At 70.5% G+C, this 57,671-nt stretch carries 51 protein-coding genes and 1 pseudogene (2 of these 52 only partly in view); 29 read left to right on the top strand and 23 right to left on the bottom strand.

Annotation, left to right across the window (positions count from 1 at the left end):
• Nucleotides 1–146 carry the 3' end of an MFS transporter gene (locus tag LBW94_RS29235; protein WP_225058242.1) on the top strand. Its footprint begins 1,117 nt before the window's first position, so only the last 146 of its 1,263 coding nucleotides appear in the window; its start codon lies off the left edge, out of view; the stop codon is at nucleotides 144–146.
• A gap of 99 nt (nucleotides 147–245) precedes the next feature.
• Here the strand turns inward: LBW94_RS29235 and LBW94_RS29230 are convergent, their stop codons facing one another.
• Complete coding sequence (locus tag LBW94_RS29230; protein WP_225058243.1) at nucleotides 246–1,085, bottom strand: NAD(P)H-binding protein; 840 nt, start codon at nucleotides 1,083–1,085, stop codon at nucleotides 246–248.
• Nucleotides 1,086–1,233: 148 nt separating this feature from the next.
• On the opposite strand from LBW94_RS29230, the gene LBW94_RS29225 reads away from it, so the two are divergent.
• From LBW94_RS29225 to LBW94_RS29215, 3 genes are all read left to right on the top strand, one after another.
• Nucleotides 1,234–2,295, top strand: coding sequence for an Lrp/AsnC family transcriptional regulator (locus tag LBW94_RS29225; RefSeq protein WP_225058244.1), 1,062 nt, complete (start codon nucleotides 1,234–1,236; stop codon nucleotides 2,293–2,295).
• A 49-nt stretch (nucleotides 2,296–2,344) separates the two neighbouring features.
• Nucleotides 2,345–2,917, top strand: a complete 573-nt coding sequence (locus LBW94_RS29220; RefSeq protein WP_225058245.1) for a TetR/AcrR family transcriptional regulator — start codon at nucleotides 2,345–2,347, stop codon at nucleotides 2,915–2,917.
• A gap of 85 nt (nucleotides 2,918–3,002) precedes the next feature.
• Nucleotides 3,003–4,214: a Cmx/CmrA family chloramphenicol efflux MFS transporter gene (locus LBW94_RS29215; protein ID WP_225058246.1), complete on the top strand. Its 1,212-nt coding sequence runs from the start codon at nucleotides 3,003–3,005 to the stop codon at nucleotides 4,212–4,214.
• A gap of 133 nt (nucleotides 4,215–4,347) precedes the next feature.
• On the opposite strand, the gene LBW94_RS29210 is transcribed toward LBW94_RS29215, so the two are convergent.
• A complete protein-coding gene (locus LBW94_RS29210; RefSeq protein ID WP_225058247.1) occupies nucleotides 4,348–6,228 on the bottom strand; it encodes an ABC transporter ATP-binding protein in 1,881 nt (626 codons plus the stop codon).
• Between the two features lie 511 nt (nucleotides 6,229–6,739).
• Here LBW94_RS29210 and LBW94_RS29205 point away from each other — a divergent pair.
• Entirely contained in the window at nucleotides 6,740–7,675 is a 936-nt protein-coding gene (locus LBW94_RS29205; protein WP_225058248.1) for a DNA-3-methyladenine glycosylase family protein, read from the top strand.
• Nucleotides 7,676–7,681: 6 nt separating this feature from the next.
• On the opposite strand, the gene LBW94_RS29200 is transcribed toward LBW94_RS29205, so the two are convergent.
• The 5 genes from LBW94_RS29200 to LBW94_RS29180 form a co-directional block, all read right to left on the bottom strand.
• Entirely contained in the window at nucleotides 7,682–8,947 is a 1,266-nt protein-coding gene (locus LBW94_RS29200) for an ABC transporter substrate-binding protein (RefSeq protein ID WP_225058320.1), read from the bottom strand.
• Nucleotides 8,944–9,870, bottom strand: coding sequence for a carbohydrate ABC transporter permease (locus tag LBW94_RS29195; RefSeq protein WP_225058249.1), 927 nt, complete (start codon nucleotides 9,868–9,870; stop codon nucleotides 8,944–8,946). The genes LBW94_RS29200 and LBW94_RS29195 overlap by 4 nt, the downstream gene beginning before the upstream one ends.
• On the bottom strand, nucleotides 9,860–10,726 hold the full coding sequence (locus LBW94_RS29190) for a carbohydrate ABC transporter permease (RefSeq protein WP_225058250.1): 867 nt from the start codon (nucleotides 10,724–10,726) through the stop codon (nucleotides 9,860–9,862). The genes LBW94_RS29195 and LBW94_RS29190 overlap by 11 nt, the downstream gene beginning before the upstream one ends.
• A 26-nt stretch (nucleotides 10,727–10,752) precedes the next feature.
• Nucleotides 10,753–12,681, bottom strand: coding sequence for an acyl-CoA dehydrogenase family protein (locus tag LBW94_RS29185; RefSeq protein ID WP_225058251.1), 1,929 nt, complete (start codon nucleotides 12,679–12,681; stop codon nucleotides 10,753–10,755).
• Nucleotides 12,682–12,826: 145 nt separating this feature from the next.
• On the bottom strand, nucleotides 12,827–14,011 hold the full coding sequence (locus LBW94_RS29180; protein ID WP_225058252.1) for an AAA family ATPase: 1,185 nt from the start codon (nucleotides 14,009–14,011) through the stop codon (nucleotides 12,827–12,829).
• A 100-nt stretch (nucleotides 14,012–14,111) separates the two neighbouring features.
• On the opposite strand from LBW94_RS29180, the gene LBW94_RS29175 reads away from it, so the two are divergent.
• From LBW94_RS29175 to LBW94_RS29165, 3 genes are all read left to right on the top strand, one after another.
• Complete coding sequence (locus LBW94_RS29175; RefSeq protein WP_225058253.1) at nucleotides 14,112–14,384, top strand: hypothetical protein; 273 nt, start codon at nucleotides 14,112–14,114, stop codon at nucleotides 14,382–14,384.
• Nucleotides 14,385–14,750: 366 nt separating this feature from the next.
• Complete coding sequence (locus LBW94_RS29170) at nucleotides 14,751–15,365, top strand: C40 family peptidase (RefSeq protein ID WP_225058254.1); 615 nt, start codon at nucleotides 14,751–14,753, stop codon at nucleotides 15,363–15,365.
• Nucleotides 15,366–15,428: 63 nt separating this feature from the next.
• The gene (locus LBW94_RS29165; protein ID WP_225058321.1) at nucleotides 15,429–15,812 is read left to right on the top strand and encodes an RNA-binding S4 domain-containing protein; all 384 of its coding nucleotides are present in this window, start codon (nucleotides 15,429–15,431) and stop codon (nucleotides 15,810–15,812) included.
• Between the two features lie 100 nt (nucleotides 15,813–15,912).
• Here the strand turns inward: LBW94_RS29165 and LBW94_RS29160 are convergent, their stop codons facing one another.
• Nucleotides 15,913–16,122: a DUF397 domain-containing protein gene (locus tag LBW94_RS29160; protein WP_225058255.1), complete on the bottom strand. Its 210-nt coding sequence runs from the start codon at nucleotides 16,120–16,122 to the stop codon at nucleotides 15,913–15,915.
• A gap of 80 nt (nucleotides 16,123–16,202) precedes the next feature.
• A complete protein-coding gene (locus LBW94_RS29155) occupies nucleotides 16,203–17,096 on the bottom strand; it encodes a helix-turn-helix domain-containing protein (RefSeq protein WP_225058256.1) in 894 nt (297 codons plus the stop codon).
• A gap of 360 nt (nucleotides 17,097–17,456) precedes the next feature.
• On the opposite strand from LBW94_RS29155, the gene LBW94_RS29150 reads away from it, so the two are divergent.
• The 8 genes from LBW94_RS29150 (at nucleotide 17,457) to LBW94_RS29115 (ending at nucleotide 24,742) form a co-directional block, all read left to right on the top strand.
• On the top strand, nucleotides 17,457–17,654 hold the full coding sequence (locus tag LBW94_RS29150; protein ID WP_225058257.1) for a hypothetical protein: 198 nt from the start codon (nucleotides 17,457–17,459) through the stop codon (nucleotides 17,652–17,654).
• A complete protein-coding gene (locus LBW94_RS29145; RefSeq protein ID WP_225058258.1) occupies nucleotides 17,651–17,962 on the top strand; it encodes a hypothetical protein in 312 nt (103 codons plus the stop codon). Before LBW94_RS29150 ends, LBW94_RS29145 begins: the two co-directional genes overlap by 4 nt.
• Before the next feature lie 167 nt (nucleotides 17,963–18,129).
• Nucleotides 18,130–18,993, top strand: a complete 864-nt coding sequence (locus LBW94_RS29140; protein ID WP_225058259.1) for a hypothetical protein — start codon at nucleotides 18,130–18,132, stop codon at nucleotides 18,991–18,993.
• A gap of 398 nt (nucleotides 18,994–19,391) precedes the next feature.
• Nucleotides 19,392–20,309, top strand: a complete 918-nt coding sequence (locus LBW94_RS29135; RefSeq protein ID WP_225058322.1) for an alpha/beta fold hydrolase — start codon at nucleotides 19,392–19,394, stop codon at nucleotides 20,307–20,309.
• A gap of 144 nt (nucleotides 20,310–20,453) precedes the next feature.
• Complete coding sequence (locus tag LBW94_RS29130) at nucleotides 20,454–20,744, top strand: hypothetical protein (protein ID WP_225058260.1); 291 nt, start codon at nucleotides 20,454–20,456, stop codon at nucleotides 20,742–20,744.
• Nucleotides 20,745–21,176: 432 nt separating this feature from the next.
• Complete coding sequence (locus tag LBW94_RS29125) at nucleotides 21,177–22,001, top strand: hypothetical protein (protein ID WP_416276983.1); 825 nt, start codon at nucleotides 21,177–21,179, stop codon at nucleotides 21,999–22,001.
• 51 nt (nucleotides 22,002–22,052) lie between these two features.
• Nucleotides 22,053–23,993 (top strand): fumarate reductase/succinate dehydrogenase flavoprotein subunit, encoded by a 1,941-nt coding sequence (locus LBW94_RS29120; protein WP_225058262.1) that lies wholly within the window; start codon nucleotides 22,053–22,055, stop codon nucleotides 23,991–23,993.
• Between the two features lie 2 nt (nucleotides 23,994–23,995).
• Nucleotides 23,996–24,742 (top strand): succinate dehydrogenase/fumarate reductase iron-sulfur subunit, encoded by a 747-nt coding sequence (locus LBW94_RS29115; protein ID WP_225058263.1) that lies wholly within the window; start codon nucleotides 23,996–23,998, stop codon nucleotides 24,740–24,742.
• 59 nt (nucleotides 24,743–24,801) lie between these two features.
• On the opposite strand, the gene LBW94_RS29110 is transcribed toward LBW94_RS29115, so the two are convergent.
• From LBW94_RS29110 to LBW94_RS29085, 6 genes and pseudogenes are all read right to left on the bottom strand, one after another.
• A complete protein-coding gene (locus LBW94_RS29110; RefSeq protein ID WP_225058264.1) occupies nucleotides 24,802–24,981 on the bottom strand; it encodes a hypothetical protein in 180 nt (59 codons plus the stop codon).
• A gap of 93 nt (nucleotides 24,982–25,074) precedes the next feature.
• Nucleotides 25,075–26,214 (bottom strand): cation:proton antiporter, encoded by a 1,140-nt coding sequence (locus LBW94_RS29105; RefSeq protein WP_225058265.1) that lies wholly within the window; start codon nucleotides 26,212–26,214, stop codon nucleotides 25,075–25,077.
• Nucleotides 26,215–26,316: 102 nt separating this feature from the next.
• Nucleotides 26,317–26,685 (bottom strand): annotated as a pseudogene (locus tag LBW94_RS29100) (hypothetical protein); the annotation flags it as partial.
• A 67-nt stretch (nucleotides 26,686–26,752) separates the two neighbouring features.
• Entirely contained in the window at nucleotides 26,753–28,462 is a 1,710-nt protein-coding gene (locus LBW94_RS29095; protein WP_225058266.1) for a fatty acyl-AMP ligase, read from the bottom strand.
• Entirely contained in the window at nucleotides 28,459–35,394 is a 6,936-nt protein-coding gene (locus LBW94_RS29090; protein ID WP_266272372.1) for a type I polyketide synthase, read from the bottom strand. The genes LBW94_RS29095 and LBW94_RS29090 overlap by 4 nt, the downstream gene beginning before the upstream one ends.
• The gene (locus tag LBW94_RS29085; protein ID WP_225058267.1) at nucleotides 35,391–35,738 is read right to left on the bottom strand and encodes an acyl carrier protein; all 348 of its coding nucleotides are present in this window, start codon (nucleotides 35,736–35,738) and stop codon (nucleotides 35,391–35,393) included. The genes LBW94_RS29090 and LBW94_RS29085 overlap by 4 nt, the downstream gene beginning before the upstream one ends.
• Before the next feature lie 174 nt (nucleotides 35,739–35,912).
• Between LBW94_RS29085 and LBW94_RS29080 the strand changes: the two genes are divergently transcribed.
• A complete protein-coding gene (locus LBW94_RS29080; RefSeq protein ID WP_225058268.1) occupies nucleotides 35,913–36,893 on the top strand; it encodes an MBL fold metallo-hydrolase in 981 nt (326 codons plus the stop codon).
• On the opposite strand, the gene LBW94_RS29075 is transcribed toward LBW94_RS29080, so the two are convergent.
• On the bottom strand, nucleotides 36,894–37,865 hold the full coding sequence (locus LBW94_RS29075; protein ID WP_225058269.1) for an NAD(P)H-dependent flavin oxidoreductase: 972 nt from the start codon (nucleotides 37,863–37,865) through the stop codon (nucleotides 36,894–36,896).
• 337 nt (nucleotides 37,866–38,202) lie between these two features.
• Between LBW94_RS29075 and fadD5 the strand changes: the two genes are divergently transcribed.
• Nucleotides 38,203–39,774 (top strand): fatty-acid--CoA ligase FadD5, encoded by a 1,572-nt coding sequence (gene fadD5, locus LBW94_RS29070; RefSeq protein ID WP_225058270.1) that lies wholly within the window; start codon nucleotides 38,203–38,205, stop codon nucleotides 39,772–39,774.
• Nucleotides 39,775–39,858: 84 nt separating this feature from the next.
• Nucleotides 39,859–40,467: a cysteine hydrolase gene (locus LBW94_RS29065; RefSeq protein WP_225058271.1), complete on the top strand. Its 609-nt coding sequence runs from the start codon at nucleotides 39,859–39,861 to the stop codon at nucleotides 40,465–40,467.
• A 5-nt stretch (nucleotides 40,468–40,472) separates the two neighbouring features.
• On the opposite strand, the gene LBW94_RS29060 is transcribed toward LBW94_RS29065, so the two are convergent.
• Complete coding sequence (locus LBW94_RS29060) at nucleotides 40,473–42,872, bottom strand: lysylphosphatidylglycerol synthase transmembrane domain-containing protein (RefSeq protein ID WP_225058272.1); 2,400 nt, start codon at nucleotides 42,870–42,872, stop codon at nucleotides 40,473–40,475.
• A 392-nt stretch (nucleotides 42,873–43,264) separates the two neighbouring features.
• Here LBW94_RS29060 and LBW94_RS29055 point away from each other — a divergent pair, with 392 nt between their 5' ends.
• The 5 genes from LBW94_RS29055 (at nucleotide 43,265) to LBW94_RS29035 (ending at nucleotide 46,884) form a co-directional block, all read left to right on the top strand.
• Nucleotides 43,265–43,888: a GDSL-type esterase/lipase family protein gene (locus LBW94_RS29055; RefSeq protein ID WP_225058273.1), complete on the top strand. Its 624-nt coding sequence runs from the start codon at nucleotides 43,265–43,267 to the stop codon at nucleotides 43,886–43,888.
• 66 nt (nucleotides 43,889–43,954) lie between these two features.
• Nucleotides 43,955–44,485: a hypothetical protein gene (locus LBW94_RS29050; RefSeq protein ID WP_225058274.1), complete on the top strand. Its 531-nt coding sequence runs from the start codon at nucleotides 43,955–43,957 to the stop codon at nucleotides 44,483–44,485.
• Nucleotides 44,486–44,524: 39 nt separating this feature from the next.
• The gene (locus LBW94_RS29045) at nucleotides 44,525–45,316 is read left to right on the top strand and encodes a class I SAM-dependent methyltransferase (RefSeq protein ID WP_225058275.1); all 792 of its coding nucleotides are present in this window, start codon (nucleotides 44,525–44,527) and stop codon (nucleotides 45,314–45,316) included.
• A 60-nt stretch (nucleotides 45,317–45,376) separates the two neighbouring features.
• A complete protein-coding gene (locus LBW94_RS29040) occupies nucleotides 45,377–46,381 on the top strand; it encodes an NADP-dependent oxidoreductase (RefSeq protein ID WP_225058276.1) in 1,005 nt (334 codons plus the stop codon).
• A gap of 26 nt (nucleotides 46,382–46,407) precedes the next feature.
• Nucleotides 46,408–46,884: a MerR family transcriptional regulator gene (locus tag LBW94_RS29035; protein WP_225058277.1), complete on the top strand. Its 477-nt coding sequence runs from the start codon at nucleotides 46,408–46,410 to the stop codon at nucleotides 46,882–46,884.
• Here the strand turns inward: LBW94_RS29035 and LBW94_RS29030 are convergent.
• A complete protein-coding gene (locus tag LBW94_RS29030) occupies nucleotides 46,832–48,367 on the bottom strand; it encodes a phytoene desaturase family protein (RefSeq protein ID WP_225058278.1) in 1,536 nt (511 codons plus the stop codon). The genes LBW94_RS29035 and LBW94_RS29030 overlap by 53 nt on opposite strands.
• Nucleotides 48,368–48,577: 210 nt before the next feature.
• On the opposite strand from LBW94_RS29030, the gene LBW94_RS29025 reads away from it, so the two are divergent.
• Entirely contained in the window at nucleotides 48,578–48,991 is a 414-nt protein-coding gene (locus LBW94_RS29025) for a hypothetical protein (RefSeq protein WP_225058279.1), read from the top strand.
• Nucleotides 48,992–49,087: 96 nt separating this feature from the next.
• Here LBW94_RS29025 and LBW94_RS29020 read toward each other — a convergent pair whose 3' ends face one another.
• Nucleotides 49,088–49,720: a class I SAM-dependent methyltransferase gene (locus LBW94_RS29020; protein WP_225058280.1), complete on the bottom strand. Its 633-nt coding sequence runs from the start codon at nucleotides 49,718–49,720 to the stop codon at nucleotides 49,088–49,090.
• A gap of 141 nt (nucleotides 49,721–49,861) precedes the next feature.
• Between LBW94_RS29020 and LBW94_RS29015 the strand changes: the two genes are divergently transcribed.
• Nucleotides 49,862–50,350: an NUDIX domain-containing protein gene (locus LBW94_RS29015; protein ID WP_225058324.1), complete on the top strand. Its 489-nt coding sequence runs from the start codon at nucleotides 49,862–49,864 to the stop codon at nucleotides 50,348–50,350.
• A 163-nt stretch (nucleotides 50,351–50,513) separates the two neighbouring features.
• Here the strand turns inward: LBW94_RS29015 and LBW94_RS29010 are convergent, their stop codons facing one another.
• Nucleotides 50,514–51,602: a DUF2332 domain-containing protein gene (locus LBW94_RS29010; protein WP_225058281.1), complete on the bottom strand. Its 1,089-nt coding sequence runs from the start codon at nucleotides 51,600–51,602 to the stop codon at nucleotides 50,514–50,516.
• Between the two features lie 55 nt (nucleotides 51,603–51,657).
• Between LBW94_RS29010 and LBW94_RS29005 the strand changes: the two genes are divergently transcribed.
• A complete protein-coding gene (locus tag LBW94_RS29005) occupies nucleotides 51,658–52,860 on the top strand; it encodes a citrate/2-methylcitrate synthase (RefSeq protein ID WP_225058282.1) in 1,203 nt (400 codons plus the stop codon).
• On the opposite strand, the gene LBW94_RS29000 is transcribed toward LBW94_RS29005, so the two are convergent.
• The 3 genes from LBW94_RS29000 to LBW94_RS28990 form a co-directional block, all read right to left on the bottom strand.
• A complete protein-coding gene (locus LBW94_RS29000; protein ID WP_225058325.1) occupies nucleotides 52,861–53,505 on the bottom strand; it encodes a dihydrofolate reductase family protein in 645 nt (214 codons plus the stop codon). It lies immediately after the preceding gene.
• Nucleotides 53,506–53,738: 233 nt separating this feature from the next.
• Nucleotides 53,739–55,991, bottom strand: a complete 2,253-nt coding sequence (helR, locus tag LBW94_RS28995; RefSeq protein ID WP_225058326.1) for an RNA polymerase recycling motor ATPase HelR — start codon at nucleotides 55,989–55,991, stop codon at nucleotides 53,739–53,741.
• Nucleotides 55,992–56,174: 183 nt separating this feature from the next.
• Nucleotides 56,175–56,399 carry a hypothetical protein gene (locus LBW94_RS28990; RefSeq protein WP_225058283.1) on the bottom strand — a complete coding sequence of 75 codons (225 nt, stop codon included), beginning with the start codon at nucleotides 56,397–56,399 and terminating at the stop codon, nucleotides 56,175–56,177.
• 177 nt (nucleotides 56,400–56,576) lie between these two features.
• Between LBW94_RS28990 and LBW94_RS28985 the strand changes: the two genes are divergently transcribed.
• Together LBW94_RS28985 and LBW94_RS28980 are read left to right on the top strand one after the other, a co-directional pair.
• Nucleotides 56,577–57,182 carry a TetR/AcrR family transcriptional regulator gene (locus tag LBW94_RS28985; protein ID WP_225058284.1) on the top strand — a complete coding sequence of 202 codons (606 nt, stop codon included), beginning with the start codon at nucleotides 56,577–56,579 and terminating at the stop codon, nucleotides 57,180–57,182.
• Nucleotides 57,183–57,306: 124 nt separating this feature from the next.
• On the top strand, nucleotides 57,307–57,671 hold the 5' portion of the coding sequence (locus tag LBW94_RS28980) for a class I SAM-dependent methyltransferase (RefSeq protein ID WP_225058285.1). 289 nt of this gene lie beyond the right edge of the window; only the first 365 of its 654 coding nucleotides appear in the window; it begins with the start codon at nucleotides 57,307–57,309; its stop codon lies beyond the right edge, outside the window.

The following is a 57,671-nucleotide window of genomic DNA, read 5'->3' as shown; positions in this document are numbered from 1 at the left end:
CGGCCCTGACGATGGTGTTCGGCGGGCTCGCCTCGGCGACCGGCGTGCGCACGGCGCTCGCGGTCGCCGGGGTCGCCATGCTGGCCACGCCCCTGCTGCTGCGCAGCGTGCCTGCGACCCCGACGCCGCAGCCGGTGAGCGCGTGAGGTGAGCGATATCGACGCACTCGGGATCGATGTGGACGATTCGCCGCCCCGGGTCGTGGCGGCCCTCAGCGCGGTCGCATGATCGGTTTCCTCGGGGGCTCAGGCGAATTCGGGCCGATGTGCCTGCGCCCACCGGGCGAAGCCGCGCGCGGGCCGCCCGGTCACCTGTTCCACCGTCGGATGCACGATCGAGGTGAACGACTCCAGTGCGGTGGCCCGCAGCGCCATGATGGCGTCGGCCATCTCCGCGTCGACCCCGAAGTGCACCAGGGCCGTGCGGGCCTGTTCCGGCGAGGTCTCCACATAGTGCAGCGGCCGGCCGAGCACCTCGGCGAGGATCTCGGTCTGCTCCCCCGGTGACAGCGGTTGCGGACCGCTGAGCGTGTAGGTGCGGCCCAGATGGCCCGGCTCGGTCAGCGCGCGCACCGCGACCGCCGCGATGTCCTCGGGTGCGATGACGGCGATGCGACCCTGGCCGTACGGTGCGTACACGGTGTCCCGGTCCCGGATCGTCGGCGCCCAGTGCAGCGCGTTGGCCATGAAACCCAAGGGCCGCACGATCGTCCACGGCACGCCGCTGTCGCGCACCGCCTGTTCCCCGGCCCGGTGCCAGTTCGGGATCGGATCGGTGGCGGCCGGATCGCCGGACCGCCCCGACGACAGCTTGACGATCCGGCCCGCCCCGGCCGCCGCCGCTGCCTTCGCGACGTGGGCATCGTGGCGGGCCAGATCCGGTCCGGTGGACAGCAGGAAGACGGCGTCGGCCCCGGCCAGTGCGGGGGTGAGGCTGTCCGGTTCGTCGAGATCGGCCCGGACCACCTCCACTCCGGCCGGTAATCCGGCCTGCTCCGGGCGGCGGGTCACCGCGCGCACGGGCAGGTCCGCCGCGCGCAACTGCTCGACCAGCGCGCGTCCGACGGTTCCGGTCGCACCCGTCACGAGAATCCTGGGAATTCCTCTCCGTACCGGCCGCGGGATGTTCCGCAGCCCACGACCAGGGTGCGAGCGGTCGCGGCCGGTGATCCATCGAGCACGGTGATCCCGCCGATATTTTCCGTACCACCGTCGATATCGCATGATTGATTCCATGCTGGACGAGACGGACCGCGGCCTGATCCATGCCCTGCACCTCGACGGCCGGGCCCCCTTCAACCGGATCGGCGAGGTGCTCGGGGTGTCGACGCAGACGGTCGCGCGCCGCTACCGGCGGCTGCGGGCCGGGGCCGGGCTGCGCGTCGTCGGCCTGCCCGATCCGGGCCGGACCGGCGGCGCCCAATGGCTGCTGCGCCTCACCTGCACCCCCGCCGCGGGACAGCGGCTGGCGCAGGCGCTGTCGCGCCGGCCGGAGACCTCGTGGGTGATGCTCACCTCCGGCGGCACCGAAGTGTTCCTCATCGTGGACGCGCCCGGACCGGACACCCCCGCCCTGCTGCTGCACGACCTGCCGCGCACCTCGGCGATCACCGGCATCTCCGCCCACTACGTCCTGCACACCTACCTCGGTGGCGCCACCGCCTGGCCCGGCCGGTTACGTCAGCTCGGCCCCGAGCAACAACGAGAACTGCTGGCGCCCGACGACTCCGGAGCGGAAACCGGTGGAGCGACCGGACGCACCGCGCCGGGCACCCGTTCCGGCGGTACGGCCGGGCCGGTGTCCTCCGCCGATCCCACACCGGCGGCAGCGGGTCGGGTGGCAGGGCCCGCGGATGCTGCCTTGTTTGCGGCACTGCGGGCCGACGGCCGGACGACACTCGCGGATCTGGCGGCCGCCACCGGGTGGTCGGCCACGACGGTGGCTCGGCGGATGGGGGAGTTGCGGGCCGGTGGCGCACTGTATTTCGATGTCGAGCTGGACGACCGGTCACTGGGCATCACCACTCGGGCCCTGCTGTGGGCGGCCGTGGTGCCGGGGCGGCTGGACGAGGTCGGGCACACCTTGTCCCAGCATCCGGAGCTGGCCTTCGTCGCCGCCACCACCGGACGCACCAATCTGGTGGCCGAAGCGCTGTGCCCGGATCCGGCGGCGCTGCACACCTATCTGACCCAGCGCCTCGGCGCCCTGGACGCCGTGCACACCCTGGAGACCACGCCGGTGCTGGCGACGGTGAAGGCGACCTCGCAACCGGACGTCACCTCGCCCCGGCGCTGAATCCTCTTGTTTTGGACTGTTCTATCCAAAACTTGGTAGGGTAGGCGGCATGGCGCGACCCCGGCAGTTCGACGAGGAGGGCGCCGTCGCGGCGGCGATGCGGGCGTTCTGGATCGCCGGATACGACGGGGTGTCGACGCAGCAGCTCTGTACGGCAACGAGTCTGGGGCGCAGCAGCATCTACAACACATTCCGGAGCAAGCGGGATCTGTTCGAGCGGGCGCTGCGGCGGTACATGGCGGATCGGAACGCCGAGACCTTCGCGCTGCTGGACGGGCCCGGGTCCGCGCGGGAGAAGATCCGGGCGTTGCTGTACCGGGTGGTCGACGCCGCGGCCGGCGACCCGCTCGGCTGCCTGGTCGTGAACGCCACTGTCGAACTGGGGCAACGGGATCCGGAGGTGGCGCGGTTGTTGCAGGCGGATCTGCACCGGCGGCTGGCGGCGCTGACCACCGCTCTGGTCGCCGGGCAACAGGCGGGGGAGATTGCGGCCGAACGTGATCCGGCCGATCTGGCGCAGTTCGTGGTCGCGACCATCGGCGGGATGCAGGTGGCCGCACGGGGTGGAGCGGATCGGGCCACCCTGGCCGCGATCGCCGAGGTCGCGCTGGCCGCCCTCTGAGCGGTTCGGCCCGGAATTCGTTGTCGGCCGGTGCGTTTCGTGCGCACCTATTTTGAACTGATTGATCCAAAACAGGAGGAATCCGATGCCGCTGGTCGTCTACGCACTCGGCCTGGCGATCTTCGCGCAGGGCACCTCGGAACTCATGCTCGCCGGGCTGCTCACCGCAATCGCGGGCGACCTCGGGGTCACCGTGCCCCGGGCGGGCCTGCTGATCTCCGCCTTCGCGATCGGAATGCTGTTCGGGGCACCGATTCTCGCGATTCTCACGGCCCGCTGGTCCCGGCGGGCCGCGCTGCTCACCTTCATGGCGATCTTCGTCGCCGCGCATATCGTTGCGGCCCTGACGGATTCGTATGCGGTGCTGTTCGGGACCCGGGTGGTGGCCGCCTTCGTCTACGCCGGGTTCTGGTCGGTGGCCGCCGCCGGTGCGGTCGCCGCGGTGCCCGCGACGGCGCGCGCCCGGGCGATGAGTGTCGTGGCCGGTGGGCTCACCCTGGCCAGCGTCGTCGGCCTGCCGCTGGGGACCTGGGCCGGTCAGCTGTGGGGGTGGCGGTCGGCGTTCTGGGGCGTCGCGGTGGCGTCGGGGCTGGTGGCGTTCGGGGTGCTGATCGTCGTACCGCACGGACGGCCCGCCGCGCCGCCCCGGGTGCGGACCGAATTACGGGCGCTGGCAACGGGTCCGGTGGTACGGCTGTACGGGACGACGATGCTCGCCACCGGCGCCGGGCTGGCGGTCTTCGGCTATCTCGGCGCGCTGCTGACCACGACCACGCGGTTGCCGGCGGGCTGGGTGCCCGTGGTGCTGGGCGGATACGGCGTCGGAATGTTGCTGGGCGTGCTGCTCGGCGGCCGGGTCGCCGATGCTCATCCCACTCGTACCCTCGCCGTGGGCGTCACGGGGCTGGTACTGACCGCCGCTGCGCTGGCCGGGACCGCACATCACGCGATCGTGGTGATTCCGCTGGTATTCCTGTTGGGCGTCTTCGGTTTCGTCACCAATCCGGTGCTGAACAGCCGGGTCTTCCTGCTCGCCCCGGCGGCGCCGACGCTGGCCGCCGCCGGGAACGTGGTGTCGTTCAACGTCGGTATCACCGTGGGACCGTGGCTGGGCGGGCTCGCGCTCGGCGCCGGATTCGACTATCCGGTGGTCGCCTGGATCTGCGTCGCGCTCGCGACGGCCGCCCTCGGCGTGGTCGGCTGGTCGGCGGTGGCCGAGCGGCACGGGCCACCCGGTTCCGCCGCGGACATCCCGGCGTCCGTGCACGATCCGTGTGCTGCGACAGCAGGTCGATGATCTCGGTACGGTCGGACAGGCTTCGCCCGGTGGTGCTCATCGGAATTCTCCTCCGGTCGATGGGCACCACCAACGCTGGAGTCTGACGTTACGTCGGGTTCGAGAGCCGAATATGCCTGAATCCCAGGGGAATTCAGGCCACTGCCGGTTCCGGGTCGTCGGCGAACTGGGTGGTGTAGAGCTCGGCGTAGCGGCCGCCGGCGGCCAGCAGTTGGGTGTGTGAGCCGTGCTCGACGATGCGGCCCGCTTCCACCACCAGGATCTCGTCGGCGTTGCGGATGGTGGCCAGGCGGTGCGCGATGACCAGGGCGGTGCGCCCGGTCAGGGCCTCGGTCAGTGCTTCCTGGACGGCTGCCTCGGAGGTGGCGTCCAGGGCTGCGGTGGCCTCGTCCAGGACGACCACGCGTGGTTGTTTCAGCAGTAGGCGGGCGATGGTGAGACGCTGGCGTTCGCCGCCGGAGAGGCGGTAGCCGCGTTCGCCGACCACGGTGTCCAGGCCGTCGGGCAGGCTTTCGATCAGATCGGACAGGCGGGCTCGGCGCAGGGCGTCCCAGAGGTCGGGCTCGGTGGCTTCCGGTCGCGCGAGTTGCAGGTTGGCGCGGATCGTCTCGTGGAACAGGTGGCCGTCCTGGGTGACCAGGCCGACGGTGTCCTGGAGTGAGCGGGTGGTCAGTCGGCGGACGTCCACGCCGTTCAGCCGCACCGCGCCGGAGTCCACGTCGTACAGGCGTGAAACCAGTTGGGCGATGGTCGATTTGCCTGCGCCGGAGGAGCCGACCAGGGCGATCATCCGGCCGGGGGCCGCGCGCAGCGAGATGCCGTGCAGTACCTCGTCACCGCCGCGGGTGTCCAGGGTGGCGACATCTTCGAGGGACGCCAGCGACACCTTGTCGGCCGCCGGGTAGCCGAAGCGCACGTCGTCGAGTTCCACGGTCACCGGGCCGGGCGGAACCTCCACCGCGTCCGGGGCCTGCGCGATCAGAGGTTTCAGGTCGAGGATCTCGAAGACTCGCTCGAAGCTCACCAGCGCCGACATGATGTCGACCCGGGCCCCGGCCAGTGCGGTCAGCGGGGCATACAAACGGGTCAGCAGCAGGGACAGCGATACCACCGCGCCGGCGTCCAGTTGGCCGCGTAGGGCGTACCAGCCGCCGAGGCCGTAGACCAAGGCCACTGCCAGTGCCGAGACCAGCGTCAGTGCGGTCATGAAGGTGGTTTGCAGCATCGTGGTACGCACCCCGATGTCGCGGACTCGGGCAGCTCGCAGGGCGAACGCGTCGGATTCCAGGTTCGGGCGTCCGAACAGTTTCACCAGGGTGGCGCCGGGTGCGGAGAAGCGTTCCGTCATCTGAGTGCTCATATCGGCGTTCAGTTGGTTGGCTTCACGGGACATGACGGCCGCGCGAACGCCGGTTCGGCGGGCCGGGAGCATGAACAGGGGGAGCAGGATCAGCGCCACGACCGTGACCTGCCAGGACAGGCGGACCATGACGGCCAGGGTGAGTAGGAGGGTCACCAGGTTGGTGACCACGCCGGACAAGGTGGTGGCGAAGGCTCGCTGGGCGCCGATCACGTCGCTGTTGAGACGGCTCACCAGGGCGCCGGTGCGGGTGCGGGTGAAGAAGGCCACGGGCATCTGCTGGACGTGGTCGAAGACGGCCGTGCGCAGGTCGAAGATGAGTCCCTCGCCGATGCGCGCGGACAGCCAGCGGATGATGATCCCCAGGCCGGCGTCGGCTATGGCCACCAGTCCGATCACCGCTGCCAGCGACACGACCGTGGCGGGGGCTGTACGACCCACGATGTCGTTGACCACCCTTCCCGCGAGCACGGGATTGGCGACTGCCAGCAGAGCCGAGGCGACACTGGTGACCAGGAATCCCAGCAATGAGAAGCGATGAGGTCGGGCGAACTCGAGCATTCGGTGGGCGGTGATTCGGGTGAGTGCCGGAGATCTGGAGGGTGCGTAGGTTCCCCGGTACAGCTGGTTGCGGGCGACCGCCTCGATGTCCATCCGCCTTCTCCCTCTCGTCAGGGTTGTTCAACCCGTGGACACCGACATTAAGACCTCAACGATGGTTCAGGGCAAGGGGTTCTGGTGTTTTGGCCTCCGCTTCGCCGCGGCGGGTTCTGGTTCGGCCATTTCCGCAACCGCCCTGGGTGCGGGACAGGGTTCGGCAGCCGCGCTGGGGTCGGGGTGGCCTCGGTCGGATCGGGGGTCTTTCGAACTTTCACCGGGCGGCCAGGGGACCAGGCGGCCGGATGGGGGCTGCCGCGGCGGCCGGTGGTGGGGGTCAGCTGCCGAAGGGCAGGGTGCCGGGGGGGATCTGGTAGCCGGAGCTGCCGGCGGCGACGCTGCCCCAGGCGTTCAGCAGGGCGTTGAGGATGGTGGTGATCATGGGCGTTCCTTCGTGGTTGCTTGCCACCCGGGGGTGGGTGGGACATCAGGTTCATCGGAGGTCGTGATCTTTCTGTTATCCGTGGGTGGGGGTGGTGCGGCCCACAGCGGGGGGTGGTCGCAGAATGTGGCGGTGGGATCGAGGAGCGGCGACGGTGCGGTGCGGACGGTGACGGCCGATCGGGCCGTCGACCTGGCGCACACGCTGGCGCCGCTGCGGCGGGGGGCCGGAGATCCCTGTCATCGGACCACCGCGGACGGGGGGCACTGGCGGGCGGCACGGATGGCCAGCGGGGTGGTCACCTATCGGCTGGAGCAGAGTGGGCCGTGCGCGGTGGCGGCGCGGGCCTGGGGGACGGGGGCCTCGGAGTTTCTGGACGGGTTGCCCGGGTTGCTGTGTCTGGACGAGGACGTGTCGGGGTTCGAGCCCGTGCATCCGAAGATCGTGGAGGCGCATCGGCGGTTTCCGGGGTTGCGGATGCTGCGTACGGGGCTGGTTTTCGAGGCACTGGTGCCCGCGGTGCTGGAACAGCGGGTGCACACCATATCGGCGCGGGCGTCGTGGCGGCAGCTGGTGTGGAAGTTCGGGGAGCCGGCGCCGGGGCCCACGCCGGCGCCGATGCGGGTGCCGCCGGATGCGGACACCTGGCGGCACATTCCGTCCTGGGTCTACCACCGTGCCAATGTCGATCCGCAGCGGTCCCGCACGATCGTGCTGGCCGCGCGGATGGCGGACAAGCTCGAGCAGGCCGCGACCATGACGCATGCGGAGGCGGCGCGGCGGTTGTGTGTGGTGCCGGGGATCGGGGTGTGGACGGCGGCGGAGATCGCGCAGCGTGCGCTGGGGGATCCGGACGCGTTGTCGGTGGGGGATTTTCATCTCGCGTCGATCGTGGGGTGGACGTTGCTCGGGCGGGCGGTCGACGACGACGAGATGGTCGGCTGTCTGGAACCGTTGCGGCCGCATCGGTATCGGGCGGTGCGGTTGCTGGAGGTCGCGGGTTTCGCGCGCAAGCCGAAGTTCGGGCCGCGCACGCCGCTGGTGGATCACAGCCGGATCTGACCTCGGTCAGGACCCGGCGGCCGCCGCTCGTCCGGCGGCCTGAGCGCGGGACAGGGCTTCCGGCACCGGGATCCGGCCCTGGAACATCTCGGCGAGCACGGCGGTGACGGCCTCGAGTGCGGCCGGGAAGCCCGGTCCGCCACCGGGTTCCGTGCGTCTGCCGGCCAGGACCTCGAGGAAGGGCGACACGTCGACTCCCGCCCGGGTCCAGAAGTCGCGGTACAGGTGCTGGTCGGCGACGACGGCGGGGATGGTGGCGCCGTCCGCCGCGAGGTAGGCGTTGCCCTCGGCGCTGCCGAGCCAGGCCAGCACCCGGCGGGTCGCCTCGGGGTGCCGGGAGGCGGCGTTGCCGGCCACACCGATCGAGTTGTTCGTGGACACCCGGCCTGCCGGTCCCGCGGGCATCGGCGCGACGCCCCACGGGAAGTGGGCGCCCTTCGCGATCTGTGCCAGGTTGAAGGTCCCAGACTGGAACAGTGCCAATTTTCCGTGCAGGAACGCGTTCTTCGCGAAGTCGGAGGTGGTGGCGGTGTCGGCGGCCGAGGGGGCCAGCCGGTCGGCGATCAGGCCCACCAGATAGCCGAAGGCCGTGACGCCCGCCGGGCTGTCGAAGGCGAAGGCGCCGGAGGCGTCCTGGAACCGGCCGCCGGCGGAACCCAGATACGGCAGCTCCAGCGACTGGAAGTCGTTGCCCGCGTTGTATGCCCACGGCGCGGCGGCCGCGAGCCGGCGCAGCACCGGGCGGAAGGTGTCGTCCGGGCCCCAGCGCAGGCCGGACAGCTCGGCCGGCGCCACTCCGGCCGCGGCCAGCAGGTCCCGGTTGTAGTAGATCGCCGTGCCGCCGTCGACGAATTGCGGTACGGCCCAGAGGGTTCCGTCGCGGGTGTACTGAGCGACCGCCGCGGGGTCCCAGGTGCGGACCGCCTCGGGGCCCAGGGCCCGGCCGATGTCCATCAGGCGGCCGGCATCGGCGTAGTCCTCGTAGAGGTTGGTCCAGAACAGGTCGTCGGCGGTGCCGCCGGCCACGTCCAGGCGTAGTTTCTGCTGGTAGTTCGCCCAGGGGACGACCGTGATCCGTACCCGCACATCGGGGTCGGCGCGTTCGAAGGCGTCCAGTGACGCGCGGTACGCGGGGACGAAACTCTCGTCCCAGATGCGCAGGCGCACCACCGTGCCGCCGCCGTCGGTGGTGCGGCCCAGCCAGAGTGCGGCGGCCACCAGGAGGACGGCGGCGAGTGCGATGCCCAGCACCGCTCGGGTCGAGGCCTTCATTTCAGTCCCGTCCACGCGATCGAGCGCAGCACCTGGCGCTGGAACACCAGGAACAGCAGGATCAGCGGCACGACCGCCAGGGTGGTCGCGGCCGTCACCAGGGTCCACTGGGTGTTGTACTGCGTCTGGAGGTTCGCGGTCGCCACCGTGAGAACCTGCCAGCGGTCGCCGCTGCTCGCCACCAGCGGCCAGAGGAAGTTGTTCCACTGCGACACCACGGTGATCAGGGTCAGCGTGGCCAGGATGGGGCGGCTGACCGGGACGATCACGTGCACGAGAGTGTCGAGGGTGTGGGCCCCGTCCAGGCGCGCGGCGTCGAGCAGTTCCTCGGGTATCGATCGGAAGTACTGCCGCAGCAAGAAGATCGCGTACGGGGAGCCGAACACGAACGGAATCACCAACGCCCAGAAGGTGTTCAGCCAGCCGAGATGCGCGAACATCAGATACAGCGGGATCAGGGTGACGATCGGGGGCACCATCATGGTGCCGAGATATCCCCAGAACAACGCGTCGCGGCCCGGGAAATCCAGGCGAGCGAAGGCGTAGGCCGCCAGGACGGCGGTGATCAGCTGGCCACCGGTGACGAACACCGTCATCAGCGCTGTCACCAGGACCGCGCGGCCCACCCCGTGATTCAGCACGGTGTGGAAGTTGCTCCAGGTCACCGGGTTCGGCGGTGCGAGCGGCGACCCGGCGGCGAACTGAGCGGGGGTCTTCAGCGCGGTCGCCGCGCTGAGCAGGAGCGGGGCCACGGCCAGCAGCGCACCGGCGCACAGCACGAGATATGCGGCGGCGGAACGGGACAGCGCCGCGGCCCGGCCCGGGCGGGGCCGGGAAACGGTGTGCGTCCGGGCAGTACCGGTCCCGTCGTCCGACAGTGGTTCGGTCCGGAGCGGTTCGGTGGACACCGGCTCAGTACTCATAGGTGGTCCGATCGCGGAACCAGCGGTGCTGCACCGCCGTGATCGCCAGCATCACCGCGCACACCACCAGGGCCATCGCCGCCGCCCGCCCCGGGCGGGCCGCGTCGAACGCCTCACCGAAGATGCGCATCGCCACCACATCGGTCCGATGGTCGGGGCCGCCCTTGGTCAGCGCGTACACCGTGTCGAAGGTCTGGAAGGCCGCCAGCATCCCGGTGACCAGCACGAAGAACATGGTGGGCCGCAACAGCGGCAGCACCAGCCAGCGGATCCGCCGCCAACCGGTGGCGCCGTCCAGGGCGCCCGCGTCCAGCAGGTCCGCGGGGATGGCCCGGATTCCCGCCACGAAGAACAACGCCACGTATCCCACGTTCGACCAGATGCTCACCGCCGCCACCGAGGGCAGCGCCAGCGCGGGTTCGGACAGCCACTCGATCCGCCGCCCCAGCACCGCGTTCAGTGCCCCACCGGTCGGGGCGAACACCCACTGCCACACCACGCCGACGGCGACCGGCGCGCACATCCACGGCAGCGCGTACACCACTTGCCACGCGGTGCTCCCCCGTCGCCGCGCCAGCAGCGCGGCGACGGCGAAGCCGAGCACCGTCTGCACCGGCACCACCAGCGCGGTCAGCGCCAGCGTCACCAGCAGGGCATGCCAGAACGGCCGGTCGCCGAGCACCGCCCGCCAGTTCTGCCAGCCGACGAATCGCACCGGTCCCAGCAGATTCCAGCTGTGCACGCTCAGCCAGGCCACCACGGCGATCGGCAGCAGCAGGAAGCAGCCGACCCCGATCAGGCTCGGCAACAGCAGCGCGTATCCGGTGAGCGCCCGGCGCACGACCCGTCGGCTCATGCCCGGGACGCTACCGGGCGGACGGCTCAGTCGTCGGTCAGGTGGAACGGGGTATGCAGGTTCGGTTCGGCGCTGGGGCCGAACTGCCATTCGGCGATCCACGGGCCGGTGTTCTCGCTCGGGTCCAGCACGCCCTCCTCCAGCCAGCGGTAACGGCCGTCGAGCAGGTCCCGGGTGAGGGTGGTGTCGGCGTCGTCGGTGTTGTCCCAGAGGGTGTCGAACAAGTGCCGCACCCGGATTCGCGACTGGCGGCAGAAGGTGTCGGCCAGCTCCGTTGCGCCGGAGGCGGGGTCGGTGTCCGCCCGGGCGCGCACGCAGGCCGCCGACATCGCGAACAGTTCCGCGCCGATGTCGACGATCCGGCCCAGGAATCCCTGCCGGTATTCGAGTTTCGCCTGCCAGCGCGCCATCGCGTACATCAGCGCGCGGGCCTGCTTGCGCGACATCCGCTCGACGAAGCGCAGATGCGTTGCCAGCGGCCCGAATTCGGTGAAGCTCGACGGCACTGTGCCGGGGCCGACCGTGAGCTGCGGGAACCACCCGGCGTAGAAGCGGCCCGCGCCGACGGCCGCCTTGGCCTTCGCGGTCGTCCTCGCGGTGCGGTCGACCAGCGCGCCCGCCGCGGTCATGTGGGCGTCGGCCATCTCGCGGGCGATCAGCAGCCGCATGATCTCGCTGGAGCCCTCGAAGATCCGGTTGATGCGCAGGTCCCGGACCAATTGCTCGGTGCCGACGGCGCGTTCGCCGCGGGCGGCCAGTGAGGCGGCGGTCTCGTAGCCGCGGCCGCCGCGGATCTGCACCAGCTCGTCGGCGATCACACAGGCCATCTCGGAGGCCCACAGCTTCGCCAGCGCCGCCTCGATGCGGATGTCGTTGCGATCCTCGTCGGACATCGCACCGGACAGCTCCAGCGCCGCTTCCAGCGCGAAAGTCGTTGCGGCGATGAAGGACAGTTTGGCCGCGACGGCGCCGTGCTCGCCCACCGGACGGCCCCACTGCACCCGGGTGGCCGACCATTCCCGGCCGATCTTCAAGGCCCACTTGGCCGCCGCGGTGCACAGCGCCGGAATGGCGAGGCGACCGGCGTTCAGGGTGGTCAGCGCGATCTTGAGGCCATCGCCCTCGCGGCCGATCAGATTGGCCCGGGGCACCCGCACCCGGTGCATCCGGGTGACGCCGTTCTCGATGCCGCGCAGCCCCATGAACGCGTTGCGCCGCTCCACGGTGATACCGGGCGAATCCGCCTCCACCACGAAGGCCGAGATACCGCCGCGATGCCCCTCGCTCGCGGGCACCCGGGCCATCACCACCAGCAGTTCGGCGACCACGCCGTTGGTGGTCCAGAGCTTCACGCCGTCGAGTTCGTAGGCCGTGCCGTCGGCGGTGGGGGTGGCCGTGCAGGCCATCCGCGCCGGGTCGGATCCGACATCGGGTTCGGTGAGCAGGAAGGCGCTGATCGCGCCTTTCGCGCAGCGGGGCAGGAACTCTCGCCGCTGTTCCGGGGTGCCGGCCAGTTTCAGCGGCTCCGGCACGCCGATCGACTGATGCGCCGACAGCAGCGCGCCCAGGCTGGGATGCGCCGAGCCGACCAGCATCAGCGCCTTGTTGTAGCCCACTTGTGACAGGCCCTGGCCGCCGTATTCGACCGGGATCTTCAGGCCGAAGCAGCCCCGTTCCGCGAGGCCGCGGACGACCGCGTCGGGGATGCGGGCGGTGGCCTCGATCTCGGCGCCGTCGATGGTTTCGACGAAGGCGCGCAACTGTTTCAGGTAGTCCTCGGTGCGGGCGGCTGCCGTGGCCGCGGGCTGCGGGTACGGGTGGATGAGATCCAGCCGGAACCGGCCCAGGAACATCTCCTTGGCGAACGACGGCTTGGCCCAGCCGGATTCGCGGGATTCCTCGGCCAGTGCCCGAGCCTGTTCCTCGGTGGCGTGCACTTTCGCGGTGGTCGCCATGATGCCCTCCTCGACAGTGATGGGGATCACATTCGAGTGTAGGAGCGGCGGTTACCGACGGGTAGGGCATTCGGCAGGGAAATCTACCGATATCTAATGATCATGGTAGACGGGCGAAGAGGTGGCTACCGGACCGCGCCGGGGATCACTGCACGCCTCGCAGATAGCGGCCGAAATGCGGCACGGTGAAGCCGATGGTGCCGCGTTCGGCCGAATAGATCAGCCCCTTCTTGATCAGCCCGTCCCGCGCCGGTGACACCGATGCGGGCTTGCGACCCAGTTCCTTCGCCACCGCGGCGGTCGCCACCGGGCCGTCGTCGCCGGCCAGATCGGCCATGGCGCGCATGTATTCGCGCTCGGCGGGGGTGGCGCGCTCGTAGCGCGAGCCGAAGAAACCCACGGCCAGTTCCTCCTCCGCGGCCGGGGCGGCCAGCTCCACATCCTCGGCGGTGATCGGGCTCTGGGTGGCCGCGTCCCAGGTCGCCTTGCCGTATGCCTGCACGAAATACGGGTAACCGTCGGCCTTCTGGTACAGCGCGTCCAGCGCCGCGTCGCTGAACTTCACCTGCTCCCGATCGGCCGGTGCGATCAGCGCCTGGTCGGCGGCCGGTCGATCCAGCCGGTCGATGCGGTGGTAGCCGAACAGCCGCTCGGAGTAGCTCTTCGAGGCCGACAGCACGGCCGGCAGATGCGGCAGGCCCGCGCCCACCACGATCAGCGGCGCGGCCTCCTGGCTGAGCTCGTGGCAGGCCGCGCAGATCGCCGAGATGTCGGCCGGGCCCAGATCCTGCATCTCGTCGATGAAGATCGCGATACCGACGCCGACGCCGCGGGCCACCTCCGCGGCTTCGAGCAGGAGTTCCACCAGGTCGATCTCGATATCGCCGGAGTCGGCGCGGCCGGTCACCGCGGGCACGTCGATGCCCGGCTGCCAGCGCTCGCGCATACCCTTGTCGGCGGTCGAGCGCAGCGCGAAAGCCTTGAGGATGCCCAGGAAGTCGTCGACCAACTCCGGATTGCGGTGCGCCACCGCGATCGCCCGGACCGCCATGTGCAGCGCCGAGGCCAGCGGCCGGCGCAGCTCCTGATCGGGCCGGGCCTCGAGTTTGCCGGTGCCCCAGCCACGTTGCCGGGCGGCCGAACGAAGCTGATTGAGCAGCACCGTCTTTCCGACGCCACGCAGGCCGGTGAGCATCACGCTGCGTTCCGGGCGGCCGCGGGCCACCCGCTCCAGCACGATGTCGAACGCGTCGAGTTGTTTGTCGCGCCCGGCGAGTTCGGGAGGCCGCTGGCCGGCGCCCGGGGCGTACGGATTTCGCACGGGGTCCATGCCGCTACACCGTAGCGCCTCCGAAGGGAAATATCGGGCTGTCTAGAGCCTGTCCTAGACGGTGGCCGGCCGGGGCCGCGAAACCCTCTAGGCTGTGGGCATGTCGGAGCAGTCCGGCGCCGGGGAGCCGGTGCCCACGGTCGCGGAGGTCGTCGAGTCCTGGAAGGTGCCCGCCGACGCTCCGGTCGCCCTGCAGATCCGGCACAACATCCTGGTGGCGATCGAAGGTGGCTATGACGACCCGCAACTGGTCGCCGATCTGGCCGTCGGGCCGCTGGTGGTCGCGGTGGGCCGGCTCGAGGTGGACCTGGCCGACGCGCGCCGCCGGATCGCGGCGCTGGAGCAGGCTCTGACCCGGCGCGACGCCGACTGAGCCGAACCGGCGCGCAGCCGCCTGAACAGCACCTGTCCGGCAGATGTCGCGGCGGTGCCGTAACGCTTCCGCGAACAGGTTCGATAACGCCTGTAGCCGAGTCGATATCGCGCCGTGACCCTATCGCCGGTGTTGCGTCGCCCGGCGTGTCCTGGGCTTTTGCCGTCGGGCCCAAAAGTGACAGCCGTTCGAGTGGACAAGCTCTCGGCCGTAGCCGTAATCTTCTCGTGACTTAACGAAGTCAGTCGCATCACGGCAGAGAAGCGGCTCGTTGGGTCAGCTTCACACAGGAGATTCGGTTCGGTGGGTAGACACAGCTTGCAACGGGAATCTCGGCTTCCGAGTTCCGTGAAGGGTGCGCTCGTAATGGGCGCCGTAGCCGCCTCGACCGGTGCTATACCGGCTATTTCGAGCGCTGCCACCATCAACATCCCCGGCGTCGGTAACTTCGACGTGCCGGTCGACTCGCAGTGGGACCAGCAGGTCTCGCAGGTCAACCAGGCGCTCGCCGACCACGCCGATCAGATCAAGGCGGTCCAGCAGGTCGTCGCGCCGCAGTCGATGGCGCCGCTGCAGGGTCCCGGTGTCCCCGGCTTCGCGCCGGTGCTGCCCGATCTGTTCCATCAGCAGGACCACAGCGTCGGCTCGCAGGCGCTGGATGTGGCGCGCTCCAAGATCGGCGCCGAGTACGTGTGGGGCGCCTCCGGGCCGTCCAACTTCGACTGCTCCGGTCTGGTGCAGTGGGCGTACAAGCAGGTCGGTGTCGACCTGCCGCGCACCAGCTTCGAACAGTCGCACGTCGGTATCCCGATCGCCTACGAGAACCTGGCGCCCGGCGACCTGATCATCCAGAACGGCGGCGGCCACGTGTCGATGTACGCCGGCGACGGTAAGATCCTGCAGGCACCGCAGTCCGGTGAGACCGTCAGCTACGCCTCGTTGAACCCCAACGACATCGTCACCATTCGCCGGATGGCCTGAGCCGATACCTGCGACTCGGCTCACTCCGGCCGTAACCGGTCGACGTGAGCCCGAGGAGTATTTCTGGATCAGCATGGTGGGACCGCCCGGGTCGACTGCTGGATTTGGGCGGTCCGTTTGTTCAAAACTCGTTCCGCCGCGGCCGAAGCATGCCGCGGCGGACACGTGCGTGTGAACGGTGTCGCCGTGAAGCCCGCTCATCAGGTGAAACCCGGTGACGAGGTACGGGTTCGGGTGGCCGGGCACGAACGCATCGTCCTGGTGGAACGGGTGGTGGCCAAGCGGGTCGGTGCCGTGATCGCCGCGCAGTGCCTGATCGACAAGAGTCCGCCGCCCCCGTCCCCCGAGATCATCGCCTCGCTGCCGCGTCGCGACCGGGGGTCCGGCCGTCCGACGAAACGCGAACGCCGCGAAACGGATCGGTTGCAGGGTCGATCGCCCGACTGAACCGGTCCAGGGATCACCACACCCGAACCGTTATGGAATGCGCTGTCGGCCGGGCCGTTCCACTTTTGCCCTTTCGGAAACGGCCCGGACCGCGGAGCGATCAGTGTCGGCGGGCCTCGAAGGCTCCGCCGCGCACGCCGTCGACGAACGCGCTCCATTCGCCCGGCCCGAAGATCAACGCCGGGCCGTCCGGATTCTTGCTGTCGCGCACGCCGATTCGCCCGCTGTCGAGAAAGGCCACCTCGACGCACTCCTTGGCACCGCTGCGGGTGCTGGTGAACCAGCGCGCGTCGACCAGCTCGTTGTCCATTACCGTTCTGTCCTTTCCGGCGGGAGCCGACGGGCCTTGCGCCGAGGGGACTCGCTGCCGACGCCGCAATCCCGTGTGCTTCACACCATGAATTCCTTGGCAACCTGCCGTAGCAGATGTCTACTGGCGGAAATATCCAATGCGCTGCGCAGCAGTTGCTCGTGCGCCTGCCGATACCGCCGCACATCGGCTTCTCGTTCGAGATAGAGATCCCCGGTGAAGCCCTCGACATAGACCACCGGCGGCTCCACCGGCTGCCCCTTCGCATCCGCGCCGAACTCGAGAAGCACGAACGGCCCGGTCGAAAGTCCCAGGGGGACACCGGAACTGAAGGGCAGAACGCGCAGCTCGAGATTCTCCCGAGTACTGAGATCGGCCAGATGCCGTAGCTGCGCAGCCATCACCTTTGCACTTCCGACGACGCGGCGCAAGACCGATTCACACAACACCACCCCGAGGTTTGCGGGCTGATGTCTGCGGGTGATCAGCACCTGCCGCTGCAACCGCAGCTGGACCCGCCGCTCCAACTCGGCGGCCGAATTCCGGGGATATCCGAGGGTATTGAGCGCTCGTGCGTAATCCACCGTCTGCACCAGTCCGGGCACCAGCTCGCACTGATAAGCGGTCAGCCGGCGCGCGGAGGCCTCCAGGCCGACGAAGACGTCGAAGTCCTCCGGGATCAGGTCGCCGTAGGCGTGCCACCAACTCTTCACCGCCGCCTGCTGCGCCAGTCCTTTGAGGCCCTCGCCGATATCGTCCGGGATGCCGTAGATCCGGCACAGCGCCTCGATGTCGATGGTGCGGATCCGATCCGCCTGCCCCTTCTCCAGCCGCTGCAAGGTGGTGGCGCCCCATTCCATCAACTTCGCGGCCTCGGCGATCGTCAGCCCGGCGCGAGTTCGCCAGTCCCGCAGATACCTTCCGAGCTGCCGGCGCGGCAGCGTCGACGAGGTAGGCGCGGAGGTTTCCGACACAGCACACTCCGTTCGGTTCGGATGCCCCGGGACGGATGTCGTGATCCGCTCCCGCCCGCCCCCGGCGCATCGCATCGGCAGAGCCTTCGTCCACTATGGAGAATCTTGCGCTCCCAGGCGGATTCGGTGCTGGGAATTCGCGCGAAAAGTTTTCTGGATATCCACTTCGGGGCCAGCGAACCGTCGGCTCGTGGATGCTGGATGTGTGCCCGGAGCGCCTGGGCTCCTTTCCGCTCCTGAATGCTCCGGGCACCTTTACGGATCGCACGCACGAAAACGCACGCAGGAACGAGGAGCCATGGCTGCACATGTCGTCGGGAAGGCGTTGATCGCAGGGTGCCGGGGGGTGGGAGGGTGCAAGTGACGAGCCTGCATCTGCCCGGCGCCGGATTGCTGCGCTGCGGCAGCGATCCCGGGGTCATGTCCGTCGACCAGGCGCACGCCGCGATGCAACTGCACCTGGACTGCACGGTCGACACCTGTCGGGTGCGGCGGCGGGCCCGCGCCGTCCTCGTGGAATCCGGGCGCTGCGTGCTCGACGAACGGGCCTTACCGTGACGGCGCTGCTGCCGCCGGGCGGCCGGAAGGTGGTGCGGCCCGCCGCAGCCCGGCAACGCGGTGACCACCCCACCGGCCGGCACGCCGCCGCCCCCGGCCGGCCGCCGATGCCCCTGCACACCGGCCGGCACGCCACTGTGTACACCGGCCGGCACGCCGTCGTGAGCCGATCGCGGCGGTCGCGGCGGTCGCGCCCGGCGCATGCCGCACTCGACCGATACGACCGCTTGATGCTCGGTCTGGCCGGATGGCTGCTCGCCGTCCGGGTGGCGCTGGTGGGGGAGAAGCAATTGGACGGGCGGTATTAGCCCGTCTCATTTGCGACAGAATTCCGGCTGCCGAAACGTTCGCGTCGCAGAACGCGCCGCGGGTGATCAACCGCCGGTTTGCGGCATTCGCCTGGACCCCTATCCTTTGTTGCTATCGGGGCGGGGCCGATGGTCCGAGGTTCCTGCACGACGGTGAGAGGAACCGCATGGCCAGGAATCAGCATCCGGATATCGAACGCTGGCCCGAGGTTTCCGACGCCGGGCGGTGGCCGGAGGCTCCGCCCGAAGAGGATCGATGGGCGGCGGCGCAGAATCGCCGCCGCCCCATGCCGCCGCCCCCGCAACCGGATCCCGAACCGGACGAAGATCCCTGGGCCGCACCGCAGAATCGACGTCGTATCCCCGTCACGCCGCCGGTCGAGGCGGAGGAGGAGCAGTGGGAGACGCCGGGCCGCCGCCGGGCCGGGCGGCTGCGCGTCGAGGTACCCCCGATCGTCAATCCCTATGCGATCGTGGCCCTGGTGGCCGCGCTGATCGGCGCTTTCCCGGTGGCGATCGTGTTCTCGTTCATCTCGTTCGGTCATCCGCGCGGCCGGATCATGGCGTTGTGCGCGCTGCTGATCGGCACGCTCGAGGTGACCGCGATCGCCGGCCTCGCCGTGCTCTCCGGCGTCACGCTGCCGCATCTGAACCTGCACCGGAACTCGGAGACCTCGGCCTCGCTCAGCCAGCCCTCCGTCGCGCCGGTGGTCCCGCCGCCGACGTCCTCGGTGCCGGCCACCGTCACCGCGACCCCGGTCACGCCGCCGAGCGTCGCCAAGGGCGAGGTGTGCACCGAGGCGCAGGTCGCCCTCATCGGCGCCGCCTCCGACGGCGGCACCCTGCTGTGCCTGCGCGGCAGCAGCGGGGACCGTTGGGTGGGCCCGTATTCCGTGTCCACCGCCGTGTACGACGGTGGCTCCAAATGTCTTCCGGGTACGGACAAGACCGCCCGCACCTCCGACGGTCACGCGCTGGTCTGCGAGGGCACCGCGGGTCGCGCCGGCACCTGGAACCTCTGGGTGGAATGACCCGCCTCGCCGATTGCTGTCCCGATCGCCCGGAACGATCGCCCGCAGCGGGCAATCTCCGGGCGATCGGCTGCCGATGGTTTGCGAGCGACCCGGCCGGTGCCTTCCGGACCTCGGGCGCTACGCCTGTCGAGGGAAATCTAGCCCTGTCTAGCAAATGATCTAGACAGCCGAAGATTTGGCTGTGTGGCGGCCCGGCCGCACCGCGGTTGCCCGCCGTACCGGCCGCATCGGCGACATTTCGGTCAGCAACCGATAAAGATTGCCCACCTCGGGACTGATCCGGTGCGCATCCGGGTAACCCCTGCTTCCCCCCGAGCGGCAAGGAGGTGGGATCCGTGGCCGACCGTCGAGACCTCCAGCGGTACGGCCGGACTCGCCCGGCGGCGAGCGTCCCGATCGTCGCCGACGACGGGACCCCGCTCGCCGCACACGAATTCGGTTCCCGCGCCGCGGCGCTGACCGTCGTGTTCGTGCACGGGCACTGCCTGCGGGCCGAATCCTGGTCGTTCCTGCGCGGCCGGTTGTCACGGCACTGGGGCGCCGAGGTCCGGATGGTCTGTTACGACCATCGCGGGCACGGCGAGTCCGGGTCGGCCGATCCGGCCACGTACACCATCGACCAACTCGCCCGCGATCTGGACGCGGTCCTGCGGGCGCTGGTACCGGACGGGCCGGTGGTGCTGGTCGGACATTCGATGGGCGCCATGGTGACGCTGGCCTATGCCCGGCTGTTCCCGCACATGATCGGCGCCCGGGTGGTCGGCCTCGGCCTCATCGCCGGGGCGGCCAGCGGGGTCACTGCCGTCGGGCTGGGCCGGTTGCTGAACCGATGGACGGTCACCTCGCTGCAACTCGCCGTGCGGCGGGCGCCCCGGCTGGTCGAGGCGTCGCAGCGGCTGTCCCGGCAACTGGCCGTGCCGATGGTCCGCAACGCCCGCGGCCGCGCGGCCGGACCGCGGCTGGTCGCGGCGGCGACGGTGCTGCTCAACGAGGCGTCGCCGCTGACCATGGCCAGTTTCCTGGACTCGCTGCGGTGTTTCGACGAGACCGCGACGCTGTGCCTGCTGGCCGGGCTGCCGGTGCTCGTACTCGGCGGTTCGGCCGATCTGGTGGTGCCCTTCGCGCATTCGGTGGTGCTGGCCTCACAGTTGCCCGGCGCCGAATTGGTGCGTCTGGACGGGGCCGGGCACAGCGTCATCCTGGACCGTGCCGAGCAGGTCGCCGCGGCGGTGGCGGCGCTGGTGGAACGGGTGATCCCGGCGTCCGCGCCGGGCTGTCACACGGCCCTGCCGGGCTGTGCCGAGGCCGGTTGACCAGCGGTTTGCCTCCGGATGCGGCGATGTTTTTCCACACTGCGCGAGCCAGATGGCGAAAGATCGCGTACTGTGTTGTAGATCACGATGTGTGGTCCATCACATTGTGGCGACACATCCGCAAACGTCCTCGAGGAGGGTTCGATGACACGCAGCGAGATCGCGGAGCTCCGCTTCGCAGTCAGCCAGCTACGCCAGTGCGTCGGCGTACTGCGGTCGCACTACGGCGAGTCCAATCCGGTCCGGCGGTTGGAGAACGACCTCGAACGGCTCACCATCGACGCCGACGAGTTCGAGCAGTCCCCGCCGCCGGAGGCGACCGCCCATGGCGACCAGGAGATCATCTACGTCCCGGACAGCAAGTCCGACGAAGCCGCCTGGATGGGGGCGCAGGACGAGGGGCTCGGGTTCCACTCGCGCCCTCGCACTGTGTAGCGGCCGCTCGGAAGCTCCGCAAACGGACAGCACGGATCGGGAGCATCGGTCACCCGGTTCGTGCTGTTGTCGTGTTCGCGGGTCGATGTGTCGGCTGTCGGGGCCGGGGCACTGATTCGTAGCTGACATCGCGGGCGGGATCCCCGGAGATCCGGGGGAAATGCCGGGACCGCCGGATATGCCCCGAAAAGCGTTGGCGGCCGGTCGGTTTGCCTGTCGTTCACTGATCTTGTAATCATGCGTCATGATCAGAAAATGTGGCGCAAATCATATCCGTGGAGTCGGGTCGATTCTCCCGGGACCCGGGACAGGTCATAGCCCCGTTGTCGTAAGGTGCTCACCATCACATTCGATGCCGGAGGTAACGATGACGTTCCACGGGGTAGATGAGCGAGGCATCCTGCCGTGAGCGAGCTTGCGAGCGAACCACTTATCCAGCACTCGACAGCCCCCGAGCCCGGTACGGGCGTATTCGGCAGCGGCCGGGCGGCATTGGCGACGCGGACCCTCCGCACCGATCGATGGTGGGTTCCGCCACTGGTCACGGTGGTCGGGCTGGGCGCCTTCATCGTCTACGCGACCATCAGAGCCTTTGTGCGGACGGCGTATTGGGTCGAGCCCTACCACTATCTGACGCCGTTCTACTCGCCCTGCGTGAGTACCTCGTGCGTCGAGGGGTCCAGCCATCTCGGGCACTGGGTCGGCGCGCTGCCGTCCTGGATTCCGCTGGGCTTCATGGTGTTGCCGTTCCTGCTGTTGTTCCGGCTCACCTGCTACTACTACCGCAAGGCGTACTACCGGGCGGTCTGGTTCTCGCCGCCGGCCTGCGCGGTGGCCGAGCCGCATGCGAAATACACCGGCGAGACCCGGCTGCCGTTGATCATCCAGAACGCGCACCGCTATTTCTTCTACATCGCGGTGCTGGTGTCGGTGATCAACACCTACGACGCGGTCATCGCCTTCCACGGCAAGACCGGTGGGGTCGGCATCGGGCTGGGCAGTCTGATCATCACGGTGAACGCGGTGCTGCTGTGGACGTACACGCTGTCGTGCCATTCCTGCCGGCACATCGCCGGCGGGCGGTTGAAGCACTTCTCCGCGCATCCGGTCCGGTACTGGTTCTGGACCCAGGTGTCGAAGCTCAACACCCGGCACATGCAGCTGGCGTGGACCACGCTGGGCACCCTGGTGATCACCGACTTCTACGTCATGCTGGTCGCCAGCAACACCATCTCGGATCTGCGGATCGTCAACTGACGAATCGCTCGTGTCCCCTCATTCCCTTGTCCTACAGGAGTATTCGGTTCCATGCCTGAAGTCGAGCGGCACAAGTACGACGTCGTCGTGATCGGTGCCGGTGGTGCCGGCCTGCGCGCAGCGATCGAGGCTCGCGAACACGGTCTGTCGGTCGCGGTGGTGTGCAAGTCGCTGTTCGGCAAGGCGCACACCGTGATGGCCGAGGGCGGGTGCGCGGCGTCGATGGGTAACGCCAACGAAAAGGACAGCTGGCAAACCCATTTCCGCGACACCATGCGCGGCGGCAAATTCCTCAACAGCTGGCGGATGGCCGAACTGCACGCGCAGGAGGCCCCGGACCGGGTGTGGGAGCTGGAGAGCTGGGGCGCCCTGTTCGACCGGCTGCCCGACGGCCGGATCAGCCAGCGCAACTTCGGCGGTCACACCTATCCGCGGCTCGCGCACGTCGGTGACCGGACCGGTCTGGAGCTGATCCGCACCATGCAGCAGCGCGTGGTCGCGTTGCAGCAGGAAGATTTCGCCGAGACCGGTGACTACGAGTCGCGCCTGAAGGTGTTCCAGGAGTGCACCATCACCGATCTGCTCAAGCAGGGTGATGCCATCTCCGGCGCCTTCGGCTACTGGCGCGAATCGGGCCGGTTCGTGCTGTTCGAGACCCCCGCGGTGGTGCTGGCCACCGGCGGTATCGGCAAGTCCTACAAGGTGACCTCCAATTCCTGGGAGTACACCGGCGACGGTCACGCGCTGGCGCTGCGGGCCGGGGCCGCGCTGATCAACATGGAGTTCCTCCAGTTCCATCCGACCGGCATGGTCTGGCCGCCGAGTGTGAAGGGCATCCTCGTCACCGAGGGAGTCCGCGGCGACGGCGGCATCCTCAAGAACTCCGAGGGCAAGCGGTTCATGTTCGACTACATCCCGCCGGTGTTCAAGGGGCAGTACGCGGAGACGGAGGAGGAGGCCGATCAGTGGTTGCGCGACAACGACTCCGCGCGCCGCACCCCGGATCTGCTGCCCCGCGACGAGGTGGCCCGCGCCATCAACGAGGAGGTCAAGGCCGGGCGCGGCACCGAGCACGGCGGCGTCTACCTCGACATCGCCTCCCGGCTGAAGCCGGAGGACATCGTCAAGCGGCTGCCGTCCATGCACCACCAGTTCAAAGAGCTCGCGGATGTGGACATCACGAAGGAGGCGATGGAGGTCGGCCCGACCTGCCACTACGTGATGGGCGGTATCGAGGTCGATCCCGACACCGGCGCAGCGGGGGTGCCCGGATTGTTCGCCGCCGGTGAGTGTTCCGGCGGTATGCACGGTTCCAACCGGCTCGGCGGCAACTCGCTGTCGGATCTGCTGGTGTTCGGCCGGCGCGCGGGCCTGGGCGCGGCCACGTACGTCGAGCAGCTGGAGCAGCGGCCGGAGATCGCGGACGCCGATCTCGCCGCGGCCGCGAAACTCGCCCTGGCCCCGTTCGATCCGCCCGCCGACGGCGCCGCGGAGAATCCCTACACCCTGCACACCGACCTCCAGCAGACGATGAACGACCTGGTCGGCATCATCCGCAAGGAGCACGAACTGAAGCAGGCCATCGAGAAGCTGGCCGAACTGCGCGACCGCTTCGACACCGTGACGGTGGAGGGTCATCGGCAGTTCAACCCGGGCTGGCATCTGGCCCTGGACCTGCGCAACATGCTGGTCGTCAGCGAATGTGTGGCGCAGGCGGCGTTGCTGCGCACCGAGAGTCGCGGTGGCCACACCCGCGACGACCATCCGGTGATGGATCCGACCTGGCGCAACAAACTGCTGGTCTGCCGGGTCGATCCGGACGATGTGGGCCAGACGGTGCCCGCGGTCTCGGTGACGCCGCAGGACCAGGTGCCGATGCGCAACGATCTGCTCAGCCTGTTCGAATTTTCCGAGCTCGAAAAGTATTACACCCCAGCAGATCTCGTCGCTCATCCGGCGGCTGCTGAATCCTCCGCGAAAGGGGATGCGTAGCAATGGGTTACGACGCCAGTTTTCGGGTGTGGCGCGGCGATGCGGAAGGCGGCGGCCTGCAGGACTTCACCGTCCAGGTGAACGAGGGCGAGGTGGTGCTCGACGTCATCCACCGGTTGCAGGCCACCCAGGCCTCGGATCTGGCCGTACGGTGGAACTGCAAGGCCGGCAAGTGCGGATCCTGCTCGGCCGAGGTGAACGGGCGGCCGCGGCTGCTGTGCATGACCCGGATGTCGACCTTCGCCGCGGACGAGGTGGTGACGGTCACGCCGATGCGCACCTTCCCGGTGATCCGCGACCTGGTCACCGATGTGTCCTTCAACTACGAGAAGGCCCGGCAGATCCCGTCGTTCACGCCGCCGGCCGATCTGAAGCCGGGCGAGTTCCGGATGCAGCAGAAGGATGTCGAGCGCTCGCAGGAGTTCCGCAAGTGCATCGAATGCTTCCTGTGCCAGAACACCTGTCACGTGGTGCGTGATCACGAGGACAACAAGAATTCCTTCGCCGGGCCCCGGTTCCTCATGCGCGTCGCCGAATTGGAGATGCACCCGCTGGACGTCGCCGACCGGCGCGAGATGGCGCAGGAGGATTTCGGGCTCGGCATGTGCAACATCACCAAATGCTGCACCGAAGTGTGTCCCGAGCACATCAAGATCACCGACAATGCGCTGATCCCGATGAAGGAACGGGTGGTCGATCGGAAATACGATCCGATCGTCTGGTTGGGTAACAAACTCTTCCGGCGTTGATCCGACGTCGCAGCGGTCCGGCAGCACGAGCGGCTGCCGGGCCGTTGTCATCCGGCGAACTACAACACCGAAACCATTCCGGCCGCCACGACGGCGACGAGTATTCCGATCAACAGCGAGGACCACACGGTCCCCGTCAGGAGGTAGATTCCCACGGCCGACACCGTGAACAACATTCCGACGATCAGGCGCTCCACCCAGTCGCCGGGGATGAACTTCCGGTACCGGGGAGGAGGCACATTTCTGATCCCACGGTCCATGTATTGGGAGATACCCCGAGGCGACGCGGATCAAACACTCATTCGATACAAAACAGCTACTCTTCCGTGACCTTACGACGGTGGCGTCGGCTCACCGCCGCGACCGGCCCGGCCGCTCGCCACCGCCGCCGCGGCGATCGTCACGAGCACCCCGAGCATGATCGCCGCGCCCTCTCCGGCAATCAACACGTGTGACTGGGTGCCGATCGTCACCGCCGCCACCGGCACGCCGATCTGCGCGGCGGACAGCGTCGCCAACGCGAACGGCTGACCGAGCAGCCGCATCGCCGCGTGCACCGCCACCGCCGCCACCCCGAGCGTCAGCCCGAGCAGGATCAGCCGCGGGTGATGCCCGAACTCCCGCAGGCTCAGCCGCGCGCCGAGCCAGACGAAGAACAACGGCGCCAGGAAACCGTCGCTGACCGCGAACAGCTGCTTCGCCACCCGGCGCGGTTCGCCGACCCCGGCCACCGCCAGCCCGGTCGCGAAGCCCGCGACCATCACCGACACATGGGTGTGGGTGGCCAGCGCCACCAGGATGAACAGCAGCGCCAGGCTGATCCGCAGTTCGAGCGCGAACTTGCGGCGCTGCGACACCTCGTGCGCCCGCCGCCGCAGCCCCGATCGCTCCAGATAGCGCAGCACCAGGAAGATCACCACCGCGCCCGCGGTGACCGCGAGCGCCCCCAGCGCGGTCCGCAGCGCGCCGCCGGTATCGATCACCAGCGGCAGCGCGACCGTGCAGACGGTGTCGGCCACCGCGACCTGCGCGGTCAGTTCCAGCACCGGTTTCCCGTGCAGGCCCGCCGAATCGAGGATCGGCAGGATCAGCGCGGCCGACGAGGAGGCGAGCAGCACCGCGTACAGCGCGCCGTGCCCGGTCCCGAACCACGCGGCGACGGTGTATCCGGCGGCCGCGGCGAAGACGCCGATCAGCGCCGCCCGCCACAGGCCCGGTCCCAGTGCCGAACGCACCCGCCCGTCCAGCGGCACATGGGTACCGGCCACGAACATCACCAGGGCGAAACCCATGTCGGCGAGGAAGGCGAAGACCGGGTCGTCCGGATGCAGGACGCCGAATCCGGTGGCGCCGAACACGATTCCGGCCAGCAGCTCGCCGACGATGACCGGGACGTGCCAGTTCGCCCGCCAGGCCAGCGCCGGTCCGGCCAGACCGAGCACCAGCACCAGCGCCAGGGTCGAGAATGTCACGCGCGGTTACTTCTTCGACTTCGACTTCCCGGCGGCGCTCTTGCCGGAGTCCGGTTTCGTCTCGGCCGGTGCGGCCATCACGTCGTGCAGCCCGACGATCTTCACCGGGATCGCCAGGTCCTCGTCGGTGTGATAGCAGGCGCACACCCGGTGATAGCCGTCGGCGATCTGGGCCGGCGTCCCGGCGGCGAGATCGCCGCGGACCATCAGGATCGGCGACAGGGGCTTACCGGCCAGGATCTTGCTCAGATCACGGCGCACATACGGATTGTCCGGCGGGAGCAGTGCCAGCTGCGCGGCCCGCAGGATGTCCTTCGCCTTCTTGTGCACCACCGGCACCGCGTGTATCAGGGATATCAGCGCGTCGATGGTCGCCTGATCGGCGATGAGTTCCAGATAGTCGGCCGCGGCGGGATAGTCGTGCTCCTCCGGGGCCTCCAGCCATCGCACCGGTGAGGATTCGCTTGCCATCCGGACATGATGACCCCCCGTCGCCGGTGCTCGCACCGGACACGCCAAACTTCGACACGCCGTGTGGTCAGAACGACAGCTGGATCGGCGGCTGGATGAGCCGGGTGAAGGCCCCGGCTCGATAGCGGGCCCGGCATTCCCCGCGCCGCAACTTACCGCTCGAGGTCTTCGGGATCTGCCCGCGCGGCACCAGCATGACGTCGGCGGGCGTGATGTCGTGCGCGGCGGTCACCGCGGCCCGGATACGCCGCGCCACCGTCACCGGATCGGCCAGCCGATCATCGAGTTCCGCCACCAGCACCAGGGTTTCGTGATCGCCGTGGTCGATGCCGAAGGCGGCGATGTGGCCCGCGCGGACCTCGGGCGAGACGCCCGCGGCGGTCGCCTCGATATCGGCCGGATAGTGGTTGCGGCCGTCCACGATGATCATGTCCTTGAGCCGCCCGGCCGGAAACACCTGGCCCGCGTGCACGAAGCCGAGATCGCCGGTGCGCAGCCAGCGTTCGTCGTCGCCGGGTAGTCGCGCGCCGAACACATCGGCGCTGGCCTGCGGGCGCCGGAAATATCCGGCGCTGACATTCGGCCCGGCCACCCAGATCTCGCCGACCTCGCCGTCGGTCACCACCCGATGCCGCAGCGGATCCACGATGCGCACCCGCTGACCGGCCGGGGTGCCGCAACCGACCAGTGCCACCGCCTGGGTCGGGATCGTCGCGGGCACGGCTCGTCCGGCCGCCAGTTCGCCGCGATCGAATTCCTCGACCAACGGCGGACTCTCGGGAGCGGCGAAGGTGACCGGCAGCGTCGCCTCCGCGAGACCGTAGCCGGGGGTGTGCGCGTCGTGCCGGAAACCACAGGGGGCGAACAGCTTCGAGAAGGCGGCCAGCGATTCGGGGCGGATCGGCTCGGCGCCGTTGATCAGCAGGTCCAGCTCGGACAGATCCAGCCCGGCGCGCTCCTCGGCGGTGGTGGCGGTCACCGCCAGGGCCAGGCCGAAATTGGGCCCGGCGGTGGTACCGGCCCGGTAGTCGCTGCACGCCCGCAGCCAGCGGATCGGCCGCTTGGCGAATTCGGCCGGCGGCAGTGTGACCGCGAGCACCCCGGTGTACAGCGGCAGCGACAGCGCCAGGACCAGCCCCATGTCGTGGAAGAACGGCAACCAGGTGACGATCGGCTTCACGGTGGCCGGCGGCAGCCCGGCCCGCAGCTGCTCCAGCGCGGCGGTCAGATTCTTGTGCGAGATCTCCACTCCGGCAGGCGATTTCGTGGAACCGGAGGTGTATTGCAGATAGGCGGGATGGTCGCCGACCGGATCGAGCACCGGTTCGGCCGGCAGCGGGTCCACCGGCACGGCCAGCACCCGGCCGGCCGCGGCCTCGCTGTCGCGGGTGCCCGCCTCCGCTCCCGGGGACACCAGGCTCACCGCGGGTTCGGCATCGGCGACCACCGCCACGAGCCGATCGATGTTGCGGTGCGGCGTCACGGGGAACAGCGGCACCGCCACCCGCGCGCTGTAGAGGCAGGCGAGGAAGGCGATCGCATAGTCCGGCCCGTGCTCGCACAGGATCGCCACCCGCGCACCGGGATCGGTGCAGGCGCGCAACTCGGCCGCGAGTGAGCCTGCCGCCGTGTGCAGTTCACCGTAGGTCAGCGGCCGGGGCAGGCAGTCGGCGCCGCGATAGGTCAGGGTGATCAGGGCCGGATCCCCGGGCCGGACCCGGGCGCGTTCGGAGACGGCCACGGCCAGGGCGGCCGCGAAGGTGCCGGGGACGGTCACGGGAACTCCTGGCGGGCCTGCCGGATGGAAAGGTGCGCCGCGAGCGCGGCGACGGTCGGGAACTCGAACAACTCGGCGGTGCCCAGCCGGCGGCCCAGCCGGGCCTCCAGGGCCCGGCGTAATTCGATGGCCAGCAACGAGGTCAGGCCCAGCGCGACGAAATCGGTCTCCGGGTCGATGCTGTCGATCCGCCGATCCAGCGTCTCGGCCAGCGCCGACCGGATGGCGAGTGTCAATTCCGCGTGCCCGTCGGGCCCCGTGGCGGGCGCGCCTCGGTGGGTCTCGCCGGTGGGCCGCCCGACGCTCCGCAGGGCTCTCCCGCCGGCCGGAGTGCCGTCGGGCAGTTCCTCATCGCCCGGCTCCGGTCGTCCGGCGGCCGATGCGGCAGCGGTGTGCGCACCCGTATCCGCCGCCGGCGTCCCACCGCGCCGGGCCGGAACCAGCGGGGCGAGAATCGAATCCATCGGCGGCAGGGCCGGACGTGCGGGGTCCGAGCCGTTCTCGCGATGCGGGCCCGGCGGATAGCCCAGTGCGGTGCGGATGCGCTCGGCCAGCGGGGAGCGGTCGGCGCTGGGAGAGTAGTCCAGGGCCAGTACGAACGGTTCCCGCTGGGCGAGTACGGCCGGGAGCACCGCCGCGCCGCGGGCCGCGTCGAAGGGCACCACCCCGGCGCGGCGTAGGTGGTCGGCGCCGCCGGCGGTGGCCGCCAGCCCGGAATCCCAGCTGCCCCAGGCGATACTGATCACCCGCCGGTCGGTCCGGCCGCGCGCCAGCGCGTCCAGGGCCGCGTTGGCAGCGGCGTAGGCGGCCTGGCCGGGAGCGCCGAGGGCCCCGGTCGCCGAGGAGTACAGCAGGGCGAAGTCGATCGGATCGGCGGCGGTCAGATCCAGCAGATCGGCCGCCGCCAGCAGTTTGGGCGCGAACACGGCCAGCAGCGATTCCCCGGTGACGGCGCTGAATTCGGCATCGCGCAGGACGCCCGCGGCATGCACCAGACCGCGGATGGTGGAACCGCATTCGCGAATGTCGTCGAGCGCATTGGCCAGGTCCGCGCGATCGGCGACATCGCAGCGGACCACCACGATCCGATCCTCCAGGCCGTCCAGCAGCGGCGGCAACGGGCGCGGCGTCCGGGTCAGTACCACCACATCGTGCGCACCGGCCGCGAGCAGCCAGCGCACGGTGGCGGCGCCGAGCGCGCCGAGGCCGCCGGTCACCACATAGGTGCCCTCGGGCCGGAGCACCGACTCCCCGGCGCCGGGTGCGGGCACGAATCGCCGCACGTCGATGGCATCGCCGTCGACCCGGACCTCCTCGGGCCCCGCCGGATCCAGGATCAGGTCGGGCAGCGGCCCGGGTTTGTCACCCGCGGCCCAGACCAGCCGGATCGGCCGCCCCGACTCCGTCTGCACCGAGCGCACCAGCCCGGCGACGGCCTGCTGTTCGACCGCCGCCCGGTCGCGCAGCACCACCGTGAGCGCCGTCGTCGCCTCGTCGTCGTACACCCGTTGCAGCAGCTCCAAGGCCCGCACCACCGCGGCGGGCGCCACCTCCGCGGGGGCGGCGGCGCCGTCGGGCCACACCAGCACCACGGCCGTGCGGTCGGCGCGGGTGGCGAGCATCGAGCTGACGATCGGGCCCGCCGCACCGGGCTCGCGGGCGATCCGCTCGGCCGCCAGCCGCCGGTGCAGCGCCCGGGTCAACCGCACCGCCAGCGCCGACTCGCCGACGATCAGCACCCGCTCGACATGCGAGAGCGGTTGGGCCGCCGCCCAATCCGCGGCCCGGGCGGGCAGCCACGCCTCGTGCCGCAGCACCGCGGCCGGGGGATCGGCCCGCCGGGGGCGGATCACCGGGACAGTCGGGGCGAGCAGCAGGTCCAGGCCGCCCACCCGGCCGTCGCCGGGATCCGGCGGGCCGGCCGGCGCGGACGCGGCCACCGCCACGCCCGGCAGCGCCGCAAACCCGATCCGGATCCCCGACAGCGCGGCCGCGGGCGCCCCGTACTGGTCGAGCGCGATGACCTCGCAGACCAGGCCGGTGGGCCCGGCCGCACGGACGAAGGCGTGCGCCTCGGTGAGCAGCAGATCGGGCGCGCCCGCCAGCCAGACCGACGCGATACCCACCGGCAGCGGCAGCACCCCGTCCGGCAACAGCGGCAGCGCCGCCGCCGCGATCACCTGCAGGCAGCCGTCGAGCACCGCCGCATCGAACCGCACCTGACCGAAAAAGCCGATGGCACTGCGTGATCCGGCGACCACGGCCCGCAGCGTGCGGAATCCGGGCCCGTACTCCAGCCGCCGTTCGCGCAGCGCCGTATAGAAGGCGTCGAGATCGATCGACCGCAGTGCGCGCCGATCACCCCGATGCGCGTCGACCGCCCGCATCCACCCGACGATCTCGCCCGGCAGCGGCGCCGGCGCGGACCGCCCGGAGGCCAGCGGCACCGGCCCCAGCGCCTCGAGCAGTCCGCCGGTCTCCCGGTACCGGACCTCGTCGAGCGCCGCCACCTCGGTCCGTTCGTGCACCGTGAAATCGACGATCCGCGAACCGGTTTCCGGACCCAGCCGGAACAACTGGCGCAACCACCAGGTCACCGGCACGGTCGGCACCCCGTCGACCACGTGATCGTGCAGCGGCGCCGGATCGTCGAGCAGCGGTACCGGTTCCGCGGCGGTGCGCGGCGGGAAGCTCCGATGCCGCCAGATCCGTTGCGGCGCGGGTCCGGTGCAGGCGCCCGCCGCCGACCAGTCCGGCGACCCGCCCGCCACGAACAGCCGCCCGATCCCGTCCAGGAACGCGCTGGCCTCGGCATCGCGGTCGGCCACGGTGACCGTGGACCGCGCGAACTCCGGCCGATCCCGCACCGCGGGCGCCAGCACCGGATGCGGCCCGAGCTCGATCACCGTCGAAATGTCCTCGGCCACGGCGGTTTCCAACGCCGCGGCCAATTCGACGGTGCCACAGGCATTGTCCACCCAGTACCCGGAATCCAGTGCCCCGGTGAACTTCTCGCCGCGCCGCGCGGTGGACAACAACGGCACCCGCGGCGTTCCCGGCCGCAGCCCCGTCAGCGCGCCGCTCAGCTCCGTGGCCAGCGCCCGCACCTGCGGACTGTGCGCGGCGAAATCCACGGCGATGTACCGCGCGAACATCTGCCGCCGCTGCGCCCGCCGCACCACGGTCTCGACCCAGCGGGCCGCCCCGGAGACGACCACCGCCCGTGGCCCGTTGATCGCCGCGACCGCCACCTGGGACCGCAGTGGTTCCACCAGCCGCGCCGCCTCGTACGGCGTTGCCTCCAGCACCGCCATCGCCCCGCGCCCGTCCAGTCGCGCCAGCACGGTACTGCGCGCCACCACCACCCGGGCCCCGTCGTCCAGCGACAGCCCCCCGCACACCACCGCCGCCGCGATCTCACCCAGCGAGTGCCCCGCCACCGCATCGGGATGAATTCCCCAGGCCCGCAACAACTCCGCCAGCGCCACCTGATACACGAACAACGCGGGCTGCACCCCCGCCGTTCCCGCCGGTCGCTGCGCGAACCCGTACCGCGGCGTCCACACCCGCGGACCCCCGGCCCGCACCACCGCATCCGTGGCCTCCGCCACCGCCCGCGCGAACACCGGATACCGCGCCGCCAGCGCCCGCCCCATCCGCGCGTGCTGTCCACCCTGCCCGGAGAACAGGAACAACACCCGCCCCGGCCGCCGCACCCGCCCGGGCCCGATCACCACCCCCGCCGCGTCGCCGGCCGCCCCGCTCTCCGCCACCTCGAACCCACCCGGCGGGACCGGTGCCCGTCTCGGCTCATCCGGCCGCTCGGCACTGTCGTCCCGCGCCTCGGTCGAACTCCCGGCGGCCGCTCGGCCCCCATGCCGCCGGTCCGCGCTGCCACTGTCCGCGTTCTCCGGTGCCGCGACCTCGGACCCACCCGGCGGGACCACAGCCCGTCTCGGCTCGTCCCGCCGCTCGGTGCCGTCCGCCGGCACCTCGGCGACGGTCCCGGCGAGTGGCCCGTTGCCGGAGCGCCGGGCTTCGGTGCTGCCACCGGTGTTCTCCGGTGCTGCCGACTGCTCGACTGTCCGTCCGCTCATGCCGCTGACCCGGGGCGGGGGACCGGAGGTGTCGGTACCCGCAGCTGTGCCGGGTTCCGGCCGCTCGGTAATCGTTTCGGGGAGATCGGTGTCGACATCGTTGCCGCCGGGCCGCTTCGACGCCGTCCGGCGCATCGTGACGTCGGCGACCGCCGCGGATGGGTGCCGCGTTGCGCCGATGCTGCCGTCGGCGGGTCCCGCCGACGCCGTCCCCGGGCCGTCGGCTGCCGGACCGTCGCTCGTCTCGCCCGAGTGGGCGACAGCGCGTGGCGCGGCGGTCTCCTGCCGGGCCCCACGGCCGGAGTCCGGACGGTCGTCGGGTGTGGCGGTACCCGTCGCCGGGTCGGTGGAGTGATCGTGGGCGGTGCCGTGGAATTCGTTGTCGGTGGCGAGTTCCGGGGCAGGCGGTTCCGCTCCGGCAAGGGGTTCGTTCGCCGGTGCGGTGGTGTTCGCCCTCAACCGAGCCGGTGCGTCGAGGCGCTGCCTCGAATTCGGCGGCGCATCGGTTCCCGTTGCGTCCGGGGAGGTCTCGTCGGCACGACGGTCGGTTGCGGTGCCGGCGACGGGTACCGTCGTGCCGGGGGAGTGATTCCGGTCGTGTTCCGCACGCTCCGTAGTGGATGCATCGCCGCTCGAGCCGAACCCTTTCGTGGAGTGAGGTGGGCGGCCGTCCGGGACAAAGGAATTGCTGGTCGCGAGGTGGTCCGATGCGTGCGCCGGACCATCGGTGCGGTGCCGAACGGCGCTGGTGGTGCCGGTGTCCGGGGCGGAGCGTACCTGCTCGTCGGTCTCCGCCGAGGTCGGACTCGCCGGTGACTCGGCGATTGCCACGCCGGATCCACTGCTGGCCGGACCTGCCTGTGTGCGTGGTCCGGAGGTCGGGGCGGGCGCGGCCACCGAGTTGCTCGGGTCGGCGGTATGACCGCCGAGATCGGCCACCCGCCCGCTCGCGGCGCCGCGCGAATCGCCCGGGCCCGGCGGCGTGACACGGACACCGGGCAGCGGGTGCCGGAGGCCGATCGGCGACGGGGTGCCCGCTGTCGGCACGGAGATGCCGCGGGACGGGTCGCCGGAATTCGCCGGACGGGCCGGCGGCCGCTCGGTCGCCGGTCTCTCGTCACCGGAGAGCAGTGCGGACGTGACGACGTGCGGGTCGGCCGGGGCTTCGCCGGTGTGGGCGTCGTCCGGCCCGGCGGCTGTGGACGCGCTCTGCTCGGTCGTCGCCGCCGATCCGAAAACGACCGGCGATTCGACGGATTCGAACCGGGGCGCGGCGGTGGCGTCCGATTCCTCCGTGGCCTGTCCGGGGTGAGGGCTGTTGTCCGACAGTAAGAGTCGTTCGGCGACCGGTGTGTCCGGCGGGAGGACGGGGGTCGCCGCCAGGGCGCGCAGCAGGGTGACGGCCTCCTCGCGGTCGGCCGCGCGGATGGCGGCGCGGACCGGCTGGGGCAGCAGGCGGCCCGCCGCGGCGGCGAATTCGCGCAGGGGCGTGCCGGATTCGGCGAGGATGGTGGCCCAGCGGGCCGCCAGGGTGCGCAGTTCGGTCTCGTCGCGGCCGGATACCGGGATCAGCACCGGGGGATCGGTGTCGCGGACGGCCCGTTCCGGTACGCCACGCAGCACCGCGTGCGCATTGGTGCCGCCGAAGCCGAACGAGCTGACCCCGGCGTACCGTTCGGCGGGCGGGGCGGTCCAGTCGAGCGGCGTGGCCGGTACCGTCAGGCCGCGTTCGGATAGTCGCAACAGCGGATTGGGTTGCCGGAAGTTGATACTGGGCACGACGGTGCCGTGATGGATCGACAGGGCGGCCTTGGCCAGCCCGGTCACCCCGGCGGCCGCCTCCAGGTGGCCGAGATTCGATTTCACCGAGCCGATCCGGATGGGGGTCGCGTCCGGGGGCCGGTCGCCGAGCACTGCCGCCAGCGCGCCCACCTCGACGGCGTCGCCGAGTGGGGTTCCGGTGCCGTGACATTCGAAGTAGCCGGCGGCGGCCGGGTCGGCGCCGGCCCGCTGCCACGCGGCGCGGATCACCTGTTGCTGGGCCGTGCCGCTGGGGGCGTACAGGCCGTTCGAGCGCCCGTCGGAACCCACTGCGGCGCCGAGGATCTCGGCGTAGGCGCGATTGCCCTCGCGGTGCGCGTCGGCGGTGCGCTGCAACACCAGCACGGTGCAGCCCTCGGCGCGGGTGTAACCGTCGGCGGCGGCGTCGAAGGGTTTGCAGCGGCCGTCGGGCGCCAGGAAACCGGCGGTGTCCAGGTAGTTCGTCGGGTGCGGCAGCAGGGTGAGGTGTACGCCGCCGACGATCGCCAGGCCGGTCGAGCCGTCGGCCAGCAGCCGCAGCGCCAGGTCGACCGCGGCCAGCGAGGCGGAGCAGGCGCTGTCCAGCACCAGGCTCGGTCCGTGCAGATCCAGCACGTACGACAGTCGATTGGCGATGATGCTCAGCGCCGAACCGGTCAGCGCGTAGGGCGCGTCCCCGCCGCCGCGGCCGACGACCACGGCGCCGTGGTCGTAACTCGTCGCGCCGAACACCACCGCGGTATCGGAACCGCGTACCCGGTAGCCGATTCCGGCATCGTCGATCGCCTCGACGGCCACCTCCAGCGCCAGGCGCTGTTGCGGATCCATCGCTGCCGCTTCCCGATCGGTGATCCCGAACCATTCGCTGTCGAAGGCGTCGACCCGGTCCAGATATCCGGCTCGCCGGGTTCCGGATCGGCCGGGCGGCGGTGCGGCGGTGGCATCGCGGCCCTCGCGCAGCAATCGCCAGAATTGGTGCGGGCCGGACGCACCCGGCACCCGGCAACCGATGCCGATGATCGAGACCGGCGTCACGAGGACGCCAGATGTTCGACCAATCGGCCGATGTCGGAGTGGTCGTACAGGGCGGTGAGCGAAACCTCCACGCCGAGTGCGTCTTCCAGGACCGCGGTGAGCCGGGCCAGTTGGGTGGACGTCAGCCCCAGATCGGTGAACGGCGCATCGGTGGCGATCTCGCTGCCGGGCACCCCGACCAGTTCCGCGACGGCCGCCACAGCGGCCGCGGTCATCGCCGCGCGGCCCCGCACCCGCGCCGGATCGACGCCGGTCACCGCGTTGCCGACCGAGGTGCCGCCCGGCCGGGAACGCCCGTCCGCCGAAGTCCGTCCACCGAAGAACTCTGCCCCAATCCGGTTCACCCCTCGCATGCTCCGGCGCCGCCGCCCGGCGCGGCCCTGCTCCGTTGCCGCCACCGGCCCGCGACGATCGCGGATCCGGCGGCACGCGCCTCGCGTCCCTCCGCGATTATGCCGAGAACCGGCCGCGCGGAGAAGAGTTTCCGGCACAGGCCACTATCGAATACCGTTGGCGCCGTGACCGAAGCCAACGACGACAACCCGGAAGATCCGGCCGATCCGACCGTGGGGCGCCCCGGGGTGCTGGGCACGCTGGTCCGTTGCTGCGGCGCGCTGGCCGCGACGCCCGGCCGGTTGCTGCGCCCCCGTCGTCCCGATCACCGGCTGCTGGCGAGCCTGACCCCGCTGCCGCCGCCGCCGGCGCAGACCACCGTCGCGCTGCGCGCGTTACCGCAGAGCCGGACCAGCGCCCCGCTGACGATCGTCGCGGAAGGCGTGCGCAGCCTGCGCACGGTCTACACCGTCTACGGCGGCTTCCTGGTCGAGCATCCGAAGGCCCGATTCCTGATCGATCCGGGCCTGTGCGCGAATGTCCACGAGCGGGTCATGCCGGGGCATCCGTTCCCGGTGGGGCTGCTGGTGTCGCCGGACAAGCCGGTGCTCGGGCTGGCCGACGCGCTCGCGGACGCGAAGGCCGAGGTCGCCGACATCGACTTCGCGCTGGCCACCCACCTGCACTGGGACCACGTCTCGGGCCTGCTGGAACTGCCGGAATCGGTCGAATTGCAGGTCACCGCAACCGAATACGACTGGGCCATGACCGGCCGGCAGGCGCCCTACGGGGTGGTGCGGTCCACGCTGTACGACCGCAAGATCTCGCCGTTGACGCTGGACGGGCCGCCGGTGCTGACCTTCGGCGCCAGCCACGACCTGTTCGGCGACGGCTCGGTGCTGCTGGTCGACCTGGCGGGGCACACGCCGGGCAGCATCGGGGTGCTGCTGGCCGTCGACGACGGCACCCGGGTGCTGCTGGCCGGTGACGCCGTCTGGAATTCGCTCCAGATCCGGCTGATCCGGGAGAAGGCCCCGATGCCGGGCAAGCTGTTCGACGCCGACCGTGATCGCACCTTCGAGACCATCCACCGGCTGCACGCCCTGCCCTCGGGCATCGAGGTCATCGCGTCGCACGACTACGACGCGATGCTCGCCCGCGCGTGATCAGCCGACCAGCGACGCCAGCCGGCCGCCGATCAGCTGCTCGGCCTCGGCCACCATCCGGCTGATCAGCTCCGCGCAGGTCGGGATGTCCTCGATGAGGCCCTGCACCTGACCGGCCGACCAGATCCCGGCGTCGAGATCGCCGTTTTCGAACACGCCGCGGCCGCGGGCGCCGGCGACCAGTTCCCGGACGTCCTCGAACGTGCCGCCGGCCTTCTCGATCTCGACCACCTTGCGGCTGATCTCGTTGTCCGCCACCCGCGCGGTGTTGTGCATGGTGCGGAAGATGAGCTGGGTGCTGCGCTCGGTGTGCGCGACGATCTGCTCCTTGACCTTCCGATGCACCGGCGACTCCTCGGTGCACAGGAAGCGGGTGCCCATGTTGACCCCGTCGGCGCCGAGCGCGAGCGCCGCGACCAGGCCGCGCGCGTCGGCGATGCCGCCGGAGGCGATGATCGGAATGTCCAGCGCCCGGGCCGCGGCCGGGATCAGCACCAGGCCCGGCACATCGTCCTCACCCGGGTGACCGGCGCATTCGAAGCCGTCGATGGAGACGCCGTCGACGCCGATCTGCTGTGCCTTGAGGGCGTGCCGCACGCTGGTGCACTTGTGCAGCACCTTGATCCCGGCCTCGCGGTACGCGGGCAGGAACGGCTGCGGATTGCTGCCGGCCGTCTCGACGATGGTGACGCCGGATTCGATGATCGCGGCGACGTATTCCTCGTACGGCGGCGGGTTGATCGAGGGCAGGATCGTGACGTTGACGCCGAACGGCTTGTCGGTGAGCTCCCGGGTGCGGGCGATCTCGGCGCGCAGCGCGTCGGGGGTGGGCTGGGTCAGCGCGGTGAGGAAGCCGAGTCCACCGGCGTTCGCCACGGCGGCGACGAGTTCGGCGCGGCCGACCCACATCATGCCGCCCTGCACGATCGGATGTTCGATCCCGAACGTCTCGGTGAATCTGGTGCGCAACATCGCCTGTCCTCCCTGACCGCCCGGACGTGCCTCCGGATGCCGTCGATGGTGGCACGGGCGGGTCGGACGGAACAACCTCGATGTGAGCCGAAGTTTGCGTAGCCCGGCCGATCGCAGGGTGGTGTCACCACTGCTGGTGGTGCTAAAACTCGTTATAAAAGCTGCCTTCAACTGTGTATATGTGCCACAACTGGTGATCTCCGGTGTACTCCTGTAACTCTTGTCACACAAAAAGTTAGTTGGTATTCTCATCATAGATTCGGCCGATCGGCAGCGTGCTGCCGCGATGGGGACGGCCGGATCGTCGGATGCAGTAGGAAAGCTAGGAAGGCACGGCATGACCTTCGTTCCCGGCGCGCTCGACGAGCCCGTCCGATCCCGGCGCAACCACTGGAACAACCAGATCGCCACGCACGCGCAGATGCGTCCGGACGCCGTGGCGATGCGCTTCCGCGGGCAGGGCACCACGTGGAAGCAGTTCCACGACCGCTCGCTGCGCTTCGCCGACGCGCTCGCCCGGCGCGGGGTGGGCTTCGGTGATCGGGTGCTGATCCTGGCGCTGAACTACCCCGAATATCTGGAGGCCGTGCTCGGCATCAACGCGCTGGGCGCGATCGCGGTCCCGGTGAACTTCCGCCTCACCCCGCCGGAGGTGGCCTACATCGTCGCCGATTCCGGCGCCACGGCGATCGTCACCGACACCCTGTTGCAGCCGCTGGCGCTCGGCGTGGCCGCGCAGGCTCCCGGCCTGGACACCTGCGTCGTGATCGGCGGCAGCACCGGCGAGGGCGTGCTCGGCTTCGAGGACGTGCTCGCCGAGGGCGGCGAAACCCATACGCCGCGCGACATTCCGGAGGACACCCCGGCCCTGATCATGTACACCTCGGGCACCACCGGCAGCCCGAAGGGGGCCATCCTCACCCACGCCAACCTGAGCGCGCAGGCCCTCACCTGCATCCGGGCCATGGACCTCACCCCGGAGACGGTCGGCTTCTGCACCTCGCCGCTGTTCCACATCGCCGGATTGGGCAGTCTGGTCCCGTATTTCCTGCTCGGCGGCATGTTCGTGCTGCATCCGCTGGGCGCGTTCGACGCCACCGAATTCCTCGACGCCGTGGAGGCCGAGCAGGCCACGGCCGCGTTCTGCGTGCCCGCGCAGTGGCAGCTGATCTGCGAGGAGCCGACGGTCAAGCAGCGCAAGCTGGCGCTGCGGATGCTGTGCTGGGGCGCGGCCCCGGCATCGGACAGCGTGCTGAAGGCGATGGCCGACTGCTTCCCGGAGGCCCAGAACGTCGCGGTGTTCGGGCAGACCGAGATGTCGCCGATCACCTGTGTGCTGGAGGGCAAGGACGCGCTGCGCAAACTCGGCTCGGTCGGCCGGGTCATCCCCACCGTCGCCGCCCGCGTGGTGGACGACGAGATGAACGATGTCGCCCCCGGCGAGATCGGCGAGATCGTCTATCGCGGACCGACTCTCATGCGCGGCTACTGGAACAAGCCCGAGGCCACCGCGGAGGCGTTCGCCGGCGGCTGGTTCCACTCCGGCGACCTGGTGCAGCAGGACGAGGAGGGCTTCGTCTGGGTGGTCGACCGCAAGAAGGACATGATCATCTCCGGCGGCGAGAACATCTACTGTGCCGAGGTGGAGAACGTGCTGTTCGCCCATCCGAAGATCCACGAGGCGGCGGTGATCGGCCGCGCCGACGAGAAGTGGGGTGAGGTGCCGGTCGCCGTGGTGGCGCTGGTGGATCCGGCCGAGACGCTCACCCGGGCCGAGCTGGAACCGTTCCTCAACGAGAGGCTGGCCCGCTTCAAGCATCCCAAGGATCTGGTGATCGTGCCGGAACTGCCCCGCAACGCCAGCGGCAAGGTCGTCAAGGTCGAACTGCGCAAGGATTATTCATCCTGATCTCGAACCGGCGTCACCGATGATTGCGCGCGGGTGCGGCTCGAAGCGGGCCCGGCGGCGGCGGGATCGGAGGATGATCGGCGGATGGCCGATCACCTCCGCACCGCCGTTCTCGCCCTGCACTGGCAGGTGAATGTCATTCGGCCCGAAGGGTTCTTCGGGCCGATGCTGGCGGCGCCGGTCGCCGCGAGCGGGGTGCTGGAGCGGGCCGCCGCCTTCCACACCGCCGCGCAGACCGCCGGAATCCCGGTGGTGTTCACCCGTTTCACCGTTCCGGTCGGCGGCGGCGGGCTGGTGCGCAACACCGGATTCATGCGCTCGGTCGCCGCCGCGCAGACCGACTTCCGGCCGAATTCGCCCGGCGCGCAGATCGTTCCGGAGATGGCGGCGCAGGCCGCGGCCGGCGCGGTGTTCGACAATCAGAAGCTGTCCGGGCTGGCGGGCAGCGCGCTGCCGGACTGGCTGGCCGCCCGCGGCGTGGACACACTGCTGCTCACCGGGGTGGCGACGAATCTCACCGTGGAGCAGACCGCCCGGCACGGCACCGATCTCGGTTTCACCGTGCACCCGATCGCCGACTGTGTGGCCGCGGCCGCGGCCGAGATCCACGCCGCCAGCCTGGCGAACCTCGAATTGACCACGGCCGGTAGCCTTTCCGCCGGGCAGGCGCTCGCCGAGCTCACCGCCCGCTGAGCGGCTCAGATCATCTTGCGGTCGGTCAGCCAGCGCATGATCGGCCAGCCGCAGAACACCGGCAGCCAGCAGGTCAGCACCCGATAGAGCAGCACCGACGGCACCCCGATCGCGGCCGGTACGCCGAAGGCGGCCAGCCCACCGATCAGCGCCGCCTCCACCGCGCCCACGCCGCCGGGGGTCGGCGCCGCCGACGCCAGCGTGCCACCGATCATCGTCACCACGGTCACGGTGACGAAGGTGGTGTGCCCGCCGAACGCCTCGATCCCCGCCCACAGCGCGCCCGCCGCGCCGAGTGTGGTGGTGGCGCACCCGCCGACGATCATCGCCAGCCGCTGCGGCTGGGTCGCCAGCGCCCGCAGCTCGTGCACCACCTCGGTCAGCTGCGGCCGCACCTCGGTGCGCAACCAGCGCCGCACCGTCGGCACCAGGATCGCCACCCCGAGCACGCCCAGCAGCGCGCCCGCCGCGAAGTACAGCACGGTCGCACTCGGCACGAAATGCGAGAGGTTGGCCGACACCCCGGCCGCCACGCTGAACACGATCAGCAGCACCACGTGCGTGACCACCTGCACGGTCTGTTGCAGCGCCACCGCCGCGGTGGCCCGCACCGCGCCCAGCCCGCCGCGTTGCAGGAAGCGCACGCTCAGCGCGAGCCCGCCCACCCCGGCCGGGGTGGTGGTGGCCGCGAAGGTGTTGGCCACCTGCATCAGCAGCAGATTGCGGAAGTTCACCGACTCCCCAGCACAGCCCCACAGCGCCATCGCCGCGCCCACGTAGGTCAGCGCCGAGATGGTCAGCCCCACCAGCGCCCACCACCAGTTCGCGCTGCCCAGTTCGGTGAAGAAGGTCGGCACCTGGCTGATGAACGGATACGCGACGTAGACCAGCGCGAACAACAGCACCAGCTGGATGATCTGGTTGCGGGAGTAGCGGGTGATCTGCGCGGCCTCGATGCGGTCCTCGCCGGTCTGCTCCTGCACCTGGGCCCGGACGGTCTTCATCACCTCGCCGGCATCGCGCACCGAACGGCGCAGATGCCGGGGCAGGGCGGATTTCGTCAGCCGCCGCGAGGCGAGCAGCACCACCTCGTCGCCGAACACCCGCCGCGCGGTCCGCACGGCCGGCTCCGCGCCGAACAGCGCGGCGGTCGACAACAGCAATTGGGCCACGTCGGAATGGAATCGGACCGGATAGGCGCCGAATTCGGCGAGGCTGAACCCGCCGAACAACACCCGCCCGTCGGTGATCCGGATCTCCTCGGCCCGCAGATCGCCGTGCGAGATCTGGGCGCGGTGCAACTCCTGCAACGCCCGCCACACCATGGTGAGCATGCCCTGGTCACCGGGCAGGGTGGTGTCGCCGGCGCCCTCGGCGGCCAGGGTCCGGCCCTGTGGCACGGTGTGCGCGTACAGGGTCCAGGCGCGGCCGAGCGCGGCGACGGTGAGCGGTTTGGAGCTGGCCAGCCCGAGATCGCCGATGGCGATACCCAGCAGCGCCCGGTGCTCGACCGCGCGGCGCAGCGAGGCGAAGGCCGGGCTGCGTTCGCCGGCCCGGAAGGTCAGATAGCGCCGCACCTGCCGCAACATGCCGTAGCTGCGTTGATTCTGCCCATACATCTCGACGATCAGGCGCTGCCGCGGCCCGGTCTCGGCGGCCAGTTGCAGCGGTCCGGGCCCGGCCGGTCGCAGCACCGTGAACGCGGTGACCGTGTAGCCGCGCTCGGCCAGCACCCGCACCGCCGCCTCCAGCGGCACCTCCAGCGCCGGGGTGCCGACGACCAGCACGATCACCGCGCCGATGAACCAGCCCCCGGCCAGCCCGAAGATGGCTCGTGACGGCACCACCAGGCTGACGAACAGGTGCAGCGGCACGAAGGCCAGCAACAGCGCCCACCACCCGCGCCGCCACGAGGCCGGCAACCACGGGCTGGCCACGGTCAGCACCGCCGCCAGCATCGCGATCCAGCGCGGATCGTCGAGGAACTGGGCCAGGAAGGTGTCCAGCTGTTTCGGCCCGGTCCAATGCCATTGCGGCCAGGACAGGCCGCCGGTCCCGGTCAGCGACAACAGCACGATCGCGATCTGCCCGGCGGCGACATAGCCGACCAGCAGCTTGAACTGCCGGCGCAGCAACAGCCGCAACAGGATCGCGAACGGCAGCGCGCAGATCGCGATGCTGTACAGCACGTACACCAGGTTGGACTTGTCCGGCGGAAGTACGCCGAGGATGTCCGACAAGGATCGTTCCAGCGCCTCCCAGCGGGACCGGGTGATCAGCGAGCCGATGACGACCAGCGCCACCAGCAACGCCGACAGCACCACGCGCAGGATGTCGCTGGTGCGCCGGATCCGCGGCTGCAGCAGGCTGCCGGAGACGGGGATTTCCCGCCCGTCGACTCGCATGTCCAATCGGATCTTTCGGATCGAGGGAGCGGCGTCGGTCCCAGGGTCGGCTCGTTGGTGAGTATGCAGGAGTCGATCGGGCCCGCCGACGGCAACACGCCGCTGCGGCCGGGCCGCGGTGTCCAGCGCGAGGGCCGGCCGGCCGGGCGCGCCGAGCCGGGGCGGGTGGGCACGCACCGGTGCGCGTCCACCTCGCCCGCGGGCACGACAAGGTCGCCGATCGGGTCTCGCCGAAGTCATCCTCTGTTCCCTCCCGGGAGCGCCCCTCCCGGTCCGCGCCGGACGGCATCACCGTTCGGTTCCCGTGATCATATTTCGCGGCTCCCGGCCGGGAATTCGGCCGGTCGGGAAAACCCGGAGCGAGAATTCGAAACCCGTGCCACGATCACAGCGTGCGAGATGTCCGAATCTGTTTCGTGGGGGATTCGCTGGTGGCCGGTCTGGGTGACAGACAATGCCTGGGCTGGGCGGGCCGCCTCGCGGTCCGGGCGATCGGCGCCGGGCAGCCGCTGAGTTACTACAACCTGGGGGTGCGGCGGCAGACCTCCGCCGAGATCGCCGCGCGCTGGGAACCGGAATGCGCCCAACGGTTGCCGGAGGGCACCGACGCCCGCGTGGTGTTCTGTTTCGGCGTGAACGACGCGGTGCTCGAGGACGGCCGGCCCCGGGTGGACCCCGAGCAGTCGGCGGATCACCTCGGCGACATCCTGCGCAGCGCCCGGGCGCGGGGCTGGCCCGCCCTGGTGGTGGCGCCGCCGCCGAGCGCCGACGAGGAGCACAACGGCCGGGTGGCGAAGCTGGGCGAGCTGTTCGCCACGGTGTGCGAGCGGGAATCGACGCCCTGTATCCGGGTGTTCGATCCGCTGCGGCACAGCGCCACCTGGATGCGGGAGGTCACCGCGGGCGACGGATTCCATCCCAGCGCTGCCGGTTACGAGGAGTTCGCCGCCCTGATCGTGCCGCACTGGCTGCTCTGGCTGGCCGAACCAGGCCCGGAGTTGCCGATAGTGCGCTGAATCGCCCCGCTACGCTGATCTGGTCCGCCGCCCGCACCCGCGGGGCCGCGCCGACCGGGAGGCGTCATGGCTTTCACGCTCACCTCGCAGCATCCGCACGCGATCCTGCTGCGGCGGTTGTTCCTCGCAGTGGTGACCGGCAGCTTCGTCTTCCTGGTGCCGTGGGTCGCCTATCTGTCGACCAGTCTGCCCGCGCACCACGAGGTCCGGCAGTGGGACATCGCCTGGGTGGGCTTCGACTGCATCCTGATCGGCACGGTCGGCATGACCGCGCTGTTCGCCTGGCTGCGGCGGCAGATCTTCATCCCGTGGGCGATCATCACCGCGACGCTGCTGGTGTGCGACGCCTGGTTCGACATCGTGCTGGACTGGAACACCTCCGATCTGCTGATCTCGGTGCTCACCGCCGTCTTCGGCGAACTGCCGCTGGCCGCGCTGCTGTTCTACACCGCCCGCCGGCTGGTCCGGCTGTCGTTGCAAATGGCCTGGGTGCTGACCGGGCACACCGAACCCCCGCCCGCGGTCACGCAATTCCGCATGATCGACGACGACACCTGGTCGCCGCCGCACTCCGGATCACCGCAGTCCCCGCAATAACCGGATGCCCGGCACGGAGCTCGGCTCTAGCATGGCCGGGTGCGGGATTCCGAGAGATCGACCGAGAGTCCGGGCGACGCGGGGGCGGAACTGTCGGCCCGCCGCGCCGCGTCCTTCGGCGCCGTCGCCGCGGCCTACGCCGAACACCGGCCGGACTATCCGGCCGCGGCGATCCGCTGGGCACTGGCTCCCGTGAGCGAGGCCGGCCACCCCGAGGTCCTCGACCTGGGCGCCGGTACCGGCAAACTGACCGAGGGTCTGCTGGAACTGGACGCCCGGGTGACCGCGGTGGAACCGGACGCGGGCATGCGCGCCGAATTCGCGCGGCGGCTGAAGGAAACACCGATTTTCGCCGGCACCGCGGAATCGATTCCGCTGCCGGACCATTCGGTGCACGCGGTGGTGGCCGGCCAGGCGTTCCACTGGTTCGACCAGGCCCGCGCCTTCCCGGAGATCGCCCGGGTGTTGCGGCCCGGCGGAGTGTTCGCGGCCGTCTGGAACACCACGGACACCAGCGTCGACTGGGTCGCGGAGCTGGACAGCCTGTCCCGCTCGCCCGCCTCGTCGCCGGCCACCACCGCTGAGGCCCTGCCCGCGCATCCGCTGTTCGAACCGTTCGAGAGCACCGATGTGCCACACGTCCAGCGCCGCACCGCCGAATCCCTGGTCGCCACCATCGGCACCCATTCGCACACCCTGGTGATCGGCGCCCGGGAACGCGCCACCCTGCTGGCCCGCCTCACCGAATATCTGCGGGGCCGACCGGAGACCGGTACCGGCGAATTCGATATGCCCCTGCGCACCAGGATAATTCGCGCGGCGGTGCGCTGACCGCGGGATGTGCCTGCGGTGCTTGACCTTCACGTGCACGTCAATCCCTACCGTCGCGGCATGACGATCACCACCCATACGGTTCTGCTCGCTGCCCGGCCCGAGGGGCTGCCCGATCCGGCGACGTTCCGGCTCGTCGCACATCCGCTGCCGCAGCCCGGACCCGGTGAGGTCCTGATCCGCAACCTGTACATGTCCCTGGATCCGGGCATGCTGATGCTGATCGGGGCGTACCCCGGAATTCCGATGCCGCCGTACCAGGTCGGGGCGCCGCTGTCCGGCGATGCCGTGGGCGAGGTGATCGCCTCGGATCGGCCGGAGGCGCCGGTGGGTGCGCTGGTGCGGCATCGGCTCGGCTGGCGGGAGCACGCCGTCGCGGGTGCGGGGGAGGTGCAGGTGCTGGCGGCGGGGGCCTTCGACTCCCCGTCGGGGCATCTGTCCACCGGGCTGGTCGCCTATGTCGGGCTCACCGCCGTGGCCGGGATGCGTTCCGGCGACACGGTATACGTGTCGAGCGCGGCGGGGGCCGTCGGCAGCGCGGCCGGGCAACTCGCCCGGCTGCTCGGAGCCGGACGGGTCGTCGGCAGCGCCGGATCCCCGGAGAAGGTCGCTCATGCCCGCGAAAAACTGGGCTACGACGCCGTTTTCGACTATCACGACGGAGTGCTGCCGCAGTTGCGCGCGGCCGCGCCGGAGGGCGTCGACGTGTATTTCGACAACGTCGGCGGTGACCATCTGCGGGCCGCACTGGAGGTGATGAACCCGGGTGGCCGAATCGCATTGTGCGGGGCGCTGGCCCGGCAACGCGCGGGTGGCGCACCCGACAGCGGCCCCGGCGACCTGCTGCCGGTGATCGGCAAGCGGCTGACGTTGCGCGGCTTCACCGTCGGCGATCATCTCGATCGGGCCGCCGAATACGGTGCGCTGCTGCGGACCTGGCTCGCCGAGGGCGCGATCGTGCAGCACGAGACGGTGATCGACGGCCTGGCGAACGCCCCGGCGGCGCTGCTCGATCTGATCCACGGCCGGCACCTCGGGAAGACGGTGGTCCGGCTGACGCGTTGAACCCGGCGACCGGCGAAGGAGGCCGCATGCTGATCGGTGAACTGGCCGCGCGCACCGGCACCACCACCCGGGCCCTGCGCTTCTACGAGGAGCAGGGGCTGCTGACCGCCGGCCGGACCCCGGCGGGATATCGCGACTTCGAGGAGCAGGCGGTGCTGCGGGTACGCAACATCCGGGAGCTGTTGTCGATCGGCTTCACCGTCGAGGATGTGCGCGCCTTCCTGCCGTATCTGGATCAGGAAGTGCCCGAGGTGTTTCCGTACGAGCCGCGGTGTGCCACCGGCTATGCCCGGGTCGGGCCGCCTCGGGTGGCGGAACTGGACCGGCGGATCGCGGCGCTCACCGAACTACGGAACCGCCTCGTCGCGCGGATGCCGTGGCTGGCCGGTGAGGTGCCGTGCGACAGTACCGCGGCCGAACGCGCGGCCCGGCCCGCACCGGCGCTGCCACCTATCGCGACTCCAGCACCGCCATCGCCGCGTTCTGACCGCCCACGCCGCTGACCCCGCCGCCGCGCACGGTGCCCGCGCCGCAGAGGAATACGGTGTGGTGCCCGGTGCTCACACCCCAGCGGGCGGCCGGATCCGGATCGTCGTCGGCGCGACAGGGGAAGGACAGATCGCCGTGGAAGATGTGGCCGCCGGGCAGACCGACCTCCTGCTCCAGTTCCGGCGGGGTCACCGCCTCCAGGCAGGGGCGGCCGTCGGCGGCGGTGGCCAGGCAGTCGCGGATCGGTTCGGCCAGCACCGAATCCAGGGTGTCCAGCGTCGATTCCAGCAGGGCCGCTTTGGCGCCCACCGGATCGGCGTCGAAAAGTGAAGCCGGGGTGTGTAATCCGAATAGGGTGAGGGTGTGCAGGCCCTGTGCGATGGGTTCCGGGCCCAGGATCGACGGGTCGGTCAGGGTGTGGCAGTAGATCTCCGAGGGCGGGGCCGACGGCAGCTGCCCGGCGGCGGCCTCCCGATAGGCGCGTTCCAGCGCGTCGTAACCCTCGGCGATGTGGAAGGTACCGGCGAAGGCGTCGCGGGGATCGACGGCGTCGCGCAGCCGCGGTAGTCGCCGCAGCAGCATGTTCACCTTCAGTTGCGCGCCTTCGGGTTTCGGCGGCGCCGGGGTGCCGAGCAGGTGTGCCAGCCGGTACGGCGCCGCGTTGACCAGGACGTGCCGGGCGCCGACCGCGCCACCGGTGAACCGGACCTCGGCGTCGCGCGCACCGGGATGGATCGCCTCGACGGTGCGGCCGGTGACCAGTTCGGCGCCGGCGGTGCGGGCCGCCGCCGCCAGCGCGTCGGTGAGCGCGCCCATGCCGCCGATCGGCACGTCCCAATCGCCGGTGCCGCCGCCGATGACGTGGTACAGGAAGCAGCGGTTCTGCCGCAGCGCCGGGTCGTGGGCGTGGGTGAAGGTGCCGATCAGCGCGTCGGTGAGCACCACGCCGCGGACGGTGTCGTCGGCGAATTCGGCCTCGACGATCTCGCCCAGGGGCCGTTCGAACACCGCCTCCCACATCGCCGGATCGTCCACCAGCCGATACAGGTCCGCGCGGGACGGCAGCGGCTGGGTCAGGGTGGGGAACACTCGTTGCGCGAGGCGGGCCGTGGCGCCGTAGAACCGTTGCCAGGCGTCGTATTCCGCGTCGGAACCGGTGAGCCGGCGGAAGCCGTCGCGGGTGCGGTCCGGGTCGCCGGTGTCCACCAGCAGACCGCCCGCGCCGACCGGGGTGTAGGAGGAGATCCGCCGCCGCCGGGTGGCGAAGTTCAGGCCGAGATCGCGCACGATCCGGTCCGGCAGCAGGCTCACCAGATAGGAGTAGCGCGACAGCCGGGCATCGATGCCGGGGAAGACGCGCTCGGACACCGCCGCGCCGCCGAGGTGCGCATGCTGTTCGAGCACCAGCACCGTGAGCCCGGCCTTCGCCAGATAGCCCGCCGCGACCAGCCCGTTGTGGCCGCCGCCGACGATCACCACGTCGTAGGAGGAACGCATCTGCTCTGAATATCACGGTGTCCGCCGGTGGGCGCCGCCATGGTGAGGAGTGTCGGGGAAATATATGTGCCCGCTGTGAAACTGTCAGCTTGCTTCGGATCGGATCGGAATTCGTTGAAGGGGATGGGATTCCGGTATTCGACTGCCTAATGTTCGGTGACAGCGGGGCACACCGCCCCGCCGAACGGACAATAGAAAGTGCAATCGACTGTGCGAACTAAATACGCGGCTGCCCGGTTCGGTGCCGGAGTGATGCTCGCCGGGGCCACGCTGCTGCTCGCGGGGTGCGGCAGCGACCACGGCTCGAGCACCACGACGAGCACCGGCGCCGGCAGCAGTACCCAGCAGCGCCCCGGTGGCCGGGACGACGGCGCCATGAGCGCATTCCGCGCCTGCGCGGCCGAGCAGGGCGTGACCCTGCCCGAGCGTCCGGCCGGTCACCAGGGCCAACACGACGGCACCCCGCCGACCGACCGTCCGGCGCCGCCGTCCGGCGCGCCCGCCGGACCGCCGCCGTCGGGGGCGGCCGCACCGTCCGGCGTGCCGCATTTCCCGGGCCTCACCGCGGAACAGGAGCAGGCGCTCCAGCCCTGCATGACATTGTTGCCACAGCGGCCGAAATAAGCGGCCGGAAATCGTTGCCATTGCTGTCGACCGGCCGGGTGATGCGGGAATTCCCGTACCGCCCGGCCTTTTCCGTCCGGTCGTGATGTCCGCGGTTCAGTGCGATTTCCGGGCCTGGAGATATATCTGCGGACACCTTTCCGCCGGCAGCGGTTCCCGGATCAGGCGGGCCTCGGCGGCGATTCCGCACGGCCGCAGCAATTCCTCGATCCGGCGCGCCGACCAGCGGAATCCGGGCGTCACCCGATGGTCGTACGGCTGCACGTCGTGCGGCGCGTCGGCGGCGAAGAAGCCCAGCAGCAGCGGGGCGCCGGGCCGCAGCACCCGCCCGAACTCGGCGAACACCTCCGGCAGCGACTGCGGCGGGGTGTGAATGATGCTGTACCAGGCGACGATTCCGCCCAGCGAGCCGTCGGCGACCGCGAGCCGCTGCATCGGCCCCACCTCGAACCGCAGCGTCGGATGCGCCACCCGGGCCAGCCGGATCATCTCCGGCGACAGGTCGACCCCGAACACGTCCAGCCCCAGCCCGTGCAGATGACCGGTGAGCCGCCCCGGCCCGCACCCGAGATCGGCCACCGGTCCGGCGCCCGCCGACTCCGCGAACGCGGCGAGCATCGCCCGATCGAACGGCTTGGTGTCCAACTCTGTCGCGAACAGCTCGGCGTAGTGCTGCGCGACCTCGTCGTATGCCTGCTGCGTGGGCAGCAGCTCACTGGAATCCTTCATCGCCGAGCAGTGTAGGTACACCCCCCGACAGCGCCGCCCGGTCGCGCGTCCGGCCTATGCTGGGACCCGGCATCGGACGGCGACCAGGCGGAGGCGCGGGTGGAACAACTGGATTCCCGGCACGTCTACCGCAACCCCTGGATGGATGTCCGGGAGGACACCATCCGCCGCGCCGACGGCAGCACCGGCATCTACGGCGTGGTGCACCGATCCGATTTCGCCCTGGTGATACCGCTGGAGGGCACCCGGCTGCACCTGGTCGAGCAGTACCGATATCCGGTCCGGCAGCGCTGCTGGGAATTTCCCGCCGGCACCCTGCCCGGCCGGGAGCACGGCGAACCGATCGAACTGGCCCGCCGCGAACTGCGCGAGGAGACCGGCCTGCGCGCCGGCACGCTCACCTACCTGGGCCGTCTCGACGCCGCCCCGGCCACCCTGGACCAGCGCGGCAGCGTCTATCTGGCCACCGACCTGACCGCCGGTGCGCCCGAACGCGAACCGGAGGAACAGGACATGTGCTCGGCCTGGTTCGAGCGCGCCGAGGTCGAGACGATGATCCGCGACGGCGTGATCACCGATGCGCACACCATCGCCGCCTACCTGCTGCTCCTGCTGCGGGAACGTCACTAGTCGACTCCGGGATCGGCCGGCACGCACTATATTTCGGCCCTGCCGCAGCCTCGGCCGATTCGGCCGCGCCGGGTGTTTCTCGGCCTCGCGGCGAGCTGTGACCGATACGACCGGGCCGGAGAGTGTTTCCGGTCCCGCCGCGGGCCTTCCGAGCCGGTCGAGGTCAGCCCGCCGTCTGTTCCGGCTCGTCGCCGGGAAATACGAAGGCCGGTACCCCGTGCGGTTTCGCCCGCGCCAGCACCACCGGCGGCCGCTGCCCGAGGCGGGCCGTCAGCCGGAATCCGTTGCGGTCGTCGCTGGTGTCCTGTGGTTCGAAGGCGATGTGCGCGAAGCCCGCATCGGCACCGGTCGTCGCGGCCAACCGATCCAGTTCGGCGGTGACCGCGGCCCACTCCGGCGCCGGCACGTACTGCCGCATCACCGAATGCCACACCACCGTCAGCACACCCGGAATCGGCTCGATCCCGGCCAGGAAGTCCGCGGCGCCGATCCGGATGACCTCGGCGGGAACCTGCGCGGCCACCCGCAGCGCGCCGTCCAGCCGTGCGAATCGCTCCACCTGGTCCGGCCAGACATAGGCGCGCAGCGCGAGCGCGTCACGGGCGGGATCCAGCGGGGTGGGATCGCAGCCCCGGCGCTCGACGACCGTGACCCGCGGGTGGCGATGCACGGCCCCGGCCAGCCAGTCCGGCACCGGGCCCTGCCAGGCGTCCGGCACGGTCACCGGTGAACCCTCCGGCCCCCACGCGAGATCGCCCGCGAGCCAACGGAAATGGTCGGCCCGCAGATTGAGCCCGGCACTGCTGCCCAACTCCAGCAGCCGGATCGGCAACGGGGTGGTGTCGACCGCAGCGAGCAGTCCGGCCAGCAGTGGCACCGCCCGGCCCACCTCGTTGGTCTGCGGCGGCCGGGTCAGCCAGTTCCGGATCCACTCGGCGCGGGTCGCGACGATGTCACGAAAGGCCTTCCACGCCAGTGGTTCCGAACCGGGCTCGGCCCGTCCGCCCGCGCTCGGATAGTAGGCGGCGAGTTCCGGCGCCGCTCCGGACAGCGCCAGCGCGTGCACCGCGGCCAGCAGCCGCAGCGGTACGGCGGCCGCCAGCTCCGCCTGTTCGTATCCGGTGAGGACGGTGGCGCACGGGCCACCGTCGCGGATGTCGCCGATCATCGCGCGCAGCAGGGCGGCGTACAGCGGTGACCCGAGTCGTTCACAGGCGCGGGCCTGCAGGTCGAACTGTCTGTCGAGGTCCATACCTGTACTCTCCCGCGTCCGCTCCGGCGTAATCAATGTTGATTATCATCAACCCATGGCGGAGCAGTGGCTGGATTCGGTGGCCGCCGCGCAGCGGCTCGGGGTGCGACCGGCGACCCTGTACGCCTACGTCAGCCGTGGCGTGCTGCGCCGCCACTACGATCCACAGCGTCGCCGCAGCCTGTTCGATCCGGCCGACATCGAACGACTCGCCCGCCGCGGCCGCCCCCGCCGCCGCCCGGCCCCCACCGAGATCGTCGTCGAATCGCGGATCACCGAACTCGGCGCGGACCGCCCGTACTACCGCGGCCTGGACGCCCTCGAACTGGCGGACACGGCCCGCTTCGAGGAGGTCGCCGAATGGCTGTGGACCGGTGACCGCCGCGACACCGGCCCCTGGACCGCGCGTCCCGCCGGACTCACCGCGGCCCGGCTCGCCCAGCGCCATCTTCCCGGCGACACACCGGCGTTCGACCGCCTGCCGATCATCGTGTCCACCCTGGCGATCGGCGATCCGCTGCGGACCGGCCGCGACGCCGCCGCGGTCACCGAACTGGCCCGCAGCCTGATCGCGGGCCTGGTCCAGGCCCTGCCGCCGCGATCGGAACCGGCCGGAGATTCGATCGCCGCCCTGCTGCGGTCGCGCCTCACCCCTGATCCGCCCGGTCACGGCCTCGATCCGGCCCTGCTCGACACCGCCCTGATCCTGCTCGCCGACCACGAACTGGCCGCCTCCACCTTCGCCGCGCGCGTGGCCGCGTCGGTGTCGGCCGACCCGTACGCGGTGGTCGCAGCCGGACTGGGCGTGGTCGGCGGCGCGATGCACGGCGGCGCCTCGCTGGCCGCCGAACGCCTGCTCGCCGCCGCCGACACCCCCGGCGCCGCCGTGCACCTCGTCGCCGACCGGCTGCGCCGCCGCGATCACATCCCCGGCTTCGGACACGCGGTCTACACCGTCGACGCCCGCGGTACCCAGCTGCTGGACCGGATCCGGGCGCTGTACCCGGACCATCCGAAAGTGGCGGTCGCCGAGGCGATCCGGACCGAACTGCGGATCCGGCGGCGGCCCGCGGCCAATGTCGACCTCGGCCTGGCCCTGCTCGGCGCGGTCCACGACCTGCCGCCCGGCTCCGGCGAAACCGTCTTCGCCGTCGCCCGCACCGCCGGCTGGCTCGCACACGCCCTGGAGGAGTACACCACCGGCACCCGCATCCGCCCGCGCGCGATCACCTCGGGCGGACAGCGACGGGACGCATAGTCACCGCCGCCAGAACAGGTGATGCGTCACGCCGCTCGGGCTCGGCACGACCTCCAGGTGGAACCGGTCGAGCAACTCGTCGGGTGATGTCCACAGCTGAAGTCCCGACCCCAGCCGAATCGGCGAGACCGCCACGTGCAGCGCGTCGACGAGATCGGCATCGAGGAACTGCCGGACGGTGGTCACCCCGCCGCCGAGCCGGACGTCCTTGCCCTGCGCCGCTTCCCGAGCCTGCGCGAGCACCGTCGCCGGATCACCGTCGACGAAGTGGAATGTGGTGTCGGACAGTGTGAACGACGGACGCAGATGGTGGGTCATGACGAACACCGGTGTGCGGAAGGGCGGTTCGTCACCCCACCAGCCCCGCCACTCGTAGTCCTCCCACGGCCCGCGCTGCGGCCCGAACTTGTTGCGCCCCATGATCTCGGCGCCGATGTTCAAGAGGAAGACGCGGGTGAAGTAGTCGTCGAGGCCCCGGCTCCCACCGGGATCCGTGCGATTGGGCCAACTCGCCGTGGCCCCGGCCCAGGAGAACAGCCGCTCGGGATTGTCGAACCCGAACGGCCGTTCCCGGCTCTGCTGCTCGCCGGCGGCGACCCCGTCACTCGAGACACAGAAATTCATGACCTTCAGCAACTGCTCCACCACGTGTGCTCCCATCGGATCCGGTCGTCCTCGCGCGGCAAACGCCGCACACCCTCTCCTCGAACGCGAGGCGACCGAATCGACAGCTACCCACAACTTTTTTCGACGTGTGCCGGTGAGCGGCCCGAACGGACGATGTGGTCGACCTCGGCGACGGTCGGTCCGACGCAGCTTCCCCGGTCGGGGCGCCGGGAGTGCTGCCCCGGACGATCGAGGGGATCCGCCGCGTGTCACTATCGCTCGCGATCAGCGGCTTTCGAGGCAGCGGCAGGCGCGGAAACCGACCGGGCGGACCGGCGTTCTCCCGGCGGCCCGGATTCGGCCAGCCCCGCCAGCGCGGCCGGTAGCGGTCCCCGATGCAGGACGCCCAGGCGCTGGGTGGCGCGGGTGAGGGCGACGTACAGTTCGGCCGCACCGCGCGGTCCGTCGGCGAGGATCCGATCCGGATCCACCACCAGCACGGCGTCGAATTCCAGACCCTTGGTCTGCGAGGCGGGTACCGTGCCCGGCACGCCGGGCGGGCCGATGACGATGCAGGTGCCCGGCCGATCCGCCTCGTCCCGCACGAATTCCTCGATGGCAGCGGGTAATTCGTCGTCGGAGACCCGGCGGGACCAGGGCGGGACGCCGCACGAGCGCACCGAGTCCGGCGGCCGGATCGCGGGTGCGAACTCGGCCAGCACCGCCGCGGCCAACGCCATGATCTCCGCCGGGGTGCGGTAGTTCACCGTCAGCGACCGGTACTCCCAGCGGCCCGGGACGTACGGCGCCAGCATGGCGTCCCAGGAGGTGGCCCCGGCCGGTGATCGCCGCTGCGCGAGATCGCCGACCACCGTGAAGGAATGGTTCGGGCAGCGCCGCATCAGCACGCGCCAGTCCATCTCGGACAGTTCCTGGGCCTCGTCCACCACCACGTGCCGATAGGTCCAATCCCGGTCCGCCGCGGCGCGTTCGGCCAGTTCCCGGGTGTCGCGCTCCAGGAAGCGTTCGGCCAGATCCTCGGCGTAGAGCAGATCGGTTGCGAACAGATGGTCCTCGTCGTCCATCATGTCCTCGCGTGTGACCATCAGGTCCAGCACGCCCGCGGCGTAGGCGGCTTCGGCCTGGGCCTGCCGTTCGGCCGACCGGTCCGCCGGTCCTGCCGGGCCGAGCAGATCGACCAGTTCGTCGAGCAGCGGCACATCCGACACCGTCCAGGCGTCGCCGGTGGCACGCAGCAACGCCGGATCGCCGCCCGCCGCGCGCAACCGCTCGGGGCAGGAGAACAGCTCGGCCAGCAGCGTCCGCGGGGTCAGGATCGGCCAGAGTTCGTCGAGCACCGCCGTGTACGCCTCGTCGGCGTCGAGTTCCGCACGCAGATCGGCGCGCATCCGTTCCCAGTCCTCACGATCGTCCCGGGTCAGCCAGCCCCGGCCGACGCGCGCGATGGTCCGCTCGGTGAGCACATAGGCGATGATGTCGGCGAACACGGTGCGAGCCTCGTTGTGCGGCAGCCCGCTCGCCCGCGCCTCCTCCCGGGCCCAGGTCACCACGTCGGCATCGATGCGGGCCGGGACGTCGGACAACTCGATCGTCACCGGCTGCCGCGGTAGTCGCTGCCGATCGGCGACGGCGGCGGCGAGCACCTCCAGCATCCGCAGCGAACCCTTCAGTCGCGCGGCCGCCTCGGTGTCCTCGGCGGTGACGTGCAGACCCGGCACCAGATCGCCGGTGGTCGTGAACACCACATTGGATTCGCCCAGCGACGGCAGGACCCGGCCGATGTGGTGCAGGAAGGCCGGATTCGGCCCGACCACCAGCACCCCGTCGCGTTCCATCCGCTCCCGCTGGGTGTAGAGCAGGTAGGCGACGCGATGCAGCGCCACCACGGTCTTGCCGGTGCCCGGACCGCCCTCGATCACCAGCACGCCCGCATGGTCCAGCCGGATGATCTCGTCCTGTTCCGCCTGGATGGTGGCGACGATGTCGCGCATACCCTCGCCGCGCGGCGCGTTCACCGCCGCGAGCAGGGCCGCGTCACCGCGTGCGGCGCCGTCCGGATGCCCGAACACCTCGTCGGTGAAATCCGTCACCCGGCGGCCCCGCGAATGGAACTGCCGGCGTCGCCGCATCCCCTCCGGGGTGGCGGCGGTGGCCACGTAGAACGGGCGCGCCGCGGGAGCCCGCCAATCCAGCAACAGCGGCTCGAACTCGTTCGCCTCGTCGAACAGCCCGATCCGGCCGATGTAGGACGGCTCGCCCGCGACGGTGTCCAACCGGCCGAAGCACAGCCCGTTGTCCGCCACGTCCAGCCGCTTCACCTCGCGGGCCAGCGCCCGGACCTCGGCATCCCGATCCACCAGCGCCCCGTCGTTCGAGCGCAGCGCCGCCCGGTACCGCCGGTTCGCCTGCGCGCGCTCGGCATCGAGCCGGAGGTACAAGCCGCCGACGTAGTCCCGCTCCGAGCGCAGCTCGTCTCGATACAGGCGCGGCTCGTCTCGATACAGGCGCGGCTCGTCTCGATACAGGCGCGACTCGTCCTGATACGGGCGCAGTTCGTCTTGGTCGTCGTGCACCGACATACCCCTCCCACATCCACTGGTTCCAGCGTCGACCAGCGATTATGCGGGGTCCCCGGGGCCTTGCCGCAAGCCCCGGGGTGCGATATATGGTGGAAGGGGAACAGGGGTTCAGGATGCCCCGCCGATCGTGGCGAGTGTCTCGCCGACCAGGGTGCGCAGTCGGCGGTGCCCGCCGTCGCGTTCGTGCCGGGCATGCCAGGTCGGCATCACGGGGACATCCGGGGTCGGTATCGGCAACGGGTAGCTGCGCAATCGCGGATCCAGCTGTGCGCCACCGCCGCCTACGAGCGCGCCCGCATCCCCCGCTTCGAACGGGTTCGTGATTCTCCGCACGGGTCGAGAATGCCTCCGATGCAGTGGAATTCGCACGACAATACGCCGCCTTCGGTCATCGGATGCTGACCGCCGCCCCGTGACCGAAGTCTCCATCCTTCGAAGCTCTTGCCCTGCAACACTCTTCCCGACCGATGCGATCTCCCCCGCGGAAGTCCCTCGATCGACGGGAAGGTGATGACGACGAGAGCAGCGGACACGATGTCCGCCGACCGTCGCGGCGGTACACGCCGTCGCGGCAACGACCTGGAGGATGCCGTCTACGAGGCGGCACTGGACGAACTGGCCGAGGTCGGTTACGAGCGGCTGACCATGGATCGGATCGCGAAGCGAGCCCGCACCGGCAAGACCTCGGTGTACCGGCGCTGGCCCACCCGAGCCGATCTCGTCCTCGACGCCCTGCGGCACCGGCCGGTCCGCGCGGTCCGGCTGCCGGACACCGGCGATCTGCGCGAGGACCTGCTCACCTGGCTGCGCCGCCTCGCCGTACTGCTGGACGGACCTCGGGGCGCGACCGTTCGCGGCCTGGTCGGCGAATTACCCGACCGCCCCGGCACCGCCCGCGACCTGCACGAACGAGTGCTCGGACTGCGCGCCGAACCCTTACCGGGCCGGTCGCGCCCACCCGGCGCCCTTCCCTTCCGCGCCGGCGGCGCCGGTCCCGCCCTGATCCTGCACCACTTCCTGATCTACGGCGCACCGGTTCCCGACGACGTGATCGCCGACATCGTCGACGGCGTCGCGCTCCCACTGCTCACCGGCCGCTCGGCCGACGGGCCCTGATTCGGCGGCCGCGCGCAGGTCGCATGAGCCGGATCGGGCGGTGACCTCCGGATGCCGCTCGATATCCGGCTCGTCGCGAGCCATGGCCGATCCGCGGGCCGCACCGCCCGGATAGACTCGCCGCATGGGGTGGATCGGGTTGCCGCGCGCGTTGCAGTGGGACCACAACGCCCACTACCACGGCGTGCTGTTGCGGGCGGTACCCGCGAGATTCGAGCGCGCGCTCGATATCGGCTGTGGGAGTGGTGTTTTCGCGCGAAAGTTGTCGGACCGGGCCGATCTGGTCGATGCGATCGACCGGTCGCCGGTGATGATCGAGCACGCGCGAGCGGAATCGAGTTCGGTGCGCTGGATTCTCGGTGATGTACTCGACCCGTCGGCGGACCTGACTGCCGGGGGATACGACGTGGTGACCGCGATATCGAGCCTGCATCACATGCCACTCCGTCCCGCGCTCACCCGCATGGCGGAACTGCTCCGCCCCGGCGG

Source organism: Nocardia sp. alder85J, from assembly GCF_020176955.2.
GTDB lineage: Bacteria > Actinomycetota > Actinomycetes > Mycobacteriales > Mycobacteriaceae > Nocardia.
The sequence above is the reverse complement of the archived record's forward strand: the minus strand, read 5'-3'. Positions and strand labels throughout refer to the sequence as shown.

Coding starts and splice junctions, on each gene's coding strand:
- LBW94_RS29225 (WP_225058244.1), top strand. CDS start 1,234: ATGCTGGACGAGACGGACCGCGGCCTGATCCATGCCCTGCACCTCGAC.
- LBW94_RS29220 (WP_225058245.1), top strand. CDS start 2,345: ATGGCGCGACCCCGGCAGTTCGACGAGGAGGGCGCCGTCGCGGCGGCG.
- LBW94_RS29215 (WP_225058246.1), top strand. CDS start 3,003: ATGCCGCTGGTCGTCTACGCACTCGGCCTGGCGATCTTCGCGCAGGGC.
- LBW94_RS29210 (WP_225058247.1), bottom strand. CDS start 6,228: ATGGACATCGAGGCGGTCGCCCGCAACCAGCTGTACCGGGGAACCTAC.
- LBW94_RS29200 (WP_225058320.1), bottom strand. CDS start 8,947: ATGAAGGCCTCGACCCGAGCGGTGCTGGGCATCGCACTCGCCGCCGTC.
- LBW94_RS29195 (WP_225058249.1), bottom strand. CDS start 9,870: ATGAGTACTGAGCCGGTGTCCACCGAACCGCTCCGGACCGAACCACTG.
- LBW94_RS29190 (WP_225058250.1), bottom strand. CDS start 10,726: ATGAGCCGACGGGTCGTGCGCCGGGCGCTCACCGGATACGCGCTGCTG.
- LBW94_RS29185 (WP_225058251.1), bottom strand. CDS start 12,681: ATGGCGACCACCGCGAAAGTGCACGCCACCGAGGAACAGGCTCGGGCA.
- LBW94_RS29180 (WP_225058252.1), bottom strand. CDS start 14,011: ATGGACCCCGTGCGAAATCCGTACGCCCCGGGCGCCGGCCAGCGGCCT.
- LBW94_RS29175 (WP_225058253.1), top strand. CDS start 14,112: ATGTCGGAGCAGTCCGGCGCCGGGGAGCCGGTGCCCACGGTCGCGGAG.
- LBW94_RS29170 (WP_225058254.1), top strand. CDS start 14,751: ATGGGCGCCGTAGCCGCCTCGACCGGTGCTATACCGGCTATTTCGAGC.
- LBW94_RS29160 (WP_225058255.1), bottom strand. CDS start 16,122: ATGGACAACGAGCTGGTCGACGCGCGCTGGTTCACCAGCACCCGCAGC.
- LBW94_RS29140 (WP_225058259.1), top strand. CDS start 18,130: ATGGCCAGGAATCAGCATCCGGATATCGAACGCTGGCCCGAGGTTTCC.
- LBW94_RS29130 (WP_225058260.1), top strand. CDS start 20,454: ATGACACGCAGCGAGATCGCGGAGCTCCGCTTCGCAGTCAGCCAGCTA.
- LBW94_RS29120 (WP_225058262.1), top strand. CDS start 22,053: ATGCCTGAAGTCGAGCGGCACAAGTACGACGTCGTCGTGATCGGTGCC.
- LBW94_RS29115 (WP_225058263.1), top strand. CDS start 23,996: ATGGGTTACGACGCCAGTTTTCGGGTGTGGCGCGGCGATGCGGAAGGC.
- LBW94_RS29075 (WP_225058269.1), bottom strand. CDS start 37,865: ATGTTGCGCACCAGATTCACCGAGACGTTCGGGATCGAACATCCGATC.
- fadD5 (WP_225058270.1), top strand. CDS start 38,203: ATGACCTTCGTTCCCGGCGCGCTCGACGAGCCCGTCCGATCCCGGCGC.
- LBW94_RS29065 (WP_225058271.1), top strand. CDS start 39,859: ATGGCCGATCACCTCCGCACCGCCGTTCTCGCCCTGCACTGGCAGGTG.
- LBW94_RS29060 (WP_225058272.1), bottom strand. CDS start 42,872: ATGCGAGTCGACGGGCGGGAAATCCCCGTCTCCGGCAGCCTGCTGCAG.
- LBW94_RS29050 (WP_225058274.1), top strand. CDS start 43,955: ATGGCTTTCACGCTCACCTCGCAGCATCCGCACGCGATCCTGCTGCGG.
- LBW94_RS29040 (WP_225058276.1), top strand. CDS start 45,377: ATGACGATCACCACCCATACGGTTCTGCTCGCTGCCCGGCCCGAGGGG.
- LBW94_RS29035 (WP_225058277.1), top strand. CDS start 46,408: ATGCTGATCGGTGAACTGGCCGCGCGCACCGGCACCACCACCCGGGCC.
- LBW94_RS29030 (WP_225058278.1), bottom strand. CDS start 48,367: ATGCGTTCCTCCTACGACGTGGTGATCGTCGGCGGCGGCCACAACGGG.
- LBW94_RS29020 (WP_225058280.1), bottom strand. CDS start 49,720: ATGAAGGATTCCAGTGAGCTGCTGCCCACGCAGCAGGCATACGACGAG.
- LBW94_RS29015 (WP_225058324.1), top strand. CDS start 49,862: ATGGATGTCCGGGAGGACACCATCCGCCGCGCCGACGGCAGCACCGGC.
- LBW94_RS29010 (WP_225058281.1), bottom strand. CDS start 51,602: ATGGACCTCGACAGACAGTTCGACCTGCAGGCCCGCGCCTGTGAACGA.
- LBW94_RS29005 (WP_225058282.1), top strand. CDS start 51,658: ATGGCGGAGCAGTGGCTGGATTCGGTGGCCGCCGCGCAGCGGCTCGGG.
- LBW94_RS28985 (WP_225058284.1), top strand. CDS start 56,577: ATGACGACGAGAGCAGCGGACACGATGTCCGCCGACCGTCGCGGCGGT.